Source organism: Bacteroides mediterraneensis (assembly GCF_016900355.1).
Lineage (GTDB): Bacteria > Bacteroidota > Bacteroidia > Bacteroidales > Bacteroidaceae > Phocaeicola.
Window position 1 is genome coordinate 1 of record NZ_JACJKA010000002.1, and the last position, 57,671, is coordinate 57,671.

Below are 57,671 nucleotides of genomic sequence, written 5' to 3' on the forward strand. Positions count from 1 at the left end.
ATACTTAATATATAACTGTTTGTCTATATCCGAAACACTGTTATTCCAATTAATATCAGATCTTCCCGTGAAATTTTGCAATGGGATGAACTGGAACTTATCAGGAGAAAGATTTATAGAAGATACTGCCAGCATTAATAAAAATCTGGCAAAACGAGTTTGAATATATTTATATTCATTTTCAACAATAGACTTATCTTCCGAAGCACCAATAATCAAATAGGAATCTGTACAAACATCATTTGGCCCTATAATTTCTGTCCTTGAAACGATTCTGAATTGGCCGTTTTTATCAGGCTCACCAGCATGCTCAGCTGTTACTTTGCTCATAAGAATCTTGTATTTAGAAAGTAGTTGATTTGAAGCTAAAACAGCAGTTTTAGGAAGCCATGATACCCCTTCGCTTGATATTAAACGAAGATCTCCAGATTTATCGCCTCTAATATTTGATGATAAGCCAAATGGATTACGTGTGCTTACTATGGAGGCAAAGGTTTTATCTGATTGACATTTCTGAATTATATGGATAGCTGGATTATAGCGGATGAATACTGCAAACTGATCTAATGGGCGTGATACAGTATCACGTAATAATCCTTGGACAGTTGTAATCGAACAATCTCCATGGTGATTAGCATCCCATAATATGTAATTTACACCTCCACCAATACTTGATGTTGGGAAACAATCCTTTGCATTTATATAATCGAAAATATAACGAATTCGTTTATCAGACAACATATTCGCTCTAAATGAGTCCAACCCTTTACCTCCCGCAAACCATCTAGAAGGCATAATCATAGAAATGTATGTTGGATTTATAAGTTTAGCTATTTCAACAAATAAGTTATAAACAGGTTTTGCACTGACGCCAGCACCTCCATCCATAATTTGATATGGTGGATTTCCCACTATCGCATTGAATTTCATATTGTCATTATCTATGGCTTTCCAGTAAGAATGACCTTTGGCAACTTTGGTTATAAAGTTTTCCGGCTTGTTCTTAATCTGGTTGATTAAATCTTCAAAATATCTTGTATTCACTTTTGCTTTACGGAATCCGGCAAGCGTACGTTTGGTAATGCTCTTTGCCATTGGAGTCTTACAGATGACAAAGATGTTTTCAGCTATGACCTTGTCCCATACAGTCTGCTGCTCCTCTATCGTTTCTACAGCGAACAGAGAAGCCTTCACTCTGGCTCGGTAAATGCCGTATGCCATATAAAGCGGATAAAGTCCGGATTTGGAATTGATCTCCAGAATACGGGATTCAGGGGAGAAAACTTCTGCGGTAACTTCTCCTTTGTCTATAAACCGTGGTTCAGAAATTACATTCTGATACTCTGTGTCATAGAAGTTATAGCCTCCCAAACAGTCACCGAGGTGCATGTTTACCACGCGCCACGGAGTAAGTACCGTTTCCTTGTCCGGATTACGGAACGTACTGAAGATGTCCGTAATTCGTTCGATTCGTTCCTCTATACTCAGTTTGTCCGCGGCACGTGCCATCGCACGGATTCGTTTTCCAGCGGCACAGAATATTTCCGGGTCATAGTATTTTTTGAAGCTGTTGAATTTCTGCTTGGTCACTCCCTTGGGCATGAACTCTTCCCATGACTGCGGGTCAATGAGCGAGGCAAAATTATCAATCGTGATTTCCTGATTTTCATCACTCAGTTCCGCACCATAAATCAACAGTGGCATACGGATGGAGATGCCTCGGAGTATGGAAATGGCAGCCTCCCGGTTCTTTGTCTTCTTTTTCAACTCTTCTAGCCGTTTCCGCTCATCCTCCGTAAGTTCCTTCTTGGGTTTCTTCTCCAGTTTCTCCTTTTCCTCGTATTCCTCATTGTTCAGGCCTTGACTGTTGATGTCCACTTGGTTGGTCTTGGGCATGGCTCTGGTCTGGCCGATGATCTTTTTCAGATTATCGAACTCCTGTAGTTCCAGATCATCCAGTTTCATCAGCTCATCGTTATAAAGGCTGTTGTCCTCAAACCCGTTACGGACGACACGTTCCACATATACCCGTTTCAACTGTTCCAGCATACGGGGTACATCAAAGCGGTTCATCTGTGAGCCCTCAACAGATATGATAGGACAGAAATTGATAAACTCACCCATAGCCTTACGGTCGCTTTGTGAAGTTTTTCCGGCTTTGGACGATATTTTGGCTGTTTCGGCAATCACTTTCAGGGTACGGTCCGGAGCAAAATCAAAAACGTAGCACTGCTCCTTCATTCGTCCGTTGATGGTGGCGGGTGTCTGTACGCGAAAGATGGTCTGCATATAACTGGATGCGGCTGTATTATAAGAACCGGACAACATGAATACAGCGGTCCATGCCTTTACACTCACTCCGGTCGTCAGCCGTCCGCAAGAAAGGGTAATGGTCCGTGTGGCATCCGGATCTTTTCCGATAGCCTGTTCCACGGCTTCCAGGGCATCACGGCTCTCCTCGTCCTGATCACCGTCACCGGCTACATTGACCACCTTGAAATGCTGGAACGCCGGATGTGTCTGGAGCATGGCACTCAGTGCCCGTGCTTCCTTCACGCCTGGCACCATCCAGAGGGTATGGCGGAAAATATTCCGATATTCCTCGTTGGCATATGGATAAAGGCTGTCCTTGTCCTCCTTGGTAAGAAGATTCAGAAAAGCCCGCACGTCTTTTTCATGACAAAAACTGCCGGATTCATTGACCCTGAAAAATTCCTTGAAATTAAAGGCAACATCTTCATCTACAAATTCATGAAGCAGCCGTCCCAAATCGTAGGTATAGATATTGAGTGTAGGCAATGAGGCATACGGATTGGGATCACCAAAATGGAGTTCGTCCCAGCTCACCTTGGCCCGCTGTTCCATCACATAGTCCCATGTATAAATTTCATCCTCCTTAAAATCATCCAGCAGGTTAAATGGAGTACCTGACAGACGCAATACTTTGGTCTGTTCCTTGACCAGCTCTCCCATAACCGCTTTACCCAGTTCGGTCTGGGTGCCTTCGTGCGCTTCATCAACGATAATCAGGTCCCAATCGGTAGCAAATACTTCGTTGTTTTTGTCGAAGTTGCCACCAACAAGTTCAGAACCACGCAAATCCTGCATGGATGCAAAATAGACATAATGCAATCCGTGGCTTTCTGCCTGCCGTTCAAGACTGCTGTAACTTTCCCCGTTGTTCTTGGAACCGTATGCAAAATCCTTGCGGTCGTAAAATATCTTACCGAAATCCTCAAACCATCCGGCATCCACCACAGGACGATGAGTCAGAATCAGGATACGCTGAAACTCCATATCCTTGACAACCTGCAGGGCAGAAAGGGTCTTTCCAAAACGCATCTTTGCGTTCCAGAGCATCTGGTTGCCTTTCTTAAACTGCTTCTTGGTCTTGTTGATGGCTTCCTGCTGTTCCGGTCGGAATACAATCGGGGAATGTTCCCGGGTAACTTCGGCAGATGAAAGGGAACTCCGGCCTTCCTTGACAGCCGCAATGGCACGCTTGACGGTTTCCAGATCGGTGATGAACCATTCATTGGCTTTGTTAACCGTATCGAAGACTTTCTTTTTGATACCGGAGCGTTCCAGAACATTGTGTACCTCCTTGTCGTTGAATGAACGGAGTCCGCCACGGTTGTAAACGGTCAGTTCCGTATATAGCAGATCGTATGCGATGCCTGCCGTCTGTGTGTATTGGTTGATACGCTTTCTTGCCGCTTCATTGAGCGCCTTGCTGTTGGGAGACAGACCGAACACGTTTTCATCCTCACAGGTTGCCTCACCAACCTTCAGGCATCCACGGTGTGCCGCATCATTGATACGGAACACATAGATCAGTTTTAGTTTCAGGGACGATGTGAATCTCATGCTTCTTCATTTATGAGGTTGATAAATCGGATTCGTTTCCCCTTTTTGCCTGTTGCCTTGTCTGTAGTCCGCCAGTCCTTGATGATGCAGTAAATTCCGTTATGCTTGGTCAGGTCATTTTTCAGACAGCCCTCGCACGGTTCCCGTCTTTCAATCGTACCGAACAGGCCCGGTTCCATTCGCACACGTTCTCCGCAACTGTCCGGAACAACACCTTTCAGTCCGTCCATCTGCCATACATTCCAGGAGATGATATAGGCTATATGGTTGATGGATTTAATTTGCGGATCTTTACCGAACTTGTTCCGGTAATATTCGATGAAGGATAAGAGAAGGGCTTCACGGGCAAGAAGAAGACTGTCGCCCTGCCATTCATAGGCATAGATGCTTCTGTAAGCATCCTTGGCTGCCTCCAGCCATTCACGCGTTGTCGTAGTATTCTCACTGACAATACGGAGCTTACGGTCAAGCAGGCCGATACGTTTCTCCACGGGAATGAATGTTCCGGTAGTCGTATCATACCTGCTTACCAGATAAGGAGCTTCTCCACAGGTGATCTCCAACCGGTTTTCCCGTACATAGTCTTTCCATGTCCTGCCTTCAGGAAAAGCAATCTTATCCGGATTGATTTCCCATGAATGTGTACCGTCTTTGGATGTCACTTCATGGTTAAATACATCCTTTCTGCCAAACCAGGCTTCATCGATAAGGTTGTTTTGGGCATTACATATCCAGGACGGAGTAAATACCTCCGCCATTTCCCGAGAACGTGTGCTTTGGGTATCCCTGTGTTTCAGAACACGGGGCATGACCACATGCCCGTTCTTTCCGGTTATCAACTCTGGGAGAATCTGTGACCCGTATTCATAACCTTTGCCGAGCTGTTCATAATCGGAAGTAGCCCAGAATATATTACACTGTTTTCCTTCCTTACTCGTTGTATGATCTTTGAGCAAGGTATTCAGTAAGTCGGGTGAAAGTTCTTTCAGCCTGTTCTCCTGTATGTCGGCTTCTCCGGTTGTTTTCTCCATCTTTTTTCTGTGCGTAAAGGGGATGAGAAAGTCCCGATGTCTGCGTCTTTCTTAGACAGAGGGACTCACTCTTGTGCAAAGTTATACATTTTATTGAAAATCCTGCAATTTCAACCGTTGGATTTTCATCCGGAAGTCATTGAAATTCAACTGTTGTTTAGCAATTCTACATATAATTCATCGGCAAATCAGCCTTATAGTCCAAAATCTCCCTCTGTCTAAGAAATGAATGCTTTTGCTAAACGTTCTCCAATCCTACAGACTTTTCAGAATTTGTGCGTTGGCTTTGTCCACTACGGAGTTATCCAATGAGGCCAGATAAATTTGTGTGGTTGCCTCGGAATCATGTCCCATTCCTTCACTGATAACTGAAATCGGAATGTTCTTGCCTTTGGCTGCGCTTGCCCATGAATGACGGGCACAGTACATGCTAAGAGGAACGGATATATCGGCCAGTCTGGCTATTTCTTTCAGGTTTCGGTTTATTCCGGACATGACATTCCTGTAATGCTTGTGCGTATCCTTAAAAGGATATTTCAATACCGGCAAAAGATAAGGACTGAGATTGTCTTCCGGGTATTTGCCGACAATTTCCTGCATACATTTTTCCCACCTGATGACCAGCTGCTGCCCGGTCTTTCGTCTGCGATACGATAAGAAGCCGTTCTGAAGATCTTTCTTTTTCAGGTGAGCCATATCTATGAACGACATGCCACGGGTATAGAAGCTGAACAGGAACATGTCCCTTGCAAATTCCAGATTAGGCTGTAAGGACAGGTCCAGATTCTTCATACGCTTGATGGCGGATAAGGGAACGGCACGTTTGACGGTCTTGTCCACTCCCGTATAGACATGCCTGAAAGGATTACGCTGTTCCATCAGTTCCTTTTCCAAGGCACGGTTATATACCGCCCGAAGGATACGCATGTAGAATGAACTGGTATTCCGTACGGCACCTTTCCCATGAAGGTAGGCTTCATAAAACTGCATCAAGTCCGAATCAATTTCTGACAGCAGAACATCCCTGTCCCCCCTAAACTGCATGAAACTTTTCAGAGTACAGGAATAATTTTCAGCCGTGCGTATCTTGCCCATCTGTTTTAGACGGGCTATGATGCCTTGCATGAAGTTGAAAAACGACTGTCCCTCTGTATTGCTTTGAAAAGAAGCGACAATATCATCTGCTGTATATCCGGCTTTCCGGTTATCCAGTTGTCGGATAATCATGTCCAGCCGCTTCAAGTCCCACTCCATGCGTTCCTGCAAGGAAAGGAGCAGATTACTTCGTTCTGAACTACCGGCAATGATACAGCTTCCAGCTTCGTTCCATTCATCTGTAAATATCCGGTAATACGTCTTTAACTGACGGATTACACGGCTCTGGATAATCTGATAATAGATGGTACCTTCCTTTCCTTCTATGGTGGAAGGTCTGAATTTCACTTTAACACTGGCCATGGGCTTACTTTTTAGGTCCGTCCGTAATAGACTTGTCCTTGATGGACTTCGCCTTGCTGTCCAGTTCTCTCGCGGCCTGTTCCTTCAGCCGTGCCTGCTCGGTCAGGGTGGCCTGTCTCTGTACCGCTTCCTCGTAGGCTTCCACGTCCTCACGCATTTGTTCTATCCGTTCGTTGTTCCGGTTCGGTCCAAAGAGTTTCTCAAGTTCCACAAGTTGTTCTGGGGTAACCTCTCCTTTCATCTTGACATAACGATATTTCAGATCATTATCGGCCTGCATGTTATCTGCCCTCACCGAAAAATAGAGAGCCACGGACAGAATCACGATTGTCACGAACATCACGAAAAAACTCCCAAGAGTGTACGGGGATTCTACACTCAGGCTGAAATGATGGTTGATTTTGCTTGTCTTGACGGCATTCTTTCTGATTGTGTCATTGGTCTCACAAAACAAGGCTTCCACTTTCTCCTGGTGCTGCCGCTGTTCATTACACATTTCCGACAAGACCTGTCCAAGTCTTTCCTGTGACGAGTTCTTCCTGTCCATGGAAACCATATCGTTCTTGATGGCGGCAAGACCCTCGCACATGCGAGCCAACAATTTGCGAAATGTCTCATGACCATTCCGGACTTCATTCAGCACGGACTCATCCTTTTCATTGTTAACTGTCGGGCTATTACCTTCCAGCAAGGGAGCAGACAGCCCGTTGATTTTGTTTTCGATTCTTTCCAGACATCCGAAGATGCTCTCGATATATTCTTCCAATTTCATATTCCTGCAATTTTAATGTTTATGAATAATTTGAATGGGAAAGGACGGACTACAATCCGAATCCTTTCCTCTTTTGTTTCTTCTTCCTGCGTCTGCACAAGAGTTCTTCCTGAGGTAACGGCTCTTCGGGAGCGGTGCCGTTTGTCGGGCTGAACAGTCCCGGTCCCGTACCTTCGAGAAGAAGTCCTCCGTCCGGTATCCTTTGTAGTACCTTCCGTTCGGATTCCTGTTGGGATTCCGAAGGCTTCCAACTCAATTGGGCATTCAGCCTGGCAAAGCTGAACTCCCGGCTGATCTGTGAAGCCTTGAAGGTCTGCCCGTCCTTGGTGAACCGGATTCCCTGTATGTCCTCCGGCTTTTTTATCTCCATGGTACGTTTTACAAATTCCAGCCTGATACCCCGGCGAAGCAGGTAATCGTTGAACTCTTTCCATGTTTTGGAATGCTTCAAAGCTGCCTTGACGGCATTGAAAATTTCGTATTTCACACGCTCCGAAGCATGGAGCTTCTCCACATTAGTCTTGCCCTTGCCCTCCGCATATGTCAGCCCGTACTTGTCCTTAAGCAATTTTGTTACGATTTCATTACGCTTGTAATCGCCTTGGGAAGAGATTACCTTGCCGTCATATCCGATGCGGTTATAGACCAGATGGCAGTGCGGATTGTCCGTATTATGGTGTCTTACCAGAATAAACTGAGTGTTTTTTATCCCCATCAGCTCCATGTATTCCCAGGCTATTTTAGCCATAAATTCATCTGTCAGCAATGCCTTATCCTCAGGCTTGAAGCTCAATGCGATGTGTCCGACAGGCTGTTTTATCTTCGGATTAAGCTCATATTGGTAGTTGAAACTGTCCGTTATTTCCCGGATATTTCCCAGTAATATGCCATCTGAGTCGATGATTTCCGCGTTGTCCTTGCCCATCACGTAGCGGATACAGCCTCCGAAGGATTTCCCTTTCTTGATCTTTCCAATCATGACGGCCTCCTTTCTCCTTGCCTGTACTGGACGATAATCTCCTTGAGTTTCTGCAGGAGTTCCGTCACCGTCTTTTGGGTACGGTGGAACCCGGCCTGATGGGACAGACGGGTCAGCTGATTCAGGTTGTTTGCCATACCCGTAAGGCTGCGTATGACGGCAGTTTCCTCGGCAGAGTGTCTGGCCGTTATCGTCGTCTCAAAGGCTGATACGCGGAGAAATTCCGCCAGCGTGAGGTTAGCCTGTCTGCTGCGTCGGCATAGCCGTTCATAGTCTATCTTGGAGAATTTCACTGTAACGGCTTTGCTGAGTTTGCACACTCCGCTTACTTTGGGGCGTCCTCTCGGTCTGTTTTTCTTTTTGTCATTCATATTTTCTTCGTTTGATTTTTGATTATTCTTTTTCTCACAATCTGCGACCACCGGGAGCTGATTGTCTCCACTCTTTGGGAGTGGAGCGAGGTTTTCGGGATGCCCGAAAGATAACCTCGCTAACTCCCAAAACTGAAGTTTTGTCCGTTACTCCGCTAGGGCGGCTACTGACTGTCTGAATGCTATAATACTTGAAGTCAGTAAGTCTATGATTCAGGAAAATATCACAGTTTTCTCCACTGCTCGAAGTCTTCCGAGTAGATTTCAAGATGCTGCCGGGCGATGTTTTCAAGCAGTCCTGAAACGCTCATTTTACGTCCTCCCAACCTGCGGACAAACTCGTCCAGCCTGTCACGTACCTCACCGCTAACAAACACGGGCTTACGGTCTTCGATTCTCGGGACCTGAAGAAAGGCTTTCCTATATCCCTCCAGAGAAAGTTTTCTCTGCCTGCTGCTTATACGTCGCTGAAATGCGGAAACAGCTTCCTCTTTTCCAGTTGATGGTTGTTGGAACTCGGATGTGGTGTCGGTCTGTTCTACCGTTCCTTCTGACTTCTCTTTTCCGGTATCATTCAAGGATAATTCACGGGCTGTTTCAATACTGCCATCTGACGGGAGTATGAGTGACATGTCCGTACCTGTCATGGTCTCCCATTCTTCTTTGGTCAATTTCTTTTTTGTTGCCATACATTTTTGATTTTAATCGGTTTACTCACTGGTCTCGGTGCGCACCTTGACTCATTGTCGTGAGCAAAGGAAATGTGTATAGTGAACAGAATCAAGCAAATGGAGATACCGTGGCAATTATGTTACCCTATGCACAATATCGATTGGGCGATCGGTGCTGCCTGCCTTGATTTGCCGGAGTGATTTCTCCATGCCGGATTATTCAAGCGGATTCCGTTTATAAAGGAAGCTCATTGTATGCAGTTGATATGTAACATGATGTCATTCCTGGCAACGCATCGTCACCGGTCTGAAAATCCATTGTAATGTGATTCCTACTGCTTTTATTTGCAGTGGGAACAGAAAAAACGGTCATATTTCCTGTTGAAAATAATACGACGAGACATGATGGAATATCAGCTGTAAAAGAACTGTTCTGTTCCAGATTTTTGAATATATGTTTAACTGAAAATAAAGAAGACAATGGAAATCATCAGCTTTGAAAAAAGGACTTTCGAGGAGATTGCCGCCAAGCTGGATCGCTTCGTGCAGCGGGTGGAAAGTCTGTGCCGTGAACACGGTGGGAAGGAAACAGGTGAATGGATGGACAACCACGATGTCTGCCGCAGGTTGCGTATCAGTCCTAGAACCTTGCAGACTCTGAGGGATAACGGAACGTTGGCCTTTACAAAAATCGGAAACCGGACTTATTACCGTCCTGACGATGTAGAGCGTGTGGTCGGAAATGTGGAGGAGAAACGTAAGGAAGCCCGTTGGAAAGGCAAGACCATTTGAACGAGTTTCAAGAATAATGTATAACCCAATATCAAACGCGTATGAGTAATGAAATCAGAGAAAAGGACCACGAGTGGGTAAAGGCATTCCACTCGAATTTCGACAGGATGTTGGCCATGCTCGAAAAGTTGTTGGAAAAACGGCAACCGTCTGCTTATAGCGATGAACTGCTGACGGACAAGGAAGTGGCATACCTGCTGAAAGTAAGCCGAAGAACCTTGCAAGACTACCGAAACAACGGTATTCTGCCCTATACCCAAGTGGGCGGCAAGATTCTCTACCGGGCTTCCGACATAGAAAAGACACTGATGAAAGGGTACAAGGAAGCGTACCGACTTAATGAATAAAAACGGTACACTCTATTGGAATCTGTATCACTTATCAAACATGTGGGTGATGCAGATTCTATTTGTTTTATTGAAATAAGTAGGGAGAAATGCAAATAAAGTGGGGAGAAAAAGATTAAAAGTAGGGAGAAAGATTCTCGAAAAGCGGCTTGATGTTGATTCCAAGATAAACAATATGGCACAAAGAGACGTACACACTATAAGTGTTTTATGTAAACATAACTTTAAGAGTTGTTTTTATTTGGTATAACTATATTACAGGTATATAATTATTGAATAAAAGCAACTCTTATTGCGTGATAACTGGAAATTATGCTATCTTTGTAGTTGAATATAAGAGCTTATAATAAACTATGAGTATAGAATCGGCTAATAAAATAGATCTTCTGCTACGAATGGGGACAAAAAACGGCCTTTACTTTTCAGAATGGCTGAAAAAAAACGGATATTCGGATCAGCTGATAAGCAAATATAGGCAATCAGGATGGTTGACTTCATTGGCAAAAGGTGTTGTATATCGAACTGGTGATAAGTTATCCGCGTATGCCGCTGTGTCATGTTATAATAACCAACTGAACAGGCAACTGCGTGTGGCAGCCCATTCCGCTTTGGAATTGTTTGGGTTCAACCACTATGTCCCGATGGGAAAACCAGTTCTGATGGTGGCATATTCAGGGATAAGTATTCCCAAATGGATGAATGCCGATTATTTTGACAGAACAATAAAACCGTTTGAAACGAATATGTTTACCACAATTCAGACTTCGACTGTTAAAGTGGAAGGAGTAAACCTACTTGTCTCTTCTCCGGAACAGGCTTTCATGGAATGCATGTTGCTTGCCCCCGACCGATATGGCTATATGGATTTATATTATATTATGGAACAGCTGACGTCACTTCGTGCAGATGTTGTTCAGACCCTGCTGGAAACAATAAAAAATCTACGAGTAAAGCGTATGTTCCTTTATATGGCTGAGAAAGCCGGTCACTATTGGTTCGAAATGCTGGACATGGTGAAAATAGACATAGGAACATCCAAATTGCAACTGGTGGAAAACGGTATATATATAAGTAAGTATAAAATAACTGTGCCTAAAGAATTGTTTGATTATGAATGAACTATATAAAAAACAGGTGGCACTGTTGATACGTATTATGCCCTCTGTTTATCGTATCAAGGATTTTGCCGTACATGGCGGTACGGCCATAAACCTCTTTCACAAGAATATGCCTCGCTATTCGGTTGACATTGACCTGACATATATTCCTGTGCAAGGAAGGGAGGAAAGTCTCAAAACTATAAAAAGCCATCTTGAAACGCTGAAAGGATATATCGAGAAATCCATACCCGGAATCAAGGTTATTCCCAAATATGATGTATGGAAATTGCAGTGTACATTGAATGGTGCAACTGTAAAAATAGAAGTGAATGGTACTAAAAGGGGCATTATAGGAAGTACAGAGGAGAGAATGCTTTGCGAGAGATCCCAACAGGAATTCAGTATGGCATGTAAAGCCCGCACTGTGTCATATTCCCAATTATATGGAGGTAAGATTGCGGCTGCATTAAGTCGTCAGCATCCCAGAGATTTGTTTGACTGTAAATACATGGATTTGTCTTCATTTGATGATGTCAAAGCCGGTTTTATTCTTTGTTTGCTCGGCAGTGATAAACCGATAATAGAGTCTTTGCAGCCGAACCCGATTGATCAAAGTGAAGCTCTTGAAAAACAGTTTAAAGGAATGTCTGATGTAGAGTTCAACTATTCAGATTATGAAGAAGCGCGGAAAAATCTGATCGCTTTAGTCAATGACGCTTTAACCGATACAGACAGGGAGTTCTTACTATCCTTTGAGGATGGTACACCTGACTGGAGTAAATGCTGTGCTGGAGATCTGAGCGGATATCCATCCGTAAAATGGAAACTTCAGAATATTGCAAAATTGAAAAAGGAGAATCTGGAGAAACACCGTCTTGGCATAGATAAGTTACGACAATTCTTTGAGAGTACAAAGTAACAATAACTTTTCTGGAGGGAGCGCAGTTTATCGCCTGCCCATTTTATTGTGTTTCTAAAAAAATATCCTTCTTTAAGTGATGAGAACAGCATATAGAATCGGACGTGATTTAATTTCCATCTATATGCTGTTTTATTTTCTGACTTTTCCGTCAGTCGCTTGTTTCCGCTGCCGTCGGCGTTCATTGTACAGACGTGAAAGGGAAAAGGTTTTCGGGCTGAATACGCTCTGAAGGAGGAAGATTCTGCCCGAAACAGCATAGCCGCCAGACCTTTTCGCTTTCAAGAGAGTCTGTACTAACTTCTATGGACGGCGAGGAAATAGGCGACTGATGGGTATTTCTCTTGATTCGGAGATTTGTCTGGTATTCATGCGGATAATTAACCGCAGAATTTGCGGCTTATTATCCGTATGATAGAATGATTCAACATTATTTCTGAATTGTTTGAATGGGTTGCTATAAACGAGAAAGATTGCCTGAAAGTACATCCCTTACATTGTTCATATCTTTTAGAATGGAACTGTCGAGTACCCTTGCATAGTGCTGTGTCATCTTGATATTGGAGTGACCGAGCATTTTGGCTACATTCTCAATACTTACCCCATTGGCCAAACAGACAGATGTAGCATACGAGTGACGGGCAGTGTGTGTGGTCAGGTTCTTCTTTATCTGGCACAAGTCGGCAATCTCTTTCAGGTAGCTGTTCATCTTCTGATTGCAGGGAACAGGCAGCAATACTCCTTTCTTTTTGCAGGCAGGATAATCTGCATATTTTCTCAGGATTTCCAAAGGAATATCCAGCAGCGGAATATTACACATGTTCTTTGTTTTCTGACGTGGCTTCCTGATCCACAGATTTCCGTTGTTGTCTTTTACGATATGCTCAGGAGAAAGTTGTTGTACGTCAATGAAAGCCAGACCGGTAAAGGCGGCGAAAATAAAAACATCACGGACTACGGTGATTCGCTCCAGAGGAAACTCCTTGTGGTAGATGGTCAGCAGTTCATCCATGCTAAGAAACTCACGGATTACTTCTTTTTCGTGGAATTTGATACCGATAAACGGGTCTTTGGCTATCCATTCATTGGCCAGTGCCAGATTGGTAATCTTCTTCAGACATTTCATATAACGGATGACGGTATTCTGCTGACATTCCTTTTCCGTCTTCAGATAAAATTCAAAGGCACGTACCAGCTCACCGTTGACTTCCGCCAGCGGCAGATCATCCTTTCCGTATTTCTGTCTGATAAGTTCGGCAAGATAGCGTTTGCAGCTTTCATAACGGCGAACGGTAATCAGGGCATAGTCTTTACCGACCAGGGCACGGCATTGGTCATTGTGCTCCTGCATGGTACTGATGAGGGTGCGTACCGCTTCCGGTTCTTTGTCCTGTCCGAAAAATATTTCCTGTAACAGACGTGCCGTTATAGGCTGGTTCTGTTCTTCCAGCTCACAAAAAATCTGATGTAACTTGATTTTCGCATTTTCGATGTAGGCATTCAGGTCGCATGATTTGCGGCTTTTGCCTCTGGCAGATTCCTTTGCCTGACTCCAGAGAGACGGGTCAATGCTCTTGCGGATGTTGTTTTCAACTCGCGTACCATCTACTGTGATACGCATACAAACGGATGCTTCTCCGTTTTTCAGCAGCTTGGTCTTCTTCAAGAAGAAAAGCACATTGAATGAACTTCTTTTCATTTTTCCTACAGTTTTTAGTTTATACAAAAGTAGGAAACCGTCCCCGTTTTCTTGCTATGCAAAATATTGACAATCAGTGAAAAAGAGCCTAATTCGGTGAAGATTTTTGCTCCACCTTTTATCTCCACCTTTTGCTCCACCTCGAACGGTAATATTTTGCCGTTTTTTGCGTGCCGGGGGAAAACAAAAAATCCTGATTTCGCTTGGAAATCAGGATTTTACTCTCTTTTGCTTTTCTTCAAAGTGGTGCCACCAGGAATCGAACCGGGGACACAAGGATTTTCAGTCCTTTGCTCTACCATCTGAGCTATGGCACCATTGTTTCTTGTTTGCGGTTGCAAAGGTACGTAAACTTTTGGAACCTGCAAATATTTTAGCTGAAAAAATGCGGTTTTTGTGTAAAAAGAGGCCTTTTGGGCATAAAATACATGGATAATGTCATAAAAAGGCCTTCCTTCTGGGCCCGAGATGAGCGGGAAAGTCCAAAAAGGAAGGTCTTTCATTCTGATTATAGGAGGCTTTATCCTTTCAATGGATTCCAGCCCTGTGCTTTCAGTTCCAGCTCGTTGCCGTCGCGGGTGACCAGTGCACAGCCCAGTTCAGGTTTGGTAATGTGACCGATGATCTTGACATCCTTCATCTGGGCTACAGTTTCATGTGCTGTCAGCGGTACGGTGAAAAGCAGTTCGTAGTCCTCGCCGCCGTTCAGGGCACAGGTACTCAGGTTCATGTTGAACTCTTCGGCCATGACCGCTGTCTGGTAGTCGATGGGGATACGTTCCTCATAGACCCGGCAACCTACGTGGCTCTGTGAGCAGATGTGCATTAGTTCGGACGACAGGCCGTCGGAGATGTCCATCATGGCGGTCGGTTGCAGTCCGGCTTTGGCCAGGCTTTCTACGATGTCTTTGCGGGCTTCCGGTTTCAGGAAGCGTTCCAGCAGGTATTCCTTTCCGGCAAAGTCGGGCTGTACGTCCTTTTCGCCTTGGAACACGGCTTTTTCGCGTTCCATCAGCTGCAGACCCATGTAGGCGGCTCCCAAATCACCCGATACACAGATGAGGTCGGTTTCCTTGGCACCGTTGCGGTAAACCACCTTGTCCTTGTTGGCTTCCCCGATGCAGGTGATGGAGATGGCCAGTCCCGTGACGGAAGAGGTGGTGTCACCTCCCACAAGATCTACGTGATACTGTTCGCAGGCCAGACGCAGGCCGTCGTAGAAGTCCTCCAGGTCTTCGATGCAGAAACGCTTGGAGACAGCCAGTGAGACGGTAATCTGTTTCGGTGTACCGTTCATGGCGTAGATGTCGGAGAAGTTCACCATGGCCGATTTATATCCCAGGTGTTTCAGCGGGGTATAGACCAGGTCAAAGTGTACACCTTCCATCAGCAGGTCGGTGGTGACCAGTACCTGTTTGCCGGGAAACTCCAGTACGGCGGCATCGTCGCCTACACCGTATTTCGTTTCCGGATTTTGCAGTTTGATGTTCTGGGTGAGGTGCTTGATGAGGCCGAATTCACCCAGTGTGGAGATTTCAGTTCTGTTTCCTTCGTGCATAGTATTTTTACGCTCTGTTGATAAGTTCTCTCATAATGGTGGTCATGCGAGGCTGTGCGGCGTCGGCTGCCTTCTGCACTTCTTCGTGGGATACTTCCACAATCTTGCCTTCTACGCCTAGGTCGGTGATGACCGATACGCCGAACACCTTAATGCCACAGTGGTTGGCCACGATGACTTCCGGTACGGTAGACATACCTACGGCATCTGCGCCCAAGATGCGGAACATCTTGTATTCCGACGGGGTTTCAAACGTAGGGCCTTGGGTACCGATGTACACGCCTTGCTGTACCTTGATGCCTTTTTCCTTGGCAATTTCCAGGGCTTTGGCAATCAGTTCCTTGGAATATGCTTCGCTCATGTCCGGGAAACGCGGTCCGTAGTCGATGTTCTTGCCGCGGAGCGGGTGTTCCGGGAAGAAGTTGATGTGGTCGGTGATGATCATCAGGTCACCGATTTCAAAGTTCGGGTTCGTGCCTCCTGCGGCGTTTGATACGAACAAGGTCTTGATGCCCAGTTCGCGCATCACGCGCACGGGGAAAGTCACTTCCTTCATGGAATAGCCTTCATAAAAATGAAAGCGTCCTTGCATAGCCATGATATCTTTGTTGCCCAATTTCCCGAAAATCAGCTTGCCACTGTGTCCTTCGACGGTAGAAACCGGGAAGTTTGGAATGTCTGCATAGTTGATTTCATACTTGTCGGTGATTTCATGCACCAGACTGCCCAGGCCCGTACCCAGGATGATGGCTGTTTCGGGATGAGTGTGCATTTTCGCCTTCAGGAAGGCGGCGGTTTCTTGAATTTTTTCTAACATACTCAATAATTTTGGGGTTAAATACTAGTTCTCCTTTGTGCAGGAACTCCACTTCTATGGGGAGCACATAAATATAGGGTTTCAGTTCGTCATCGAGCTGCGGATGGCCGATGAGCCGCGAGGCATCCTTTTCGGTGGTCAGGATGAGGCTTTGGGCTTTGGGCAGCCGGTGGAACTGTTGTGCAATCTGTCGCATGTTGGTACCGTCGAAATTGTGGTGGTCGCCGAAGAGCAGGGGAGTGACCCTGGCGGCATGACGACCCACTTCTTCCAGCAAGGGAGCCGGTGAGGCGATGCCGGTGACCAGCAGCACTTCTTTTTCTTTCAACGAATCGAGCGACTGTGCAGGGGTATCGGCAAACAGCGGATACAGCTTCCCGTAGGCCAGGGTGGTGAAGCATACTTCCTGACGGGGAAGAGGTTGGATGCGTTTCCGGATGCGTGCGCAGGCTTCCAGGCTGAGATCGGGCGGACATTTGGTCACCACGAGCAGGTCGGCCCGTCGTTTGCCGCTGGCAGGTTCCCGCAATCGTCCGGCAGGCAGAAGCTGGTCACATTCCACGGGGCGGTGGTAATCCATCAATAGGATGTTTAGTCCCGGCTGCACGTAGCGATGCTGGAAGGCATCGTCCAGCAACACGACTTCCGTGTCGGGCACTCCTTTCGGGGCCATCAGTCGGCGGATTCCTTCGCAGCGGTCTCCGTCCACGGCGACACGGATGTCGGGAAACTTGCGGGCCATCTGGTAAGGTTCATCCCCGATGTCTTCCATGCGGGAGGAAGGAGAGGCCAGCACGAAGCCTTTCGATTTCCGCTTGTAGCCCCGGCTCAGCACGGCCAGCCGGAACGACTCGTGCAGCAGGCGGATGAGGTATTCCGTATGAGGTGTTTTCCCGGTGCCGCCTACGGTCAAGTTGCCGATGCAGATGACGGGCAGCGGAAAGCGTTCCTGCCGGAGCAGGCCCCGGTCGAACAGGAGATTCCGTACCCTCACCCCGATGCCGTAGAGGACACTGAAGGGCCACAGCCCCCAATATATCTTGCATTGTCTGCTCATGAATCTGTCACTTTATTGGATGTGCAGGTCGAACGGCAGACGGGCTTGCAGACGGTCGGCCTGTTGGATGTGGCGTATCCAGTCGAAGCCGCGGTAATACTCCCCGAAAGTTTCCTGCAATTCACTGTGAATGTAGCGGTCGGCACGGGTGTTCAGCAGTTCCGTCAGGAAATCCTGTTTGCCCGGATAACTTTTCAGCTTGTAGTCTTTCACCTTGCCCAGTTGGGCTGCCAGTTGGATGGCAGTGTCCAGTCCGCCCAGTTCGTCTACCAGTTTCAGTTCCTTAGCCATGCTGCCGGTCCATACACGACCTTCTGCAATCTTATAAAGCTCTTCCAGTGGAATGTTTCGCCCTTCGGCACAGCGTTTGGTAAACAGGGCATATCCTTGGTTCACCATCTGCTGCATCAGGGCCGATTCTTCTGCATTGAGCGGACGGCCCATACTGCCCATGTCGGCCATCTTATGGGTTTTGACTCCGTCAAAGTGGAGTCCTAATTTGTCGTTCAATAACTCAGAGACATCGGGCACCATGCCGAAGATTCCGATGGACCCGGTCAGTGTGGTCGGTTCTGCAACAATCTTGTTGGCGGCACACGAGATGTAGTAACCGCCGGAAGCGGCATAGTCACCCATGGAGACTACGACCGGTTTTTCTGCTTTCAGCAGGCTGACCTCCCGCCAGATTTGTTCCGATCCGTAAGCGCTTCCACCCGGAGAGTTCACGCGGAATACCACGGCTTTCACGTGCTTGTCGTTGCGCAAGTCGCGCAGGTCTTTAGTTACTTTCTCGGAATTGATGCCTTCATCGTATGATGAGCTGTTGTCGATTTCTCCGTAAGCATAATATACTGCTATCACATCGCGGGTTTTGCTTGTCGGAGTAGCCGACTTGACGCGGGTCATTTCGTCGAGGTTTAGGGTCTGGAGATTTTCATCCTCTGATAGTCCGGTAAGCGATTTCAAGTAGCTGAGCACCTCGTCTTGGTACATCAGCGTGTCGGCCAGTCCGCAGCGCACATAGGTTTCTGCCGGTTGGAAATCCATATTTCGATCGGCTAGTAGGTTCAGGGAGTCAGTCGACAGATGGCGTGATGCAGCCACGTCATTCACAAGGCTCTTCCAGGTAGATTCCAGAAAAGCCAGCGTCTGTTCCCGGTTGGCCGGACTCATCTCGGTACTGATCATCGGTTCTACGGCCGATTTATAAGTTCCTACGCGGAAGATTTGCATTTTCACACCGATTTTGGCAAGGAAGTCTTTCAGAAACATCGTTTCGCTGGCCAGACCGTGCCAAGACAGACTTCCCGAGGGATTGACGATGACCTTGTCGGCCACACTGGCCAGGTAGTAACCGCCTTGAGTATAGGAATCGGCGTAGGCTACCAGGAATTTGCCGCTTTTCTTGAAATCAGTCAGTGCACGATGGATGGCTTGCAAGGAAGCGGCCGGACAGCTGAATGCGCCCGTGTGTAAGTAGATACCTTTGATAAGATTGTTCTCTTTGGCTTTCTGGATAGCACTCAGAATATCTTCCAGCCCGTAAGTGGAAATCTGGTCTTCAAAGAACTGGTCGATAGGACTGGGTTGGTACCGTTCTTGTATGGTTCCTTTCAGCTCGAGGGTAAAGACAGAATTGGCTGGGACAATGGTCTCTGGGTCGGAGGAGGCCATGATTCCTGCCAGTATGCTTACTCCCAGGATAATAAAGATGAACCCGCAAATCAGCACACCCGTGATAGTGGCCAGGGTGCTTCGAAGAAATTCTTTCATGATAGGTCGTTTTAGGATTGATAAACAAAGTTATTCTTTTTGCCTGAAAAAACAAAGATGCAACTGCTTAAATTGAGGGTTTCATCTTTTTAGAGGGAAGGTAGCGCAGGAGCAAAGCGAATCATTAATATATAAAAGGAGAAAATGGGAAGTTGTGCTGATACTTTTCTGTAACTTGTCTGGGATTGTTGATAATCTACTGATAGATAGCTGCTTGACCCTATTTGTATTGTTTGAGGATTTGCGCTGTCTGGAGGAGAAAATAAGACTTGGAAAAAACGCACTTACGTTTGAACTAAAACTCTTTTGCGTTTTGTCTCAAACGCACTTGCGTTTAGAATAAAACGCCTTTACGTTTTACTTGAAACGCAAGGACGTTTTTTTCAAAGTACTCTAAAATAACTTCCGATTTATTTTGATTTTTTCTGGAACTTCGCCATTTTTGCTAAAATTGATTTTGTGAACTTTAAATAAATACGATATGGCAGAAGGAATGATTGTCAAGGAGCTGGACGATGTGGTTGTCCGTTTTTCGGGTGACTCCGGCGACGGCATGCAGTTGGCCGGTAATATGTTTTCGAATATTTCGGCGACTGAAGGAAATGATATCAGTACATTCCCGGACTACCCGGCCGACATTCGCGCCCCGCAAGGCTCATTGACAGGGGTTTCCGGCTTCCAGGTACACATCGGTTCCGGAAAGGTGTACACTCCGGGCGACAAGTGCGACGTGCTGGTGGCCATGAATCCGGCAGCGTTGAAAACACAATATAAGTTCTGCAAACCGCAGGCAGTGATTATTATTGATTCCGATTCGTTTACCAAACGCGACCTGGAAAAGGCAAAATTTTCGCTCGAGAATCCGTTCTCTGAACTGGGCATCAAGAACGAGGTGATATCGGCTTCCATCACGACCATGTGCAAGGAAAGTCTGAAAGACAGTGGACTGGACAACAAGTCCATCCTGCGTACCAAGAATATGTTTGCCTTAGGGTTGGTGTGCTGGCTGTTCCATCGCGATATTGCGGTAGGCGAGAAAATCCTGCGCGAGAAATTTGCCAAGAAACCTGAAATCGCCGAAGCCAACGTGAAGGTGTTGTACGACGGCTACCACTTTGGTGAAAATACCCATGCATCGGTCTCCATCAGTTACACGGTGCCGAGTAAGGCACAGAAACAGCCGGGACGTTATATGGACATCAACGGCAACAAGGCCACGGCCTATGGGTTAATGGCGGCAGCCGAGAAGGCAGGCTTGCAGCTCTATTTAGGTTCTTATCCGATAACCCCGGCTACGGACATCCTTCACGAATTGGCAAAGCACAAATCGTTGGGTGTAAAGACTGTGCAGTGTGAGGATGAGATTGCCGGATGTGCTTCTGCTGTGGGGGCTTCGTTTGCTGGCGCTTTGGCTGTGACCACGACCTCCGGACCGGGTATCTGCCTGAAGAGTGAGGCCATGAACCTGGCGGTGATTACGGAACTGCCGTTGGTAATTGTGGACGTGCAGCGTGGCGGACCTTCCACCGGACTGCCGACGAAATCGGAACAGACCGACTTGCTGCAGGTTTTGTTCGGGCGTAACGGTGAAAGTCCGATGCCCGTTATCGCGGCTTCTTCACCGACCGACTGTTTTGATGCGGCTTATTGGGCTTGCAAGATTGCCTTGGAGCACATGACACCGGTGGTACTGCTGACTGATGCGTATATTGCCAACGGTTCGGCGGCATGGCGTCTGCCCGACCTGAAAGATTATCCTTTCATCTGTCCGCCTTATGTGAAACCGGAAATGGCAGATTCTTGGACACCGTTCCAACGTGATCCGAAGACGGGAGTACGCTACTGGGCGACTCCGGGCATGCCGGGCTTCATGCACCGCATCGGCGGACTGGAGAAAAGTAACGAAACCGGGGCTATCTCTACTGAACCGGAGAATCATTTCCTGATGACCAAACTGCGTGCCGAGAAGGTGGAAAAGATTGCCGATTCGCTTCCTCCGCTTGCCGTAGAGGGCAATCCGGATGCGGATTTGCTGATTGTGGGATTCGGTGGAACTTACGGACACCTACATTCCGCTATGGACCAGTTGAATGCCATGGGTAAGAAAACGGCACTGGCACATTTTCGTGTGATTAATCCGTTGCCGAAAAATACGGCAGAAGTGCTGCGGAAGTACAAGACCATCGTGGTGGCCGAGCAAAACATGGGACAGCTGGCAGGCTATCTCCGCATGAAAGTAGAGGGTATTCACCTGCATCAGTTCAACCAGGTGAAAGGCCAGCCGTTCGTCGTGAAGGAACTGGTAGAGGCGTTCAGCCAACTTTTTTAATGATTCATCAATAAATGTTCTGGAGGAATAATCATGAGTGAAACAAAATATACGGCAGCAGATTACAAGTTCGGACAACCTCGCTGGTGTCCGGGTTGCGGCGACCACGCTTTCTTGAACTCTTTTCACAAGGCCCTGGCCGAACTGGGGGTGCCACCCCATGAAATTGCGGTGATCTCCGGTATCGGATGTTCTTCGCGTTTACCTTATTACATGAATACGTACGGCATGCACACCATTCACGGGCGTGCGGCGGCCATTGCTACGGGAGCTAAAGTAGCCAATCCGAACTTGACCATCTGGCAGATTTCCGGTGACGGTGACGGACTGGCTATCGGGGGTAACCATTTTATCCACGCCATCCGCCGTAATGTAGATATCAATATTGTGTTGTTGAACAACCGCATCTACGGACTGACCAAAGGACAATATTCGCCGACTTCGGCCCGTGGTTTCGTGAGCAAATCTTCCCCTTACGGGACAGTGGAAGATCCTTTCCGTCCGGCAGAACTGTGCTTCGGAGCCCGTGGACGTTTCTTTGCCCGTTGTGCGGCAGTCGACGGCGGTCCTTCCATCGAAGTGCTGAAAGCTGCAGCCCGTCACAAAGGTACGTCGGTGGTGGAAGTGTTGCAGAATTGTGTCATCTTTAACGATGGTACGCATAATGCCGTGGCCAAGAAGGAAGACCGTGAACGCAATGCCATCTACCTGGAGCATGGCAAGCCGATGTTGTTTGGCCCGAACAAGGAATACGGGCTGATGCAGGAAGGCTTTGGCCTGAAGGTGGTGAAGCTGGGAGAAAATGGGGTGACCGAGAAAGACATTCTGGTACATGATGCCCATTGTGAGGACCACACCCTGCAGTTGAAGCTGGCCCTGATGGAAGGTCCGGACTTCCCGATAGCCTTGGGAGTAATCCGCGACGTGGAGGCACCGACCTACGATGCCGCAGTGGAGGCCCAGATAGAAGAGGTTTCAGCCAAGAAAAAATACCACACGTTTGCCGAGTTGCTCGAAACGAACGATACGTGGGAGATTAAATAAACGAGACAAGATAAAAGGAGCCGGTGTTTTTTCATCCGGCTCTTTTTCTTTTTGTTTTAATAATAAAGTGGTAATTAAAATTTTACCTTTCTGGTATCATTCTGTTTAGGCGTATGCAGATTGGAAAGGGTGGAAGAAAATCTGGATAAGGAAATAGAATGCGATTCTTAATTTTACCTATATAAAAATCGATGTTAAACCTAATGTATATGTTTCGAAAAATCTATCTTTATCTGCTTGCCGGGTTGCTGTCTTCTCCGGCATTTTCTCAGAGTGTAGTGGATTATGTCAACCCAATTATCGGTACCAATGGGATGGGGCATACCTTTCCAGGTGCTTGCGTTCCTTTTGGTTTGGTACAGCTTAGTCCGGATACAGATACAATTCCTCATAGTGTGAACGGGGTGTATCAGACAGATGCTTATAAATATTGTGCAGGCTATCAGTATTCCGATTCAACGATTGTGGGATTTAGTCATACGCATTTAAGTGGTACAGGACATTCTGACCTGGGGGATGTGTTGATAATGCCCACGACGGGAGACTTGAAACTGAATCCGGGGCGTGCTACTCATCCGGATGAAGGGTATCGTTCGCGTTACAGCCATGATACAGAACATACTGCTGCCGGATATTATGAGGTGACTCTTAAGGACTATAATATAAAGGTTCAGCTGACAGCCACTCCACGGGTCGGAGTGCATAAATATACTTATCCATCCAAAGAAGGACGAATTATTCTCGATTTAAACCATAGTATTTACAATTACGATGGAAAGGTGCTTTGGAGTAACCTGAGAGTCGAGAATGATACATTGTTGACCGGGTATCGGATAACCGATGGATGGGCTCGGACAAATTATACTTATTTCGCGATTTCTTTTTCACAACCGATAAAAGATTATGGGTATGTGGATAAAAAGAAACCGGACTATATCGGGTTTTGGAGGCGATTTGCGCTGGAGCGTAATTTCCCGGAAATAACGGGGCGGTCTATTGTGTCGTATTTTAATTTTGATACGTCGGTCAATAAGGAACTGGTGATAAAGGTGGCTCTTTCACCCGTGAGTACGGAAGGGGCTTTGAAGAATCTGCGGGCAGAAGCTGAAGGGAAAACTTTTGAACAAGTGGCGGATGAAGCCTCCAAGTTATGGAACCAGAAATTGAATTTGTTTGAAATAGAAGGGACTGAAGACCAGAAGTCCATGTTCTACACATCGTTGTATCATACGATGATTAATCCTTCTGTGTATATGGATGTAGACAGACTTTATCGGGGGTTGGACCATAACATTCACAAGGCGGAAGGTTTTACCAATTATACCATTTTTTCTTTGTGGGACACTTATCGGGCAGAGCATCCTTTCTTGAACCTGGCTTTTCCGCAACAGAGTAATGATATGGTAAAATCCATGATTTACCACCAACAGCAAAGTGTGCATAAGATGTTACCGGTATGGAGCCTGATGGGAAATGAAAACTGGTGTATGAGTGGATACCATGCCGTGTCTGTTTTGGCGGATGCGATAGCTAAAAATGTATTTACCGGTCAAAAAGAATCTGCATTACAGGCCATGGTGGAAACGTCGAATGTGGATTATTATGACCATCTGGGTGAGTATAAAAAGTTGGGCTATATTCCTTTTGAAGAAAGTAGTACGGCTGTTTCTTCTACCTTGGAATTTGCTTATGATGACTGGACCATTTATCAGACCGCTTTACGACTGGGAAATAAAGAAATAGCCAATCAGTATTATCAACGGGCTCTGAATTATCGTAATGTATTCGATAAATCGTGTGGATTTGCTTGTCCACGCTATGCTGACGGAAGCTTTAAGAAGGATTTTGATCCTTTACAGACACATGGTGAAGGGTTCATTGAAGGAAACTCATGGAATTTTTCATTCCATGTTCCTTATGATGTATATGGTATGATGGATTTGATGGGAGGTGAGAAAGTCTTTTTAAACCGTTTGGATAAGTTGTTTGAAATGCATCTTCCGAAAAAATATTATGAAAAGAATGAAGATATTACGGAAGAAGGATTGATAGGTGGTTATGTGCATGGAAATGAACCGAGTCATCATATCCCTTACTTGTATGCCTGGACTTCACAGCCTTGGAAAACACAATATTGGACTAGAGAGATTATAGACCGAATGTATCGGAATGATATAAATGGTTTGGGAGGAAATGATGATTGCGGGCAGATGTCAGCTTGGTATATGTTTACGGTTATGGGATTTTATCCTGTGTGTCCGGGAACTGATCAGTATGTATTGGGAGCTCCTTATTTTTCGTATCTCAAGTTGAACTTGCCCAATGGGAATGTACTGGAAATCAAAGCTCCGGGAGTAGATGATACACGCCGCTATGTACAATCGCTTACCATTAACGGGAAAAAATACGAGAAACTGTATGTGACGCATGCCGACCTGATGAAAGGGTGTGTGTGGGAATTTAAGATGGGTGCCTCTCCCGACAAAAAAAGAGGCTTGAAAGCAGAAGATAAACCTTATTCACTTACAAGCAGAAGCAAATAAATCATGAAAGTATCCTTGTGTGATTCTCCGTCGGATAGCATTGTTTGGTAGATACTATTCATTATTCGTTGCAAGATATAGAATGTGATATAAAAGCAACATTTGAGTGAACTTCAGGGCAATCCTGTAATAGCTAAACAGCAAAATCCGGGATATTGATTACGATAGTGTGGAGGATGTACATGCACATCCTCCATTATTTCTTATTCTTTTTCTCCATAGCACAAATCGCCAGCATCACCCAGTCCTGGTACGATGTACGAATGTGCATTCAGTTCCGGGTCAATGGCACCGCACCACACTGTCGTCTTTTCTGCAGGGAATACTTTTTTGATATGTTCGATGGCCTGGCGGCTGGCAATGACCGACGCGATGTGTATATGAGAAGGCTCTCCTTTAGTGAGCAAAGCTTCGTAGGCCAATTCCATGGAGCTGCCGGTAGCCAGCATCGGATCGGTGAGAATCAGGATTTTGCCGTCCAGTCGTGGGGAAGCGATATATTCGATATGAATATCGAAGTGATCTTCATCGATGTATTTGCGATAGGCCGACACGAAGGCGTTTTCGGCATGGTCAAAATAGTTGAGAAATCCCTGGTGCAGTGGCAGTCCGGCTCGGAGGATGGTGGCTACCACCGGCTGTTCTGCGGGGACGTTTTCTACGGCTGTGGCCAGCGGAGTCTGTATTGAAACTGGATGGTACGGAAGAGTGCGGCTGATTTCGTAAGCCATGATTTCACCGACTCGTTCCATGTTTCGGCGGAAGCGGAGTGAATCGCCTTGTACATGTATGTTGCGAATCTCAGATAAGAACTGGTTGAAGAGGGTATTGGTTTGGTTAAAGTTGATTATTTTCATAAACATTTTCAGGTGCTTAGGAGTTATTTAGTTAAGATTATTGGCCTGCAAAGAAACAAAATAAAATTGATTTGTAATGTAGATTTGGCAAATTTGTTATACAAGTATAAATCTTTAAATGATTACGGATTTTTTTCAGTAATAAATTCTTTGAATAAAAAAATAACTACTACTTTTGTAGCGCCTAAAACAAAGAGATGTTGAAGAACAGAAATGAGGATAGATTAGGCGTTTAGTGAGGTAGAGAAAAAGAATAAACATTTGATATAATAACCAAATTAATCATTTGAACAATGGCAAAATTAGATCTTACTAAGTACGGTATCACTGGAACCGTAGAAATCGTACACAATCCTTCTTACGACGTATTATTCGCTGAAGAAACAAAAGCTGGTCTGGAAGGTTATGAAAAAGGTCAGGTAACTGAACTGGGTGCAGTAAACGTAATGACTGGTATCTACACTGGTCGTTCTCCTAAAGATAAATTCTTGGTAAAAGACGCTACAAGTGAAAACACTGTATGGTGGACTTCTGAAGAATACAAAAACGATAACAAACCTGTTACTACAGAAACTTGGAATGCTTTGAAAGCTTTGGCTGCAAAAGAATTGTCAAACAAGAAACTGTATGTAGTAGATGGTTATTGCGGTGCTAACGAAGCTACTCGTTTGAAAGTTCGTTTTATCATGGAAGTTGCATGGCAGGCTCACTTCGTAACTAACATGTTCATCCGTCCTTCTAAAGAAGAATTGGAATCATTCGAACCTGACTTCGTTGTTTACAACGCTTCTAAGGCTAAAGTTGAAAACTACAAAGAACTGGGTCTGAACTCAGAAACTGCAGTTGTCTTCAATTTGACTACTAAGGAACAGGTTATCCTGAACACTTGGTACGGTGGTGAAATGAAGAAAGGTATGTTCTCTATGATGAACTACTTCAACCCGTTGCGTGGTATCGCTTCTATGCACTGTTCTGCTAACACAGACAAAGAAGGCAAGAGCTCAGCTATCTTCTTCGGTCTGTCTGGTACAGGTAAGACAACTTTGTCTACTGACCCGAAACGTCTGTTGATCGGTGATGACGAACACGGATGGGATAACGAAGGTGTATTCAACTACGAAGGTGGTTGCTACGCAAAGGTTATCAACTTGGATAAGGAATCTGAACCGGATATCTACAATGCTATCAAACGTGACGCTTTGCTGGAAAACGTTACTGTAGATGCTAACGGTAAGATTGACTTCGCTGATAAGAGCGTAACTGAAAACACTCGTGTTTCTTATCCTATCTACCACATCAACAACATCGTTAAACCGGTTTCTAAAGGTCCTCACGCAAAACAAGTTATCTTCTTGTCAGCTGATGCATTCGGTGTATTGCCTCCAGTATCTATCTTGAACGAAGAACAGGCTCAGTATTACTTCCTGTCAGGATTTACTGCTAAGTTGGCTGGTACTGAACGTGGTATCACTGAACCGACTCCGACATTCTCTGCTTGCTTCGGTGCTGCTTTCTTGTCATTGCACCCGACTAAATATGCAGAAGAATTGGTTAAGAAGATGAAGATGACTGGTGCTAAGGCTTACTTGGTTAACACTGGTTGGAACGGAACTGGCAAACGTATTTCTATCCGTGATACTCGTGGTATCATCGACGCTATCCTGGATGGTTCTATCGAAAAAGCTCCGACTAAGACTATTCCTTACTTCGACTTCGTTGTTCCGACTGAATTGCCGGGTGTTGATCCGAAGATCTTGGATCCGCGTGACACTTACGACTGCGCTTGCAAGTGGGAAGAAAAAGCTAAAGACTTGGCTGCTCGCTTCATCAAGAACTTCGCTAAGTTCACTGGTAACGAAGCTGGTAAAGCTTTGGTTGCTGCTGGTCCGAAATTGTAATTCAGACTTACAAAATCTTAAATATGAAAGCGGTTTCCTTCGGGGAACCGCTTTTTTTGTTATATTTGGTCGGATGGCGGCGGAGATGGAGGAATCTTTTTCGCCGGGAGAGGATGACATAGGGCCATTTCTATGGCCGATGAGAAGAGGTATGAATGGGACTAATCAAAGATAAAGAGTATGAAAAAGATGATTTATTCAATGCTGGGAGCAGGCTTGCTCTGTCTTTCCAGCTGTGGCGGTCAAACACAGCAATCACAGCCGGCAGCTGCTAACGAGGCTGACAGTACTAATCAAGTAATCGAGACCATCATGGCACGTCGCAGCGTGCGGAAGTACCTGCCGCAGCCGGTGAACCGGGATACGATGCAGGTGATTCTGGATTGTGGTATTAATGCGCCTAATGGGCAGAACAAACAATCGTGGGCAATCCGGGTAGTAGACAATCCGGAATTTATCAATGGTCTGACGGAGGTGTATAAGAAAGCCAACCCGAAAGTGGCGGAAGATCCGAATTTCCGGAATATGTTCCGCAACGCGCCGACAGTGGTGTTTATTGCCAACGACACTGCCTATGACTTCTCACAAGTGGATTGTGGACTGTTGGGTGAGAACATGATTCTTTCTGCCTGGTCTATGGGCATCGGTTCCTGCTGTCTGGGTGGTCCCATACGTTTCATGAAGACCGACCCCGGAGCCGCAGAATACCTGAAACGTCTGAACATTCCCGAAGGCTATGACCTGTTGTATTGCATTGCCTTCGGATATCCGGATGAATCGCCGGCTGCCAAGCCTCGTGATGCATCGAAAGTGATGTTTGTGGAGTAATGGTTATCGCGCTCCCAAATCATCGTAAGAAGATTGTAGAATCGCTTTCCCCAGTTCTGTGCGTCGTGCGTTCGGAGCTGGGGATTCTATTAATGCCTTGTCGGAGTTGTTGTCAATCAGGGTGACACCGGTACTGTCGCAGAAGGCAAAGCCGTTGTTGTAGGTGTAGTAGGCAAAGGGGTATTTGTAATCCTTACCCAGCACGTTACGGCTGAAATTGAATTCTTTGTGGCTGAGCCCCAGTTGTGCCAGTAGGGTAGCGGCCATGTCGCTTTGGTTCATCAGCTTGTCGATGACCATGGGTTGCTTTACGGCACCGCCCAGCCAGAGCATCGGGATGTGATGGATGCGCGGGTCGTGCACCAGTCCCTCTTCCGGGTAATAGAAACCATGGTCCGGCAGACAGACAATGAGCAGGTTCTTCCATTGCGGAAGTGCCTTAAGCTTGTCGATGAATTTCCCCAGACAATCGTCTGTAAAGGCGAAGGCATTGGGAATTTTTTCGTTCAGGCGGTGATAAGGTACTTCGAAAGGTTCGTGGCTGCTGAGAGTCAGAAAGGCCGTGTGCCAAGGCTGGTTGCCAGTGCGTGTTTTTATCTGTTGGTAGAGATGTTCAAAAGTGATGTCATCGTTCACTCCCCACGGATTTTTGCGCTCTTCCAGTGTGAAATCCACATCGGCTGTAAGATGCTGGTAACCGCTGCTCAGTAAGTAACTCTTCATGTTGGTAAAGTTGATGTCACCCCCGTACAGGAAGTCGGTGGCATAACCTTGTTCCCGCAGCTTCCCGGCAATTGAAGGCAGCGTACGGCTCTTGGCCGGTGACTTCATGACCGACACGGTAGGAAAGCTTTGGTAGCCGCTGAAAGTACAGATTGTACCTCGGTCGGTACGGAAACTGTTGGCGTAACAGTTCGTGAAAAACACGCCCTCTTTACTCAGCCGGTTCAAGTTTGGACTGACATCCGGGAGACCTCCCAACGGCTCCACAAACACGCCTCCGAAGCTTTCCATCAGGATAATCAGGACGTTGGGACGTTGCGTATTCAGGAGGGATATGGCGTTTTCTCCGGTGTCTGCATACAACCCGTTGAACAGGCTGGCCCGTTTCTCTTCGTCAAAGAAATTGAATTGCTTGGAAAAGTCGGTTGTCTTACTGATGGACGACAGCAGACTGAAATCCGGATTGACTGCTGAATGGTTCAGGAATTCGTTGTCACAGAAATAGGCCTGGCCCACGTTGCTGGTTGATTCGGTGACACCACCTCGGATGATGATGAAGAGGATACCTCCTAACAGAATCGTGACCAAACTGCCTGTGAAACGTTTGCGGACTTGCGGTACTTGGGGAAGTTGGGCAGGCGTTATTTTATACAGTCCCCATGTGAGCAAGGCTGATAGTATCAGGATACACATCATCCGTATCAGGATAAAGCCGACTGACACGCTGGCCATGGCATTTTTGGGAGAGTCCAGGTATAGGAAGATGGAGGCATCGAGCTTGAATCCCCAGAACGGATATAAAGCCATGTCGCTGATGAAGACAAGGGTGGTAGCCAGCGCAATCAGTGCATAGTAGCCCACGAGAATCTTTCGCAGTGGGAAACGGCTGAACCAGATGCTTACCAGAATAATCAGCCAGGGAAGGGCAGTAAGGTAGCCCGTAGTGGCTGCGTCGAGGGTGAAGCCGTGATACAGCACTTTCAGGTAGTCCATGAAAGGTATCCCTTTCTCTAAAGCTCCGTTATAGAGCATGAAGATTGGTTTCTGGAGCAGGAAATAGCCTAAAATAGCGGCAAAAATATATCCCAGGTAAGCAAGTCTCTTTTTCATTGGTTTAGGTCTGATTATTTACGTCCGAAGTCGGCGGGGACTTCGCCCCATGATTCTGTTTCCCATTTACGCAGGGGAGTGGTGTAAGTGTTCTCCTTCAGCCATTTCTCCGCCCGTTCAATCAGCTGGAACAACGTTTCGGTTCGGGCATTGCGTTCCAGTTTGGTTTTGCATTTCTTCTGTTTCACCCAAAGGAGGGCGTTGCGACTGTCGGAGTAGAGCGGCATGTTCAGTTGCTTTTGTTTGAGTAGTGCCAGTCCGTGTACGATGGCCAAAAACTCTCCGATGTTGTTGGTTCCATATACTGGTCCGAAACGGAAAATCTCCTGTCCGGTAAGCAGGTATACTCCACGGTACTCCATGGGACCAGGGTTTCCACTGCAGGCCGCGTCGACTGCCAGGCAGTTCAGGTCAAAATTTTCCGGAAGCTGTTTTGCGGAAGGTTCTTGAACCGTTGGTTTCCGGTGGCGGTGTAAATATACATGGGCGGGAGTCGCAAAAGCCTGTGCGGCTTCCTCTTCTGTGTCGAATGATTTATAGATGGCTCCTTTGTATCCTTGGATTTGCAGTTGGCAGTCGGTCCAGGAAGCATATACTCCCGGATTCACACCCTTCCACACCACATAGAATTTTTTTTTCGCCATAAAGAGATAAGGAGGTTAAAAAAGGCGGGTGGCTCCCTTGCCACCCGCTATTTTCAAATGAATTACATGCGTTCAGGTACTTCGATGCCCAGCAAGCCCATGGCCAGCTTGACAATCTTTCCTACGTTCTGACTCAATGCCAGACGGAAAATCTTCACAGCTTCGTTCTCTTCACGCAGAATGCTGAAGTCGTGATAGAATTGGTTGTATTCCTTCACCAAGTCGTAGGCATAGTTGGCCAGGATAGACGGATTGTAGTCCGTACCTGCTTGTTTTACCACGTTGGGGAAGTCGGCCAGCATCTGAATCAGTGCTTCTTCCTTGGTATTCAGTTCGATGCCTGTCGGAAGCACAGCCGGAATCTGGATACCAGCTTCTGCGGCCTTGCGGAGGATGGACTGGATACGTGCGTAAGTGTATTGGATGAACGGTCCCGTATTTCCGTTAAAGTCGATGGATTCCTTCGGGTTGAACGTCATGTTCTTGCGGGCATCTACTTTCAGGATGAAATATTTCAAGGCACCCAGTCCCACGATACGGGCGATGTCGTCGGCCTCTTCCTTTGTCAGTCCGTCCAGTTTACCCAGTTCGTTGCTGGTTTCTTTGGCCGTTTCAATCATGGCTTCCATCAAATCATCCGCATCGACTACGGTACCTTCGCGGCTCTTCATCTTACCTTCCGGCAGTTCCACCATACCGTAAGAGAAGTGTACCAAGTCCTTACCCCATTCAAAGCCCAGCTTGTCGAGCAGGATGGACAACACCTGGAAGTGGTAGTTCTGTTCGTTACCCACCACATAAATCATCTTGTTGATAGGATAATCCTGGAAACGCAGCTTGGCTGTACCGATATCCTGTGTCATGTAGACCGAAGTACCGTCTGCACGGAGCAGCAGTTTCTGGTCCAGCCCTTCCGGAGTGAGGTCAGCCCATACAGAGCCGTCTTCCTTGCGGTAGAAGAGTCCTTTTTCCAGTCCTTCCAAGACCTTGGCCTTTCCTTCCAGGTAAGTCTGTGATTCGTAATATATCTTGTCGAAGCTGACGCCCATCATCTTGTACGTCTCATCAAAGCCGGCATATACCCAGTCGTTCATCTTCTTCCAAAGCGCGCGTACTTCCGGGTCGTTGGCTTCCCATTTGCGGAGCATCTCGCGGGCTTCCAGCATCAGCGGAGAGTTGGCTTCTGCCTTGGTCTTGGCTTCTTCCTCGTTCATGCCTTCCGCTTCGTATTTTGCCATCAACTCTTTCACTTCGGCTTTGTAGTGTTTGTCGAAAGCCACATAGTAGTCGCCAATCAGGTGGTCACCCTTTTTCCCGGATGATTCCGGAGTCTCGCCGTTGCCATATTTCAACCAAGCCAGCATGGACTTGCAGATATGGATACCGCGGTCGTTGACAATGTTGGTCTTTACTACTTTATTGCCATTGGCAGCAATGATATTGGCCAATGCGTTACCCAACAAGTTGTTGCGTACGTGGCCCAAGTGGAGCGGCTTGTTGGTGTTCGGAGAAGAATATTCAATCATCACCAGCGGCGCATTGTCGGCAGCTTTCTGAATACCCCATTGGCTGTCCGCCTGGATGCGGTTCAGCAAGTCGATCCATACGCTCGAAGCAATGGTCAGGTTCAGGAATCCTTTGATTACGTTGTAGCTGGCGATGGCAGGTTCGTGCTGCTTCAGGTATTCTCCGATTTCCTGTGCGGTTTGTTCCGGACCTTTCTTGGAAATCTTCAGGAAAGGGAAGACAACCAGTGTGAGGTGGCCTTCAAACTCTTTCTTGGTCTTCTGCAGCTGTACCATCTTGGCGGGAACTTCCTGCCCGTACAACTCTTTCACGCCGTTGATTACGGACGCCGTCAGTTTATCTTCTATTTTCATGCGTGTATGTAGTTTTATGATAATCCGTTCAATGGCGCAAAGATAGTGAAAGGCGAGAGTAGAGACAAACGAAAAATAAAGTTTTTCGTTTGGGCTATACCGAGCCGTATTCTATCTTATGAAAAGATAGTGAATTTATTTTGTTCTGCCGACAGGGTGTTTCTTCTATTTCTATTTTGTATTATTGCATCAGTTTGCTGCATTCGTCTTGCTGTTCCTTGCTCAGCTTGTTCTTGTAGGCGTGGAAAATGAAATTGTCCCATTACGGGGTTAGATGTCGGTTTCTTGGCTTTTCTTTTTCCACGTAGAAGGGGAACAGCCTTCTTTGAGTTTGAATTGCTTGCTAAAATGGGCAAGGTCGGCAAAGCCTACTTGTTCGGCTACTTCGGCAAGACTTAAATCTGGATTGTTATGCATTCGGAGTTTGGCTTCTTCAATTCGTAATCCATTAATCCAACCATTGAAATTGGTTTGATAAGTTTCATTGATGAAGTTTGACAGATAGGTACGGTTGATACCTATTTCTTTACTCATGTCTTGAATGGTAAGACTGGGGTGGAGATAGCCTTTGTTGGATATCCATTCTTGTAGTTTTTCTTCTATTTTTTCATAGTTCCATTTGTAGCCTTTTTTGGTGGATGTGGTATTGTCCTCAGAAACCGTTTCAGTTGTAGAATGTTGCCCTTCTATAGTTGGTTGACTTCCCTCGTTGAACGAATAGTTGGCGATACGAATGCCATAGTTATGATATTCTAAAGCGAATATGATATAGAATATGGTGTATAGCCCTGTGAATACCAGCTGACTGATGAAGTAAGGATAAATATTTACTGCGACGGAAAGCATGAACATGATGCACAATCCGATAAAGATTGGGTGTATCCGCTTCTTCAAATAGGGCTCACGTTCGGGGTGTACTTGTGCCCAGCGTTTGGAAATACGAAGGAACACACGTATGTAGAGAATTAGCAGAAGGAGGTGGCAGCTCATCAGCAGATAATAAGGCAGAGTTCCTGTCCGCCCATCCATGCCGAAGTAATAAATCAGATTGACTGCAGCCAACAGGATGGTATAGATGAGTTGCCGTTGCATAAATCCTTGCAATTTGTGGCCTATATATATAGGATAAGTAATAGACCAGAGAAATAGAAGTGCCTGGATAGGAGCCAAGCTTTGGATGAAGAAGGCTTTCAATGTTTCATGATAGGCGTTGGTGGTGAATGCGACACCGAGTGAGGCAAGCCCTACGATGATATAGGCAATTTCTACATAGATCCGGCTATGTTTGCTGCGCTTGCTCATTTCTCCTTTAGGAACTTCGGAGAAATGAAGAAAAATGGCTAATACTAAGCTACTAATACCAGCAATAATCTCCATCGTAAAAAATATTCTTTCCATAACTGTTGGTTTTTCATTCAAAAAGTAATAGAATGTCTTCTTGTTGCAAAGTAAGATTTCCTGCTTTGGACTGGAATTTGTTCTAAGTCATTGAGGTAGAAGACGGTGCTTTTCTTGTTTCCTAAAGGTAAATTTAATAAATTGACAAGAGTTAAAAGCGCTCTTTTTTTGTCAATTTATGCTATTGGTATGGAAAGAATGTTTATTCAGACAATATTTGTAACTATTCGGTTAAAAAAACTGACTCGTAGGCGGGAAGATACTTCAAGTTGTGTATAAACACAATTAGTTATATGATGATAAGCAATCCATTGGATAAGGCTGTAAGTAATCGGAAAAACTTATATGTTTTTTCTCCATTCGGAGGGGGTCACACCTTCTTGTAACTTGAATTGCTTGCTGAAGTGTGCTAAATCAGTAAATCCGATTTGGGCAGCTATTTCTGACAGATTACGCTTGGGTGATAATTTGATAAGTTGTTTGGCTTCTGCTATGCGCATACGGTTAATCCAGAGATTGAAGTTTGTACCATAAGTGGTATTGATGTGATTGGACAGATAGGTCCTATTTACTCCAATGATCTTGCTTAGCTGTATGATGGTGATGCGGGAATTTAAATACCCTTTTTGGTTAATCCATTCTGCCAGCCTGGTTTTGATTACTTCGTTCTTTCTCATTATTCCCATTTTTCTTCGAAAGTAGAAAGTTTTGGAAATGAATGAAAAGACAAAAAATGAGTTTTGAGAATATCTATTAGTATCTTGTTACTATATGGTAGAAAAAATGTATTATTCGGCCTTTATTTCACTGATAGATTAACGTGGATAGATAGGTCTCGGCTAACATTTCATTAGCAATGTCCAGTAGTTGGGAGGCAGTGAGGTCTTCAATCCGTTTGAATACTTCTTCTTTTTCTTCGTAAGTCTGGTAGTGAAGAAAACATTTGCCCATATTGAGAGCATTGTTTTCAAAGTTGTCACCTGCTACTCCTATCTGACCGATGATTTGCTTTTTAGCTGCATGAAGCTGCAGACTGGTCAGTGCCTTGTCACGGATTTTCTTCAGTTCCTTGTGGACCAGGGAAATGCAATGATCCGTGTCGTGTGGGTCACAACCGAAGTAGATGCAGAATGTCCCCGTATCTGTATAAGAGGTCAGGTTTGATTCTACTGTATAGACTAACCCTCTTTTTTCCCGTAGAGACACGTTCAGGCGACTGTTCATACCAGGGCCTCCTAAGATATTATTAAGTAAGTACAGACCGGTACGTCGTTCGTCGTAAGCATGATAACCTCTTCCTCCCATCATGACGTGTGCTTGATGTGTATCCTTGTGAAGAGTCAGCTGTCGAGGTTGGTATGGAGCCGGGTGTGTACGTAGTGGTTGAACATCTGTACTCGAAGGAATATCCGCTGTGAGCTTTTCCAAGGTCCGGATGACTTTTGAGAAAGGGATGTCACCTAAGACGAAAAATACCATATTCTTTGGCTGGTAATGTGTGCGTACAAAAAGTTGTGCATCTTCGCTGGTAAATTTCCGTAAGAGTTCCGGATTGCCCAGAATATTTCGTCCTAATGGATGATTGGGAAAGATGAGCTCTTCGAAGTCATCGAAAATAAGTTCTGCGGGACTGTCTTCGTAACTTTGTATCTCATCAATGATAACTTCTACCTCCTTTTCTATCTCGTGAGTGGGGAAGAGGCTATGGAACACGATGTCGGTCAACAGCTCTGCCGCTCGGTTGAAATGTTCTTTTAGGAAGGCGCTGTAGATAACGGTCTCCTCTTTGTTGGTATAGGCATTCAGGTCGCCTCCCACGTTTTCCATGCGGTTCAGAATGTGCCAGGCTTTTCGCTTCTGGGTTCCTTTGAAGATGAGATGTTCCACGAAGTGTGCCATTCCTTGTTCCTGCGGGAGTTCATCGCGGGTACCCGTATCAACGGCGAAGCCACAATAAGCCACGTTGGTGGGGCTGGTGGTATGGATGAGACGCAGTCCGTTAGGGAGGGTGAAAGTTGAATATGCCATTTTCAGGTGTAATTTCGATTTTGCCGCAAATTTACAATAAATACTTATTGCCTTTCTTCAAAAAATGCAGATATTTGCACTGAAGGATATTAAAACTAATATATGAATAAAATTGCAATTTTTTGTTCAGCTTCGGATACCATTGCCCCTGTGTTTATGGAGAAGGCAAAGGAGTTGGGAGCATGGCTGGGGCAGCATCATAAATGGCTGGTGTACGGAGGTTCCAATACGGGCTTGATGGAGGTCTTGGCGAAAAGTGCGAAGGAAAACGGGGCTATGATTATGGGTGTGGTGCCTACCAAATTGGAAGAGAATGGAAAGGTGAGTGACTTGCTTGACGTGTCGTTCCATTCGGTAAACCTGAGTGACCGGAAGGACATCATGGTGCAGGAGGCGGAAGTTATGGTGGCTTTGCCCGGCGGAATAGGCACATTGGATGAGGTGTTTCACGTGATGGCTTCGTGCAGCATCGGCTACCATGACAAACGGGTGATTTTTTATAATATAGATGGCTTTTGGAATGATTTGCTGGCGTTTCTGGAGCGACTGGAAGCAGCGCATTTTGCGCATCGTCCGTTAAAGAATTATTTCGAGGTGGCCAATACATTCGACGAGCTTACTCGTTTGTTGGAATAGAATTATCATTTAATCATACTCTATATATGAATTCATCAATTAAAGAATTGTTACAGCGTGAGGCTCAGGCTGTATTGAATATCCCAGTGACCGACGGATACGAAAAAGCGGTGCAGCTGATTGTGCAGCAGGTGCATGAAAAGGGTGGAAAGCTGGTGACGAGTGGAATGGGAAAGGCTGGGCAGATTGCCATGAATATAGCTACTACATTTTGTTCTACAGGTATACCGGCGGTTTTTCTTCATCCGAGTGAGGCACAGCATGGCGATTTGGGAATTTTACAGAAAAATGATTTGTTGCTGTTGATTTCAAATTCAGGAAAAACCCGTGAAATTGTAGAACTTACAGAGTTGGCGGCACGGCTGGACCCTACGCTGAAGAAGATTGTCATCACGGGAAATCCGGATAGCCCTTTGGCAAAGTCTGCCGACATTTGTTTGGCTACAGGACATCCTGATGAGGTATGTCTGTTAGGAATGACACCTACTACCTCGACCACAGTCATGACGGTGATAGGAGATATTCTGGTGGTGGAGACTATGCGCAAGACAGGCTTTACCATTGAGGAATACAGCAAACGTCATCATGGAGGGTATTTGGGAGAGCGTTCCCGGGCTCTGAGCAAATAAACGAAAAGATTTAAGGTATAAAAAACGTGGCAGTGTATGACTGTCACGTTTTTTTGTTCTACCCTTAGGTAAGCTTGTATTCTTCTGGATAATAGAGAAAGTCGACAATGGCTCTATCATATTCAAACAACTCTTCGGGCTTGAAGAAACGTGCGATTTCTTCTGCGGCCGTTTTAGGTGAATCGGATGTATGAACGATATTTTCCTGTGAACTGACACAATAATCTCCACGGATTGTACCCGGAACGGCTACTCGCCCGTTGGTGGCTCCTGTCATGGAACGTACCACTTGGATGGCGTCGACTCCCTCGTAGCAGCATACAATGACGGGGCATGCCATCATGGAAGCCTTTACGCGAGGGAAAAAAGGTTTCCCGGCCAGATGAGCATAATGTTCGTTGAGCAGGTCTTCCGTGAGTTGCATCATTTTCATTCCGGCCAATCGCAGGCCCTTCCGTTCAAAACGATGGGTGATTTCCCCGATAAGCCCGCGCTGTACGGCGCTGGGTTTCAGGATAACGAGTGTTCTTTCCAAACTCATAGTTCGTGTATTTTTAAGGTGATACAAAGATTTCTTTACGTCCTCAAATATAACGAAAAATGAATAGTTGTCTGCATAAACTGCTGATTTTTTGTGGGAATCATTTGCAATCCAAGGGGATGATGCCTAAATGGATGGCCTTCAGTACAAGATCGACGGCATTTTTGGCTTCCAGCTTGCTCATGAGGCTTTTACGGTGTGATTCGATGGTGTTGCCGGATACATGGAGCAGATCCGCAATTTCTCTCGTATTATATCCTTTGGCAATAGCTTGCAGCACTTCCATCTCTCGTAACGTAAGCTGTTCCTTCAGTTGCTCTTCTGCTTGCAGACGGTTTAAAATAGATTTGAATCGTTTGCAGAGGTAGTTTCCGCCTTTCAGAATGGTCTGGATGGCCAATGTGAGTTCGTGGATATCGGCCGATTTTAATATGGCTCCGTGGATAGGAGATTTGGTCAGTCTTTTAAGTATCCATATCTCTTCGTGCATGGTATTGATCAGAATCCGGGCGTCTGGATATTTTTGTTGGATTTTTTCTATCAGGTCGAATCCGTTGGTATCAGGCAGTTCCACATCCAGCACATACAGATTGAAAGGTTGTCTGTTTATCAGTGACAGGGCTTCTGCGCCTGAAGAGGCGGTGCACACCTTATCTATTTCTGACATCTGTGAGATGACATGTCGGATACCTTGCAATATAAGGCTATGGTCATCGACTAATAGGATATTTGCTTTTGTGCCTGTCATGCGGATATTTTTATATTGCAAAGAAAAAGAGATTCATTGAAACGCATCTCACCGGAAACCGTGATTTTTTCCATGGAGGTGTACTTGGATATGCATGCTTATTTGTTTTCCCTGGGTTTTCAGTTCATAATTTCCTCCTATTGTTTTCAGACGGTCATGGATGGTGCGTAGTCCAATACCTTTGGCGGGCTCTGTCGGCTGCTCCCATTGTCCGTCGTGTTGTACGTCGATACGCAGTTCTCCGTCCTGTTCATTCAGCTGAATGTGGATGAAGCTTGCATGAGCATGTTTCAACACATTGCCGATTGTTTCTTGCAGGATGCGGTAGATTTCATATCCGATATATTCTGAGATATGCAACCAGTTGATTTGCGGATGGGGTACGTAGTGGATGATAACCCCGGATATCTCTTGCATTTTGGAGAAATAATCGGCCAGCATTTCGTTTAAATTGGCAAACTGGAAGTTAGGGGGCATCAGTTCATGAGAGATGGCTCGTACACTGCTCCGTATCTCTTCCAAAGTGTGGAGAGTGAATATCTTGAGTGCTTCCGAAGAGGTCTGTTGCTGTATCTGCAGGATGGCTCCTAACAGGTCGTTGCATACGCCGTCGTGTAGGTCTTTGGCCAGCCGTTTGCGTTCGTTTTCCAGTCCTTCAATGTATTGTTGGGCGGCAACCAGTTCTGTTTCCTTTTTTTGTAATTTCCGTTTATGGAGGAGAATGAAGATCATTACCAGCAGCAGGAAGATGACACTGCTGAAATAAACCGTGTTTCGCAGACGGATTTCCTTTTCCTGCACTTGCTCTTTTTCCAAGCGGGCTATTTTCAGCTCTTTGTCACTCACCCGGAGCTTTTCGTTCAGCTCTGATAGCTCGTCCTTGATGGTTCCATTGAAGATGGAGTCTTGGTACACGCATACGTCTTGCAGGTGCTCGAATGCTTTCTGATAGTTGCCCAGCCCTTCGTAGTTGCGGGCAAGGAGGGTATGGAACTTGTCGTAGGGCACCTGCGTCTGAATCAAGGGATTGTCGGTTAGTATTTGGAGACTTTTCTGATATTCTCCTATCCATTGGTAAAGACTGGCCTGTGTGCTGTAGAATTCAAGAGCGGTCGGACTGTTTCGAGGTATTTGCCGGATGAGTTCTTCTCCTTTTCGCAAGACCGTCCGGACGGAATCTTTCTTGTTCCATAACTGATAGGTGCTGAGCAAGGGGCAAAGGGAGCCCATAGCCAGCAAAGGTTGCTGGATGGCCAGAGCCTTGTGAATATTGGTCTTAAGGATGTGGCATGCTTCCTCGTATTTCCCCAGTTTACTATAGCTGGCGCCGACGAGGCTGTTGGCGTAGAGTTCCATGAGTTCATCGTGGGCTTTCCGGGCATACTCGGCTGACAGAAGGCCTTGTGTCAATGCTTCTTCATACCGCTTGTGGAGATGGTAAAGTACTCCAATGTTGTAATAGGTAGAAGACACGTCTTCTGGCTTCCCAGCTTTTTTACAGAAATCAATGGCTCGGTTATAATGATATACAGCAGAATCGAACATTCCTAATTTCCGATAGCAGACCCCGATGGAAGATTCTACGACTCCTTCCAGATCGTATTGTCTTTCCTTAAGTTTGCATGCATGGGCAGCAACGGTTTTAAATGTTTCTTTGGCTTGTTCCATTTTGCCCTCCATGAACCAGTAATTGGCCAAGGAGTTAACCAGTTGCAGATAGCCTTCCTCGTGGAATGCAGGTTGCGGATAAAGAGCAAGTCCTTTTTGCAGATAATGGTACGACGAATCGTGGTTCAAAGTCTCATACTCTGCTCCGAGTGACTGATATAATTCAGTCAGTTTTTCCCGTGAAGTTTGTTGCTTTTCAGCTAATTGGATTTGCTGTTTCAGGCTGTCGATGGTGCCGGTCTCTGTTTGTGCATGAAGGCATGCAGTGGCTCCCCATAACATGATTAGGAGCGAGAAGACTGTTCTTTTCATGAGAATGGTGTTGGTGACTTGTCTAAAATAAATCCTTTTTGTGGAATTTACAAGAAAATTTGTAGGAAATCTTGTGCTGGCGAATGACAAGACGATTGATGGTGTGAAAAGGGCATGAATAATTATTCGTATAGTCTGCAGCGTTGTGGAATCCTATCCTGCCCAGTTTTCACGGTCCAGGTTGCGGTAGCTGATGGCTTCGGCCAGGTGCTCAGGGCGAATGTCAGAACAGTTCTCCAGGTCGGCGATGGTACGGGAGACTTTCAGAATGCGGTCGTATGCGCGGGCGGAAAGGTTCAGGCGGTTCATGGCGGCTCGTAAAAGATTCAGACCGGATGCGTCAGGTTGGGCATAGCGATGCAACAGCTTGGGCGTCATCTGGGCATTGCTGTAGATGCCTGGTTGGTCGGCAAAGCGCTGGGCTTGTATTTGTCTGGCGCGGATCACCCTTTCCCGGATGGCGGCGCTGCTTTCACTGGGGGTATTCTTGGCTATTTCTTCAAAGGGTACAGGTACAATTTCTACTTGGATGTCGATACGGTCGAGCAGAGGGCCCGAAATTTTGTTCAGGTAGCGCTGTACTTGTCCTGGAGTGCATACGCAGGGACGTGTCGGATGGTTATAATAGCCACATGGGCAGGGATTCATGGACGCGATAAGTTGGAAATTCGCCGGATATTCCAAGGTATATTTGGCTCTTGAAATGGTGATTCGGTGGTCTTCCAGCGGTTGTCGGAGTACTTCCAGTACACTGCGGCTGAATTCTGGGAGCTCGTCAAGAAACAACACTCCGTTGTGGGCCAGACTGATTTCTCCGGGTTGAGGCGTGGCTCCTCCTCCCACCATGGCCACTTGTGAGATGGTATGGTGTGGGCTGCGAAACGGTCGGGTCGCAATAAGGGAAGAACCTTTCTTCAGCTTCCCGGCTACCGAATGAATTTTCGTGGTTTCCAGACTTTCTCCCAAGGAAAGAGGGGGGAGGATGCTGGGCAGGCGTTTGGCCATCATGGATTTCCCGCTTCCAGGGGCTCCGATGAGCAGTACATTGTGCCCACCGGCAGCAGCTACTTCAAGGGCCCGTTTCACATTCTCCTGTCCTTTTACTTCAGCAAAATCGAACGGGAAAGTAGACTGATGTTTATAGAATTCTTCTCGGGTGTGTACAATGGTGGGTTGTAAGGTGCATGTACCGTTCAGGAAATCGACTACTTCTGTGATTCGTTTCACGCCATAGACGGTCAGGTTGTTTACGACCGCTGCTTCCGAAGCATTCTGTTGTGGCAGAATGATGCCTTTAAATCCTTGTTGGCGGGCGGCGATGGCAATGGGGAGGGCCCCTTTGATGGGTTGCAGGCTGCCGTCCAAGCTCAGTTCTCCTATAATCAGATAATCTGCCAGGTGTTCAGCTGAGATGGTTTCATTGGCCGCCAGAATGCCGATGGCCAGTGGAAGGTCATACGAAGCTCCTTCTTTCCGGATGTCTGCTGGTGCCATATTGACCACAATCTGCCGTGTCGGGAATTTGTATCCGTTCACCTGCAAGGCGGATACAATTCGTTCGTGACTCTCCTTTACGGCAGAGTCGGGGAGTCCCACTAAATAAAATTTTATACCGCGGGAACAATTTACTTCAATGGTGACAATCGTCGCATCAATTCCTTGTACCGCAGCGCCGAAGAGTTTTACTAGCATTTAAGGTTATTTTAAGAGGCGTGTTATTTTTGTTCTTTGCTTTCTGCCGTCAAGGCTTCCAGCTTTTCTTCCAGTTCTTTCCCGTAAAGGTTACGTCCCAAGATTTTCCGGTTACGGTCTACCAAGACATTGAATGGAAGGTTCCCTACCTGCAGTTGCTTTAAGGCTGGGGTATTCCATCCTTTGTAGTCACAGATTTCAATCCATTGTTCATTGTCTTTTTCTGTATTTCTTAGCCATTCTGTCTTTTGGTAATCTAACGAAAAGTTGATGACTCTGAAATCTTTTTTGAGCGACCGTTGGCACAAGGCATACAAGGAATCTTTGAGGTTCAGGCTTTCTTTGTCCCAGCTGGCCCAGAAATTAAGCAAGGAATATTGTTTCTGGTTGCTGCTGCTCCATGACAGGTACTCTCCGTTTCTTTTCTTCACCGAAATGTAGTTCAGATAGGTAGTGCCGTTTTTTTCTTTGTCGGGCATTTTTTGCAATATCTCATTGAGTATTCTGCAGTCTTTTACTTTCCCGCTCAGAGGCTCGGCCAGCTTAGCAATGAGAGTTAGGTCAGGTTGTTCGGTCTGGCTGAAATATTGCCACAAGATATAGGCAGAGGCATATGAGGCCGGATGATTTTGAATGAATGTTTGTGCCTGCCGTCTGATTTGGACCTGATCTTTGAGAGTTTGAATACTCTGCCGGAATTCCTGGAGTTCGTTATTGGGACCGTCACCCTGAATTTCTGGGTGGGTGAAGTTTCCTTTTAGAGAAACTTGCCAGCCTTTGTCGGCAAAAATGGGTATTATTTTTCCTGAATCGTTGACCAGGCGGAAGGTGCTTATCGTATCAGGGGTAAAGGTATAAATGAACTTGCCGTCTCTTGGGTAGATGGTGTCCAGCTTGGCTTCCGGGTCATCATGGACCACTAAAATCATGGTGGAAGTAAAGCCTTCCAGTTCGCCTTTCAGTTCAAATTCTTGGTTTTGTTTACAAGAATCCAGACAGAACAGCAGATAGACTGAAAAGAGAAGCAAGTATAATTTTTTCATAAACGGAATTTTATTTATGCGAAAATACATATTTTCATCCTATAATCTTGCATGTTTTTCCTATTCTTTCCGGTCAGGCCATAAAAAAACCGGAATCACTTGAAGTGACTCCGGTTCTTGAATTGTAATTTATTGGATTACTTAATTTCGTTTGTATATTTTGCAAATTCGCGGTCGTTCTGAGCTTTAGCAGCCAAAGTAGCATCCTGCTGTTTTACTTTGTCCATGCTGCTCTTAACCAAGTCAGCGTTGTTTGTTCTAGCACCTACAATAGCCATCAGGTAGTTAGTGTAAGCGTCCGGGTTCTTCACTGCAGACAGAGTAGATTTAGCTTTGTTGTAGTCTTTAGCCAAGATCTGAGCCAAAGCAGCTGAGTTAGTCTTAGTGTCACCGAATGCCTGTACAGCGCGGTCATACTGACCTTGTTTGATGTACAAGTTACCCAGAGCTTCGTTAGCAGTGTTAGCACCAGTTGACTTGCTCAAGTAAGTTTCAGCGTTAGCTACATTACCCTTAGTCAATTCAATCAAACCAAGGTTAGTGTTTACTTCAGCAGCGTTAGCGCTCTTGCTTGCAGCCTGTTTGAAGTAGTTTTCAGCAGAAGCGAGGTCACCGTTAGCGTAAGCCATCATACCCAAGTTGTTGTAAGCACGATAGTCGTTCGGATACAATTCTACAGTTTTCTTGTAGATAGCTTCTTTACGAGCGTTGTCGTTAGTCAGAGTAGCAGCATACAGCAATTCTTCGTTGCTCAATACCTTAGCGTCAGTATCAAATGCAGCGTTGATTTCTTCGTCGCTACGTCCGATTACATCGTAGTTAGCAGTCAAGCGAGCACGACGCAACTGCGGCAGGATTTCGTCAGCCAAAGTCTTGTAAACTGAAGAAATGTTCTTGATTTCAGTTTCGCGCTGTTCCGGATCGCTGTACATAGAAAGCACACGCAAGATCAGGTCTTTATCCTGGATGTTTGATTTAGAAACCAATTCCTGGAAACCATCCCAGTCCTGAGCAGTGTATTTAGTATCGACTTCAGTTTCAATCTTACCTTTCTTCAACTGCTGGTTCATATACTTTTCAGTATTGTTCTGACGATTTTCAGCCAGTGTAGTGTTCAGTTCAACACCACCATCAGGTGAAGCGTAAGCAGAAATTTCGATGTTGTTCAGCTTGTAGTTCTTAGTGTCACCAGCTACAGTAACCACTTGTTTGTGGAATGCTTTCAAGCTGTCTGACTTCAATTCGCTGGCACGCAGGTTAGCTTGCTGGATCAAGAACATGATCTGAGCTTCTTTAGCCTGTTTGATGATACGCTGGAATGCATCCGGAGCGTAAGCAGCGTTAGCTGAGTTTACAGTCGGAAGTTCTGAAGTAGCGATTACACCATCAGCAATCTTTACAGAAGGAATAGTGTATTCTTTGCTACCTTTCTTGATTTTGAAATCCAAGTAAAGTTCAGATTTAGCCATTTCAGGAACATAGTCGAAAACGGCCTTCATTGTATAAGTACCACCAGTCTTGTAAGAGATAGTCTGGTCGTTACCTTGTACTTTTTCACCCTGGAATGTAGCCGGCTGACCTTTAGCTTCGCCGCCATCCCATCTCAAAACCGGAGTGACTTCTACAGTTGCGTTTTTCTTGAAGTATTTTTCCGGGAATTTACCTGTAATGGTTACAGGCACCTTACCACCAATAGCTTCCAACACTTCAGGGTTGGTTGTGAAGTAGTCAGGAGACAATTCGCCCATCTTGCTACATGAAGAGAAAGCAAGGACTAACAATGCCACTAACGGCAAATACAACTTCTTAATCATGATGTTAAATATTTAGTTTGTATAAATGAATAATTCCATTCATATTTGGGGCAAAGATAAGAAAAACTCCCTTATGTGTTAATCTTTATCCGTTTTTTTTTGAAGAATCATTGGGAAAAAAGCTTAAAAAGTGGGGATTTTATTCATTTTTATGTAAATTACGCGGGTGATGCTCCAGGATTTCCTGCCGCAGCCGTCTGCGGTCGAGGTGCGTGTAGATTTCAGTGGTACCGATACTTTCATGCCCCAGCATGCATTGGATGGCCCGCAGGTTGGCTCCTCCTTCCAGCAGATGGGTAGCAAATGAGTGGCGGAAGGTGTGTGGGCTGATGGCCTTTTTCAGTCCGATTTGTGCGGCCAGTTCCTTGATGATGTGAAATACCATGATGCGGGAGATATTCTTCCCGAACCGGCTGATGAACACGAAGTCCTCGTAGCCTGACTTGATAAGTCCTTGGTTTCGGTCGGCGAAATATAATTCCAGTTCATGGATGGCGCGTGAAGAAATAGGTACCAGTCGTTGCTTGCTGCCTTTTCCTTCCACCCGGATGAATTTTTCCTTCAGGTACAAATCCGAAAGCTTGAGGTTACATAATTCTGATACACGCAGTCCGCAGCTGTAGAGGGTTTCCAAGATGGCCCGGTTGCGTTGTCCCTCGCGTGAGGTACGGTCGATGGCCCCTATCAGATTGTCAATTTCTTCTACGCTCAGCACATCGGGCAGATGCTTGCCTATCTGCGGTGACTCCAGCAATTCGGACGGGTCTTGTTCGAGGTATCCGTCGAGTACCAGAAAGCGGAAAAAGGAGCGGATGCCCGACAGGATCCGGGCCTGTGAGCGGGGATGGATGCCGATGTCGCGAAGTCCGGCCGAGAACGTCTCCAGGTTTTCCAGTGTGACGTCGCTGAAGTCGATGCCTTCCAGTTCCAGGAAGGCAAACAGCTTGTCCAAATCCGTGAGATAGGCCTCTACCGTATTGGCTGAGAGTGACTTTTCCAGCTTCAAGTATTGCTTATACTTTATTATTATGTTTTTTTTATCGGCCTTTTTCATTTCTTTTTCGTATCTTTGCGCCAAATTCTTCTACAAAAGTATTAAAAGTTCAGCAGAAGTAAACAGATGAAAATACAAATAATCAATGGCCCGAACATTAATCTGTTAGGCAAACGGGAGCCTTCCATTTATGGAGCAGAATCTTTTGAAAGTTATCTGGAAAAGTTAAAAGAAAAGTATCCGTCGGTTGAATTTGCGTATTACCAATCGAATGTAGAAGGGGAGCTGATCAACAAAATTCATGAAATTGGTTTTTCGTACGACGGCATTGTACTCAATGCGGGTGCTTATACCCATACTTCCATCGCTCTTCAGGATGCCATCCGTGCAGTGACTACTCCAGTCGTGGAGGTTCACATTTCGAATGTACACAAACGGGAAGAGTTTCGTCACAAATCCATGATTTCCTGCGCCTGTGTGGGCGTTATCTGCGGCTTTGGCCTGGATTCCTATCGTCTGGCCGTAGAGTCCTTTTTAGTCAATAACAAATTATAATATATTTATTATGATGCTTAAACAAACAAAGATCGTTGCGTCCATCTCGGACTTGCGCTGCGAAGTAGATTTTATCAGAGACCTTTTTAATGCAGGTATGAATGTGGTTCGTATGAATACGGCACATGCCAGCCGCGAAGGTTTCGAAAAGTTGATTAATAATGTGCGTACCGTTTCCAATCGTATCGGTATCCTGATGGACACCAAAGGACCGGAAGTGCGTACTACGGCCAGTGCGGAAGGCCCGATTGAATTCAAGACGGGTGATAAAGTACGTATTGTGGGAAAACCGGAACAGGAAACCACACGCGAATGCATTGCAGTGACTTATCCGGGATTTGTACACGACCTGTCTGTAGGTGCCAAGGTGCTGATGGACGACGGCGAACTGGAACTGGAAGTTGTTGACAAGAACGAAGATACACTGTTCTGTGAAGTGTGCAACGATGCCACACTGGGAAGTCGCAAGAGTGTGAACGTGCCGGGCGTACGCATCAACCTGCCTTCACTGACAGAAAAAGACCGCAACAATATTCTTTACGCCATCGAAAAGGACATCGACTTTATCGCTCACTCTTTCGTGCGCAACCGTCAGGATGTGTTGGACATCCGTGAGATTCTGGATGCACACCACAGCGATATCAAGATTATTGCCAAGATTGAAAACCAGGAAGGTGTAGACAACATCGACGAAATCCTGGAAGTGGCCGACGGCGTGATGGTAGCTCGTGGTGACCTGGGTATCGAAGTGCCGCAGGAACGTATCCCGGGTATCCAGCGTATCTTGATTAAGAAATGTATCCTGGCTAAGAAACCGGTCATTGTGGCTACGCAGATGCTGCACACCATGATTAACAACCCGCGTCCGACTCGTGCCGAGGTAACCGATATCGCCAATGCTATCTACTACCGTACTGATGCCCTGATGCTGAGTGGCGAAACAGCTTACGGTAAGTATCCGGTAGAAGCCGTGAAGACTATGGCGAAGATTGCAGCCCAGGCTGAAAAAGACAAAATGGAAGAAAACGATATTCCTATTCCTTTGACTCCGGCCAATACCGACGTAACCAGCTTCCTGGCTAAGCAGGCGGTACGTGCTACGAACCTGATGCCGATTCGCGCCATCATTACCGACAGCTTCAGTGGTCTGACTGCCCGTAACCTGGCTGCTTTCCGTGGCAAATATCCGGTGTTGGCTATCTGCTACAAGGAAAAAACCATGCGTCACCTGGCATTGTCATACGGTGTGGAAGCTATCTACATGCCGGAAAAGGCCAACGGACAGGAATACTACTTCACTGCTCTGCGCAAGCTGATCAACGACGGCGTGCTGTCAGAAAATGAAATGGTGGCTTACTTGAGCGGTGGTAAACAGGGAACTCACACTTCCTTCCTTGAAATCAATCAGGTGGGCGACGTGCTGAAAAGCGCAGAAGATTACGTGTTGCCCAACCGTAACCGTTACTTGTAATCATGAAAGAGACAGACGCGCTCGATGAATACATTCTTCAGCATATCGATGAAGAAAGTGACTACCTGAAAGCGCTGTACCGGGCGACGCACGTGAAACTCCTGCGTCCCCGTATGGCTTCGGGTCACTTGCAGGGAAGAATGCTGAAGATGTTCGTGCAGATGATACGTCCGAAGCAGGTGCTTGAGATAGGTACTTACAGCGGATACTCTGCACTTTGTCTGGCAGAAGGTCTGGAAGACGGAGCCATGCTCCACACTTTCGAGATCAACGACGAGCAGGAAGACTTCACCCGTCCGTGGTTGGAAAATTCCCCATATGCCGATAAAATCCGGTTTTATATCGGAGACGCTTTGCAGATGGTGCCCGAGATGGACATTGTGTTCGACCTGGCCTTTGTCGACGGGAACAAGCGTTTTTATGTGGAATACTACGAGATGATTCTAAAAAAAATGCATTCCGGCGGCTACATCATCGCCGACAACACTCTGTGGGATGGACATGTGCTCGAGGAGCCGCATCACACCGACACGCAGACCATCGGCATCAAGAAGTTCAACGACCTGGTGGCTGCTGATACACGGGTGGAGAAAGTGATCCTGCCTTTGCGCGACGGTCTGACTATCATACGTAAAAAATAAAGAAGTAATATGGAAACAACCAGACAAAACAAGATTGCCCGCCTCATTCAGAAGGAACTGAGCGAGATTTTCCTTTTGCAGACCAAGTCCATGCCGGGCGTGCTGGTTTCGGTCAGCATTGTCCGCATCAGTCCCGATATGAGTTATGCGCGTGCATACCTGAGTGTCTTCCCTTCGGAGAGAAGTGAAGAGATTGTGAAGAACATCAATGCCAACATGAAGTCCATCCGCTTTGAACTCGGTAACCGCGTACGCCATCAGTTGCGCATCATTCCGGAGCTGAAGTTCTTTGTGGACGATTCGCTGGATTATGCGGAGAAGATTGACGAATTGTTGAAGAAATAATTACATGTAAGATACGAGTAAATGCTCACAGAAGAGTGCGCGGTAGGTCCTGTAGCTTCTGTGGGTTTTTATTTTATCCATAATAAATAAGGTATAACGGTGAATTTCCCTTTTTACATAGCCCGGCGTTATTTGTTTTCCAAGAAGTCGCACAATGCCATCAATGTGATTTCCGGCATTTCGGTGTGCGGAGTGGCGTTAGCTACCCTGGCTTTGGTGTGTACCTTGTCCGTGTTCAACGGTTTTCAGGACCTGGTTTCGAATCTTTTTACCGCTTTCGATCCGGAGCTGAAAGTCGTGCCGGCTGCCGGAAAGGTGTTCGACGGACAGGACAAGTTCATTGTGGCCCTCCGGAAGATGCCCGAAGTGGCCTTGGTGTGTGAGTCGCTGGAAGACAATGCCCTGGTGCAGTATCAGGGGCGGCAGGCCATGGCGGTTATCAAGGGAATGGAAGATAATTTCACCGAGCTGACTCCGCTTGATACCATTCTTTTTGGAAAAGGAGACCTGCTGCTTCACGACGAGGTGGCGGACTATGCCATTCCCGGCGTGCAGTTGCTGGCCAATCTGGGCACCGGTATCCGTTTCCTCGACCCGCTGGAGGTGTATGCCCCCAAGCGTGGGGCCAAGGTGAACATGGCCAATCCGGCTGCCTCCTTCACCGGAGGTAATCTGTTCTCTTCCGGACTGGTGTTTGCCGTGAATCAGGAGAAATACGACGGGTCTTATATTATTACCTCTTTGCAGTTTGCCCGCAAACTGTTTCAGTACACCACCGAAGTCAGTGCCGTCAACCTGAAGCTGAAGCCGGGCACCGATGTAGATGCCTTCAAGCGCAAGTTGGAGAAACAGTTGGGTGAACGCTTCCGTGTGCTCGACCGTTACGAACAGCAGGCCGATACGTTCCGCATCATGAAAATCGAGAAATTCATTTCCTATCTCTTTCTCACCTTTATCCTGATGATTGCCTGTTTCAATGTCATCGGTTCCCTGTCCATGCTCATCATCGACAAGCGTGACGATGTGGTCACCCTCCGCAACTTAGGTGCCAGTGATCGGCAGATTGTGCGTGTGTTTCTGTTCGAAGGGCGTTTGATTTCCTTTATCGGGGCTGTGGCAGGTATCGTGCTGGGCGTATGGCTTTGCTGGTTGCAGCAGACCTTCGGATTGATTTCACTGGGGGCTTCCGGCAGTTTCATTGTCGATGCTTATCCGGTCAGCGTACACTGGCAGGACGTGGTGCTGGTGTTTGTTACCGTGTTGGCGGTAGGCTTTCTGTCGGTGTGGTATCCGGTGCGCTACCTGAGCCGCCGTCTGCTGTCGAAATAAGCTGTCCGGTGAAAAGCACATAGATTTTGTGGGGCGCTCTTCCCTGCGTGTCCAGTTTCTTTTCCTTTACCCATTTGCTCAGGTCTTTCCAGGCCTTCGACTTCTGTAGCCCGGTCAGTTCTCCGTACTTTGTCCGTGTGATGAACGGGTACTGTTTTAGGTATTCTATGACCAGGCCCAGTCGTTCCTGTTCCGTGTAGCGTGCGGAACTTTGCTGAAACTTCCATCCGGCTTTGGCCCGTGAGAGTTCTTGTCCGCGGCATCGCTGGTTGAAGTTTTTGGCGGTGCGGAACCTCACTTTGTCAAAGCGGACACTTTGTGCATGTATCTCGCCCTCGTCGGTCACTTCCTTTTCCGTTTTCAGGTTGGCCACAGCGTAGGCCATGTGGCCTATCTCCACCGATTCCCCATGGGCGATGTAGTAAGCCGTCCATTTTTCCACTTCCTCCATCACCCCGATGACTGTGCCTTCCTTGAATCCGGAAGAACGGGCTATCTGCCGGATGATTTCACTGAAGGGTACAGCCCCTCTGGTTACGAGTTTCGGATAAAGCTTCGGGTTCTTGTCTTCGTTCTTTGTTCCCGGTACGGGAAGAAAATCATATTGTGCTTCCATGGTTTTGATGATATGTATAATTGTTTTTTATGTTTTCGCAGGCGGAAACGTAGGATTCCCGCACGGAAGACATACGTTTCTCTTGTGGAAAACGTACGTTTCCTTGGTGGGAAACATCAAAATTTCCAGTGCGAATATAAGAAGATGTGCCGAGGCTTTGTAGACTTATGTAGACCTCTGTAGACTTATGTAGACTTAATGTTGTAATTTTATGCAGAACTGGTGAGATTTGGAAGCAGGACGAGGTAGGCTAATTGGGTATAGGGATAAAAAACTCCCGATTCTCAATGAGAACCGGGAGCGGAAGTGGTGCCAACGGGAATCGAACCAGTGACACAAGGATTTTCAGTCCTTTGCTCTACCAACTGAGCTATGGCACCGTGGTTTTGCGTGTGCAAAGATAGGTCAAAAACTTGAATCTCCAAAATAAACGGGGTGAAAATGAGAAAAAATAATTTTTTATGAAAAAAATCATGTTTTCTTTTGCAGGTATTAAAAATATGTCTACCTTTGCAACCGCAAACGACAAATAAACGTTGCAATCGGAATGTAGCGCAGTTGGTAGCGCACTACGTTCGGGACGTAGGGGTCGGGCGTTCGAGTCGCCTCATTCCGACGAAGAGCGGCAGATGATTCATATCATTTGCCGCTTTTTCATACTCCTCCCCGATGTAAATAATTCAGTTATTATTTTGTGTGACATGAGATTATTTATATCTTTGCAAGTGATTGGATGAAAAGGGGAGGGGCGATTAAGCTCCTTTTTTTGTTCTTAATAGTTTATACATGATAGATAAAAACGTTGTAGCTCGGATTGTAGAGGAATGGCTGGCAGACAAAAGCTATTTCCTGGTTGACGTGAGTGTAAGTCCGGATGACAAGATTGTAGTGGAAATAGATCATGCAGAAGGCGTATGGATAGACGACTGCGTGGAATTGAGCCGTTACATCGAGTCAAAATTAAGTCGTGAAGAAGACTACGAACTGGAAGTCGGTTCAGCAGGAATCGGGCAGCCGTTTAAAGTCCTGCAGCAGTATCAGGCCCATGTGGGATGCGAGGTCGAAGTGATGGACAAGACCGGGAAAAAGTGGACCGGTGTGCTGGCAGATGCCAATGAAGAAAATTTCACGGTTACGGTGGAGGTAAAAATCAAGCCGGAAGGCGCTAAGCGTCCGAAGCTGGTGGAGCAGAATGTAACCTTTACGTATGATGAGATAAAATACACCAAATACTTAATTAGCTTTAAATAATTATGGCCAAAAAAGAAGAAACTGTCAGCTTGGTTGACACATTCTCGGAATTTAAGGAGTTGAAGAATATCGACCGCACTACTATGGTGAGCGTATTGGAAGAGTCATTCCGTAGTGTGATTGCGAAAATGTTCGGTACAGATGAGAATTATGATGTAATTGTAAATCCGGATAAGGGGGACTTTGAAATCTGGCGTAACCGTGAGGTGGTAGCGGATGACGAACTGACAAATCCGAACCTGCAAATTGCCTTGTCTGAGGCACGTAAAATCGATGCATCCTACGAAGTAGGAGAGGAAGTGACGGATGAGGTGATTTTTGAAAAATTTGGCCGTCGTGCTATCCTGAATCTTCGTCAGACTTTGGCTTCAAAGATTTTGGAGCTGGAAAAGGACAGCTTGTACAACAAGTACATTGATAAGGTGGGCACCGTAATCAGTGCGGAAGTTTACCAGATCTGGAAAAAAGAAATCCTGCTGTTGGATGATGAGGGTAACGAACTGCTGTTGCCGAAGACCGAGCAGATTCCGAGTGACTTCTACCGGAAGGGAGAAACAGCCCGTGCGGTAGTGGCCCGTGTAGATAACAAGAACAACAACCCGAAAATTATATTGAGCCGTACTTCACCTGTGTTCTTGCAACGTCTGTTTGAACAGGAAGTTCCGGAAATCAACGACGGACTGATTACCATCAAGAAGATTGCCCGTATCCCGGGTGAACGTGCCAAGATTGCGGTAGAATCATATGACGAACGTATCGATCCGGTAGGTGCTTGTGTCGGTGTGAAAGGTTCTCGTATCCATGGCATCGTCCGTGAGTTGCGCAACGAAAATATCGACGTAATCAACTATACATCCAATATCCAGCTGTTCATTCAGCGTGCCTTGAGCCCGGCTAAGGTATCGTCTATCGTCATGCACGAAGATGAGAAGAGAGCCGAAGTCTATCTGAAACCGGAAGAAGTTTCATTGGCTATCGGTAAGGGCGGATTGAACATCAAGTTGGCTAGCATGCTGACAGAGTATACCATCGATGTATATCGTGAGCTGGGTGAAGATGCGGGTACCGACGAGGATATCTACCTGGACGAATTTAAGGATGAAATTGACGAATGGGTCATCAACGCCATTAAGGGTATCGGCATTGATACAGCGAAAGGGGTATTGAACGCTCCTCGTGAGATGCTGATTGAAAAAGCAGACCTGGAAGAAAATACGGTGGATGATGTCCTGAGAATTTTGAAAGCAGAGTTTGAGGAATAACGCTTTGAGGCGGTAAACAGGGGAGAATGGGGCTCCATTCTCGTCTGCTTATTTATCTGTGACTGATATAATATTTTCCCCTGAACTCTATTAAAAAGTGATGAATTATGACTATAAGATTGAATAAAGTAACAAGAGATTTGAATGTCGGAATAACCACGGTGGTAGACTTTTTGCAGAAAAAAGGATATACGGTCGAGGCTAATCCAAATACGAAAATTACGGAGGAGCAGTATGCTGTACTGGTGAAAGAGTTCAGCAAGGACAAAGATTTGAAAATAGAGTCGGAGAAAATTATTCAGGAACGGCAAAATAAGGATCGTAACAAGGCTTCTGTTTCTATTGAAGACATCCATCCGGAGCTGAAAAAGCCGGAGGTGATAGAAACAGTGGTTCCAGAAGATGTGCGGCCTAAATTCAAGCCTGTGGGAAAAATAGACTTGGATACTCTGAAAAGGAAGAAGAAACCGGCTGTGGTTGAGCCTGCTGAAGTTCCTGCATCGCAGGAAGGGCCAGCTAAGCCAGAACCTGAGAATAAAGACCCTGAGGTGAAGGAAGTAGAAACTAAAAAGGAAAATGTAGCTTCACAGCAGCCTCAGACAGTAGAGAAAGAAGAAACGAAACAGCCGGAGTTAAAGGCAGAAGAATTGAAACCAGAGCCGATGGAAGAAGAAAAAAAGCAACAATCCGTTCAGGAAAACAAAGAAGACGAAGTATTTAAAATTCGCCCGACAGAATTTAAATCAAAGATTAATGTAGTAGGCCAGATTGATTTGGCTGCATTGAACCAGTCAACCCGCCCGAGAAAGAAATCGAAGGAGGAGAAGAAGAAAGAGAGAGAGGAAAAAGATAAGTTGCGTCAGGAACAGCGCAAGCAGATGAAAGATGCCATTATCAAGGAAATCCGAAAGAGTGATGACAAAACGACTGATAAGGGTGCCCTGAACGATGAGGCTTCGAAAAAGAAAAAACGGAACCGGATTAACAAAGAACGAGTGGATATCAACAATCCTTCGGTGAATGTAGGAGGCGCTTCTCGCAACGAGAAGAGCGGAAGACCGAACCAGGCTCAGGCTCAAGGTGGAAAGCATAACAAGGACCGTTTTAAAAAGCCGGTAGTAAAACAGGAGGTCAGCGACGAAGATGTAGCCAGACAGGTGAAGGAAACGCTTGCCCGCCTGACCAATAAAGGAAAGAACAAGGCTGCCAAGTACCGTAAGGAAAAACGCGAAAATATCCAGAACCGTCAGCTGGAACAGGAAGAACTGGAACAGGAAGAAAGCAAGGTATTGAAGCTTACGGAATTCGTAACGGCCAACGAGCTGGCCAACATGATGGACGTACCTGTTACTCAGGTTATTTCTACCTGTATGAGTGTCGGTATCATGGTTTCCATCAACCAGCGTCTGGATGCGGAAACCATCAACCTGGTAGCTGAAGAATTTGGATTTAAGACAGAATATGTGAGTGCGGATGTGGCACAGGCCGTAGAAGAGGAGGCTGATGCAGAAGAAGATTTGCAGCCGCGTGCGCCGATTGTTACCGTGATGGGACACGTAGACCATGGTAAGACTTCTTTGCTGGACTACATCCGTAAGGCGAATGTGATTGCCGGTGAGGCCGGTGGTATTACGCAGCATATCGGTGCCTATAACGTGAAATTGGAAGACGGACGACGCATTACCTTCCTGGATACTCCGGGACACGAAGCGTTTACGGCCATGCGTGCCCGTGGTGCGAAGGTGACCGACGTGGTTATCATCATTGTGGCTGCCGATGACAATGTGATGCCGCAGACCAAAGAGGCCATCAACCATGCCATGGCAGCAGGAGTGCCTATCGTGTTTGCCATCAATAAGATTGATAAACCGAATGCCAATCCGGACCGAATCAAGGAAGAATTGGCTTCCATGAACTTCCTGGTGGAAGAATGGGGCGGTAAATACCAGTCACAAGATATTTCAGCCAAGAAGGGTACAGGTGTACACGAATTGCTGGAAAAAGTATTGCTGGAAGCGGAAATGTTGGATTTGAAAGCCAACCCGAACCGCAAGGCTACGGGTTCTATCATCGAATCTTCTTTGGACAAAGGACGTGGTTATGTAGCTACGGTACTGGTTTCCAACGGAACCTTGCATGTAGGTGATATCGTGCTGGCAGGAACTTCATACGGTAAGGTGAAGGCCATGTTCAACGAACGTAACCAGCGGATGAAAGAGGCCGGTCCTTCTGAACCGGTACTGATTTTGGGATTGAACGGTGCGCCGGCTGCCGGTGATACGTTCCATGTATTGGATACAGAGCAGGAAGCCCGTGAAATTGCCAACAAGCGTGAGCAGTTGCAGCGTGAACAAGGTTTGCGTACCCAGAAGATGCTGACCCTTGATGAAGTAGGCCGTCGTTTGGCTTTGGGTGACTTCCACGAACTGAATGTCATTGTGAAAGGTGACGTGGACGGTTCTGTAGAAGCCTTGAGCGACTCGTTGATTAAACTGTCTACCGAACAGATTCAGGTCAATGTCATCCACAAAGGTGTGGGACAGATTTCCGAATCGGATGTGTCATTGGCTGCCGCTTCCAATGCCATTATCGTAGGTTTCCAGGTTCGTCCGTCAGGAAATGCCGCGAAACTGGCAGAGCAGGAAGGTGTGGATATCCGTAAGTATTCTATTATTTACGATGCCATTGAAGAAGTGAAGTCGGCCATGGAAGGTATGTTGGCCCCGACGTTGAAAGAACAGGTGACTGCCACCATCGAAGTGCGCGAGGTGTTCAACATCAGCAAGGTGGGTATGGTTGCCGGTGCGGTAGTAAAGACCGGAAAGGTAAAACGTACAGACAAGGCTCGCTTGATTCGCGACGGTATTGTAATCTTTACAGGTTCCATCAACGCCCTGAAACGTTTCAAGGACGATGTGAAGGAAGTCGGTACTAACTTTGAATGTGGTATCAGCTTGACGAATTGCAACGACCTGAAGGTGGGTGATGTGATTGAAACTTACGAAGAAGTGGAAGTAAAACAGACATTGTAAGGACATACGTCTGACCATTGTTTGGGTGCAAATAAATACATTTGTCATTCAGAGCAAAGCGAAGAATCTTGTATTCACCCATCAGGATGGGCACAAGTTCTTCGCTTTGTCTTTTGATAGATGCGGTGGAAGAATGGAAACACTTGACTGGATCATCGTAGCGGTGCTGGCCATGGGAGCCGTTTCAGGTTTCATGAAAGGCTTGCTCAAGCAACTGGCTTCCATGGTAGGACTGGTGGCCGGCTTGCTGGTGGCGCGTGCTTTGTTTGCCAGTTTGGGTGAACAACTGGCCGTGAAAGTAGGAACTTCCGTGACGGTAGGGCAGATACTGGCCTTTCTGCTGATTGGGCTGGTGGTGCCGCTGGTATTGTCTGTGGTCGCTTCCACATTGACTAAAATCGTAGACAGGGTAAGTCTTGGATTTGTCAACCGCTGGCTGGGTGCCGGACTGGGTGCGTTGAAATATGCGCTGTTAGTCAGTGTCGTGATTCATTTTATCGATTTTGCCGACTCTAAAGATAACTTAATACATTCAACCACTAAGGGAAGTTCATTGTTGTATTATCCGGTAAAGGACCTCTCGGGATTCTTTTATCCGG

At 46.3% G+C, this 57,671-nt stretch carries 47 protein-coding genes and 3 tRNA genes (1 of these 50 running past the window's edge); 21 read left to right on the top strand and 29 right to left on the bottom strand.

The window, feature by feature from the left end; all coding sequences use genetic code 11:
• The 7 genes from H6A28_RS01860 to H6A28_RS01890 all read right to left on the bottom strand — a co-directional run.
• Window positions 1–3,867: Eco57I restriction-modification methylase domain-containing protein (locus H6A28_RS01860; RefSeq protein ID WP_204478658.1), on the bottom strand; the 3,867-nt coding region annotated here is incomplete at its 3' end.
• Window positions 3,864–4,898, bottom strand: a complete 1,035-nt coding sequence (locus H6A28_RS01865; protein ID WP_204478659.1) for a restriction endonuclease subunit M — start codon at window positions 4,896–4,898, stop codon at window positions 3,864–3,866. The genes H6A28_RS01860 and H6A28_RS01865, both read right to left, overlap by 4 nt.
• A gap of 255 nt (window positions 4,899–5,153) precedes the next feature.
• Window positions 5,154–6,356, bottom strand: coding sequence for a site-specific integrase (locus tag H6A28_RS01870; protein WP_204478660.1), 1,203 nt, complete (start codon window positions 6,354–6,356; stop codon window positions 5,154–5,156).
• Between the two features lie 4 nt (window positions 6,357–6,360).
• Window positions 6,361–7,128, bottom strand: coding sequence for a hypothetical protein (locus tag H6A28_RS01875; RefSeq protein WP_204478661.1), 768 nt, complete (start codon window positions 7,126–7,128; stop codon window positions 6,361–6,363).
• A 49-nt stretch (window positions 7,129–7,177) separates the two neighbouring features.
• Window positions 7,178–8,107, bottom strand: coding sequence for a relaxase/mobilization nuclease domain-containing protein (locus H6A28_RS01880; RefSeq protein WP_204478662.1), 930 nt, complete (start codon window positions 8,105–8,107; stop codon window positions 7,178–7,180).
• A complete protein-coding gene (locus tag H6A28_RS01885; RefSeq protein ID WP_204478663.1) occupies window positions 8,104–8,478 on the bottom strand; it encodes a plasmid mobilization protein in 375 nt (124 codons plus the stop codon). Before H6A28_RS01885 ends, H6A28_RS01880 begins: the two co-directional genes overlap by 4 nt.
• A 224-nt stretch (window positions 8,479–8,702) precedes the next feature.
• Window positions 8,703–9,167: a DUF3408 domain-containing protein gene (locus H6A28_RS01890; RefSeq protein ID WP_204478664.1), complete on the bottom strand. Its 465-nt coding sequence runs from the start codon at window positions 9,165–9,167 to the stop codon at window positions 8,703–8,705.
• 462 nt (window positions 9,168–9,629) lie between these two features.
• On the opposite strand from H6A28_RS01890, the gene H6A28_RS01895 reads away from it, so the two are divergent.
• From H6A28_RS01895 to H6A28_RS01910, 4 genes are all read left to right on the top strand, one after another.
• Window positions 9,630–9,941: a helix-turn-helix domain-containing protein gene (locus H6A28_RS01895; RefSeq protein ID WP_204478665.1), complete on the top strand. Its 312-nt coding sequence runs from the start codon at window positions 9,630–9,632 to the stop codon at window positions 9,939–9,941.
• A 41-nt stretch (window positions 9,942–9,982) separates the two neighbouring features.
• Window positions 9,983–10,288: a helix-turn-helix domain-containing protein gene (locus H6A28_RS01900; protein WP_204478666.1), complete on the top strand. Its 306-nt coding sequence runs from the start codon at window positions 9,983–9,985 to the stop codon at window positions 10,286–10,288.
• Between the two features lie 353 nt (window positions 10,289–10,641).
• Window positions 10,642–11,406, top strand: a complete 765-nt coding sequence (locus H6A28_RS01905; RefSeq protein WP_204478667.1) for a type IV toxin-antitoxin system AbiEi family antitoxin — start codon at window positions 10,642–10,644, stop codon at window positions 11,404–11,406.
• Window positions 11,399–12,307, top strand: a complete 909-nt coding sequence (locus H6A28_RS01910; RefSeq protein ID WP_204478668.1) for a nucleotidyl transferase AbiEii/AbiGii toxin family protein — start codon at window positions 11,399–11,401, stop codon at window positions 12,305–12,307. The genes H6A28_RS01905 and H6A28_RS01910 overlap by 8 nt, the downstream gene beginning before the upstream one ends.
• Before the next feature lie 457 nt (window positions 12,308–12,764).
• Here H6A28_RS01910 and H6A28_RS01915 read toward each other — a convergent pair whose 3' ends face one another.
• From H6A28_RS01915 to sppA, 6 genes are all read right to left on the bottom strand, one after another.
• Complete coding sequence (locus tag H6A28_RS01915; protein ID WP_204478669.1) at window positions 12,765–14,006, bottom strand: site-specific integrase; 1,242 nt, start codon at window positions 14,004–14,006, stop codon at window positions 12,765–12,767.
• Window positions 14,007–14,250: 244 nt separating this feature from the next.
• Window positions 14,251–14,323, bottom strand: a tRNA-Phe gene (locus tag H6A28_RS01920).
• A gap of 203 nt (window positions 14,324–14,526) precedes the next feature.
• Complete coding sequence (thiL, locus tag H6A28_RS01925; RefSeq protein WP_204478670.1) at window positions 14,527–15,564, bottom strand: thiamine-phosphate kinase; 1,038 nt, start codon at window positions 15,562–15,564, stop codon at window positions 14,527–14,529.
• Window positions 15,565–15,571: 7 nt separating this feature from the next.
• The gene (locus tag H6A28_RS01930) at window positions 15,572–16,381 is read right to left on the bottom strand and encodes a purine-nucleoside phosphorylase (protein WP_204474539.1); all 810 of its coding nucleotides are present in this window, start codon (window positions 16,379–16,381) and stop codon (window positions 15,572–15,574) included.
• Complete coding sequence (gene lpxK, locus H6A28_RS01935) at window positions 16,275–17,438, bottom strand: tetraacyldisaccharide 4'-kinase (protein ID WP_204478671.1); 1,164 nt, start codon at window positions 17,436–17,438, stop codon at window positions 16,275–16,277. Before lpxK ends, H6A28_RS01930 begins: the two co-directional genes overlap by 107 nt.
• Window positions 17,439–17,450: 12 nt before the next feature.
• A complete protein-coding gene (sppA, locus tag H6A28_RS01940; protein ID WP_204478672.1) occupies window positions 17,451–19,211 on the bottom strand; it encodes a signal peptide peptidase SppA in 1,761 nt (586 codons plus the stop codon).
• A gap of 481 nt (window positions 19,212–19,692) precedes the next feature.
• Here sppA and H6A28_RS01945 point away from each other — a divergent pair, with 481 nt between their 5' ends.
• From H6A28_RS01945 to H6A28_RS01955, 3 genes are all read left to right on the top strand, one after another.
• Window positions 19,693–21,540, top strand: coding sequence for a 2-oxoacid:acceptor oxidoreductase subunit alpha (locus tag H6A28_RS01945; protein WP_204478673.1), 1,848 nt, complete (start codon window positions 19,693–19,695; stop codon window positions 21,538–21,540).
• A gap of 33 nt (window positions 21,541–21,573) precedes the next feature.
• Window positions 21,574–22,584 (top strand): 2-oxoacid:ferredoxin oxidoreductase subunit beta, encoded by a 1,011-nt coding sequence (locus H6A28_RS01950; RefSeq protein WP_204478674.1) that lies wholly within the window; start codon window positions 21,574–21,576, stop codon window positions 22,582–22,584.
• A 209-nt stretch (window positions 22,585–22,793) separates the two neighbouring features.
• Window positions 22,794–25,127 carry a GH92 family glycosyl hydrolase gene (locus H6A28_RS01955; RefSeq protein WP_430641260.1) on the top strand — a complete coding sequence of 778 codons (2,334 nt, stop codon included), beginning with the start codon at window positions 22,794–22,796 and terminating at the stop codon, window positions 25,125–25,127.
• 203 nt (window positions 25,128–25,330) lie between these two features.
• Here H6A28_RS01955 and upp read toward each other — a convergent pair whose 3' ends face one another.
• Window positions 25,331–25,984 carry a uracil phosphoribosyltransferase gene (upp, locus tag H6A28_RS01960; protein ID WP_204474532.1) on the bottom strand — a complete coding sequence of 218 codons (654 nt, stop codon included), beginning with the start codon at window positions 25,982–25,984 and terminating at the stop codon, window positions 25,331–25,333.
• A gap of 293 nt (window positions 25,985–26,277) precedes the next feature.
• Here upp and pckA point away from each other — a divergent pair, with 293 nt between their 5' ends.
• Together pckA and H6A28_RS01970 are read left to right on the top strand one after the other, a co-directional pair.
• Window positions 26,278–27,882, top strand: a complete 1,605-nt coding sequence (gene pckA, locus H6A28_RS01965) for a phosphoenolpyruvate carboxykinase (ATP) (protein ID WP_204474530.1) — start codon at window positions 26,278–26,280, stop codon at window positions 27,880–27,882.
• Between the two features lie 180 nt (window positions 27,883–28,062).
• Entirely contained in the window at window positions 28,063–28,710 is a 648-nt protein-coding gene (locus H6A28_RS01970) for a nitroreductase family protein (protein ID WP_204478675.1), read from the top strand.
• 3 nt (window positions 28,711–28,713) lie between these two features.
• Here the strand turns inward: H6A28_RS01970 and H6A28_RS01975 are convergent, their stop codons facing one another.
• The 6 genes from H6A28_RS01975 to H6A28_RS02000 all read right to left on the bottom strand — a co-directional run bounded on the left by H6A28_RS01975 (window position 28,714) and on the right by H6A28_RS02000 (window position 36,493).
• Window positions 28,714–30,543 carry an LTA synthase family protein gene (locus H6A28_RS01975; RefSeq protein ID WP_204478676.1) on the bottom strand — a complete coding sequence of 610 codons (1,830 nt, stop codon included), beginning with the start codon at window positions 30,541–30,543 and terminating at the stop codon, window positions 28,714–28,716.
• A 14-nt stretch (window positions 30,544–30,557) separates the two neighbouring features.
• Window positions 30,558–31,187, bottom strand: coding sequence for a viroplasmin family protein (locus H6A28_RS01980; RefSeq protein ID WP_204478677.1), 630 nt, complete (start codon window positions 31,185–31,187; stop codon window positions 30,558–30,560).
• A gap of 62 nt (window positions 31,188–31,249) precedes the next feature.
• Window positions 31,250–33,067 carry an arginine--tRNA ligase gene (gene argS / locus H6A28_RS01985; protein WP_204478678.1) on the bottom strand — a complete coding sequence of 606 codons (1,818 nt, stop codon included), beginning with the start codon at window positions 33,065–33,067 and terminating at the stop codon, window positions 31,250–31,252.
• A 270-nt stretch (window positions 33,068–33,337) separates the two neighbouring features.
• Window positions 33,338–34,465, bottom strand: coding sequence for a helix-turn-helix domain-containing protein (locus H6A28_RS15055; protein ID WP_239465222.1), 1,128 nt, complete (start codon window positions 34,463–34,465; stop codon window positions 33,338–33,340).
• A 341-nt stretch (window positions 34,466–34,806) separates the two neighbouring features.
• Window positions 34,807–35,142 carry a helix-turn-helix domain-containing protein gene (locus H6A28_RS01995; protein ID WP_204474523.1) on the bottom strand — a complete coding sequence of 112 codons (336 nt, stop codon included), beginning with the start codon at window positions 35,140–35,142 and terminating at the stop codon, window positions 34,807–34,809.
• Window positions 35,143–35,269: 127 nt separating this feature from the next.
• The gene (locus H6A28_RS02000) at window positions 35,270–36,493 is read right to left on the bottom strand and encodes a M16 family metallopeptidase (protein WP_204474522.1); all 1,224 of its coding nucleotides are present in this window, start codon (window positions 36,491–36,493) and stop codon (window positions 35,270–35,272) included.
• 102 nt (window positions 36,494–36,595) lie between these two features.
• Between H6A28_RS02000 and H6A28_RS02005 the strand changes: the two genes are divergently transcribed.
• On the top strand, window positions 36,596–37,129 hold the full coding sequence (locus tag H6A28_RS02005) for a TIGR00730 family Rossman fold protein (RefSeq protein WP_204478679.1): 534 nt from the start codon (window positions 36,596–36,598) through the stop codon (window positions 37,127–37,129).
• Window positions 37,130–37,155: 26 nt separating this feature from the next.
• On the top strand, window positions 37,156–37,758 hold the full coding sequence (locus tag H6A28_RS02010; RefSeq protein ID WP_204474520.1) for an SIS domain-containing protein: 603 nt from the start codon (window positions 37,156–37,158) through the stop codon (window positions 37,756–37,758).
• A 64-nt stretch (window positions 37,759–37,822) separates the two neighbouring features.
• On the opposite strand, the gene ndk is transcribed toward H6A28_RS02010, so the two are convergent.
• The 7 genes from ndk to xerD form a co-directional block, all read right to left on the bottom strand.
• A complete protein-coding gene (gene ndk, locus H6A28_RS02015) occupies window positions 37,823–38,299 on the bottom strand; it encodes a nucleoside-diphosphate kinase (RefSeq protein ID WP_204474518.1) in 477 nt (158 codons plus the stop codon).
• Between the two features lie 100 nt (window positions 38,300–38,399).
• A complete protein-coding gene (locus H6A28_RS02020; protein ID WP_204478680.1) occupies window positions 38,400–39,047 on the bottom strand; it encodes a response regulator in 648 nt (215 codons plus the stop codon).
• Between the two features lie 48 nt (window positions 39,048–39,095).
• Window positions 39,096–41,027, bottom strand: coding sequence for a tetratricopeptide repeat-containing sensor histidine kinase (locus tag H6A28_RS02025; protein ID WP_204478681.1), 1,932 nt, complete (start codon window positions 41,025–41,027; stop codon window positions 39,096–39,098).
• 153 nt (window positions 41,028–41,180) lie between these two features.
• Complete coding sequence (locus H6A28_RS02030) at window positions 41,181–42,719, bottom strand: YifB family Mg chelatase-like AAA ATPase (RefSeq protein ID WP_204474512.1); 1,539 nt, start codon at window positions 42,717–42,719, stop codon at window positions 41,181–41,183.
• 23 nt (window positions 42,720–42,742) lie between these two features.
• The gene (locus tag H6A28_RS02035) at window positions 42,743–43,762 is read right to left on the bottom strand and encodes a thioredoxin-like domain-containing protein (protein WP_239465223.1); all 1,020 of its coding nucleotides are present in this window, start codon (window positions 43,760–43,762) and stop codon (window positions 42,743–42,745) included.
• Window positions 43,763–43,899: 137 nt separating this feature from the next.
• Window positions 43,900–45,576: a tetratricopeptide repeat protein gene (locus tag H6A28_RS02040; RefSeq protein WP_204478683.1), complete on the bottom strand. Its 1,677-nt coding sequence runs from the start codon at window positions 45,574–45,576 to the stop codon at window positions 43,900–43,902.
• A gap of 139 nt (window positions 45,577–45,715) precedes the next feature.
• Complete coding sequence (xerD, locus tag H6A28_RS02045; RefSeq protein ID WP_204478684.1) at window positions 45,716–46,630, bottom strand: site-specific tyrosine recombinase XerD; 915 nt, start codon at window positions 46,628–46,630, stop codon at window positions 45,716–45,718.
• Window positions 46,631–46,696: 66 nt separating this feature from the next.
• On the opposite strand from xerD, the gene aroQ reads away from it, so the two are divergent.
• From aroQ to H6A28_RS02070, 5 genes are all read left to right on the top strand, one after another.
• The gene (gene aroQ / locus H6A28_RS02050; RefSeq protein WP_204474505.1) at window positions 46,697–47,125 is read left to right on the top strand and encodes a type II 3-dehydroquinate dehydratase; all 429 of its coding nucleotides are present in this window, start codon (window positions 46,697–46,699) and stop codon (window positions 47,123–47,125) included.
• Between the two features lie 10 nt (window positions 47,126–47,135).
• Window positions 47,136–48,596, top strand: a complete 1,461-nt coding sequence (gene pyk / locus H6A28_RS02055; protein WP_204478685.1) for a pyruvate kinase — start codon at window positions 47,136–47,138, stop codon at window positions 48,594–48,596.
• Between the two features lie 2 nt (window positions 48,597–48,598).
• A complete protein-coding gene (locus H6A28_RS02060; RefSeq protein WP_204478686.1) occupies window positions 48,599–49,237 on the top strand; it encodes an O-methyltransferase in 639 nt (212 codons plus the stop codon).
• A 9-nt stretch (window positions 49,238–49,246) separates the two neighbouring features.
• Window positions 49,247–49,582, top strand: a complete 336-nt coding sequence (gene rbfA, locus H6A28_RS02065) for a 30S ribosome-binding factor RbfA (RefSeq protein WP_148328260.1) — start codon at window positions 49,247–49,249, stop codon at window positions 49,580–49,582.
• A gap of 99 nt (window positions 49,583–49,681) precedes the next feature.
• Window positions 49,682–50,911, top strand: coding sequence for an FtsX-like permease family protein (locus H6A28_RS02070; RefSeq protein WP_204474501.1), 1,230 nt, complete (start codon window positions 49,682–49,684; stop codon window positions 50,909–50,911).
• Here the strand turns inward: H6A28_RS02070 and H6A28_RS02075 are convergent.
• Window positions 50,835–51,527 carry a hypothetical protein gene (locus H6A28_RS02075; RefSeq protein ID WP_204474500.1) on the bottom strand — a complete coding sequence of 231 codons (693 nt, stop codon included), beginning with the start codon at window positions 51,525–51,527 and terminating at the stop codon, window positions 50,835–50,837. The two genes, H6A28_RS02070 and H6A28_RS02075, sit on opposite strands and share 77 nt — an antisense overlap.
• A 307-nt stretch (window positions 51,528–51,834) precedes the next feature.
• Window positions 51,835–51,907: transfer RNA gene (locus H6A28_RS02080), tRNA-Phe, on the bottom strand.
• Between the two features lie 163 nt (window positions 51,908–52,070).
• Here H6A28_RS02080 and H6A28_RS02085 point away from each other — a divergent pair.
• The 5 genes from H6A28_RS02085 to H6A28_RS02105 all read left to right on the top strand — a co-directional run.
• A tRNA-Pro gene (locus tag H6A28_RS02085) sits at window positions 52,071–52,143 on the top strand.
• A gap of 170 nt (window positions 52,144–52,313) precedes the next feature.
• On the top strand, window positions 52,314–52,778 hold the full coding sequence (gene rimP / locus H6A28_RS02090; RefSeq protein ID WP_204474498.1) for a ribosome assembly cofactor RimP: 465 nt from the start codon (window positions 52,314–52,316) through the stop codon (window positions 52,776–52,778).
• Between the two features lie 2 nt (window positions 52,779–52,780).
• Window positions 52,781–54,040, top strand: coding sequence for a transcription termination factor NusA (nusA, locus tag H6A28_RS02095; protein ID WP_204474496.1), 1,260 nt, complete (start codon window positions 52,781–52,783; stop codon window positions 54,038–54,040).
• 107 nt (window positions 54,041–54,147) lie between these two features.
• Entirely contained in the window at window positions 54,148–57,072 is a 2,925-nt protein-coding gene (gene infB / locus H6A28_RS02100) for a translation initiation factor IF-2 (RefSeq protein WP_204478687.1), read from the top strand.
• 133 nt (window positions 57,073–57,205) lie between these two features.
• Window positions 57,206–57,671, top strand: the 5' portion of a protein-coding gene (locus H6A28_RS02105) for a CvpA family protein (protein WP_204478688.1). The gene runs 53 nt beyond the window's last position; 466 of the gene's 519 nt are visible here — the first part of the coding sequence; the start codon lies at window positions 57,206–57,208; its stop codon lies beyond the right edge, outside the window.

What these genes read in the sequence shown, in the direction of transcription:
- H6A28_RS01865 (WP_204478659.1), bottom strand. Translation starts at nt 4,898, where the DNA reads ATGGAGAAAACAACCGGAGAAGCCGACATACAGGAGAACAGGCTGAAA.
- H6A28_RS01870 (WP_204478660.1), bottom strand. Translation starts at nt 6,356, where the DNA reads ATGGCCAGTGTTAAAGTGAAATTCAGACCTTCCACCATAGAAGGAAAG.
- H6A28_RS01875 (WP_204478661.1), bottom strand. Translation starts at nt 7,128, where the DNA reads ATGAAATTGGAAGAATATATCGAGAGCATCTTCGGATGTCTGGAAAGA.
- H6A28_RS01880 (WP_204478662.1), bottom strand. Translation starts at nt 8,107, where the DNA reads ATGATTGGAAAGATCAAGAAAGGGAAATCCTTCGGAGGCTGTATCCGC.
- H6A28_RS01885 (WP_204478663.1), bottom strand. Translation starts at nt 8,478, where the DNA reads ATGAATGACAAAAAGAAAAACAGACCGAGAGGACGCCCCAAAGTAAGC.
- H6A28_RS01890 (WP_204478664.1), bottom strand. Translation starts at nt 9,167, where the DNA reads ATGGCAACAAAAAAGAAATTGACCAAAGAAGAATGGGAGACCATGACA.
- H6A28_RS01895 (WP_204478665.1), top strand. Translation starts at nt 9,630, where the DNA reads ATGGAAATCATCAGCTTTGAAAAAAGGACTTTCGAGGAGATTGCCGCC.
- H6A28_RS01900 (WP_204478666.1), top strand. Translation starts at nt 9,983, where the DNA reads ATGAGTAATGAAATCAGAGAAAAGGACCACGAGTGGGTAAAGGCATTC.
- H6A28_RS01905 (WP_204478667.1), top strand. Translation starts at nt 10,642, where the DNA reads ATGAGTATAGAATCGGCTAATAAAATAGATCTTCTGCTACGAATGGGG.
- H6A28_RS01910 (WP_204478668.1), top strand. Translation starts at nt 11,399, where the DNA reads ATGAATGAACTATATAAAAAACAGGTGGCACTGTTGATACGTATTATG.
- H6A28_RS01915 (WP_204478669.1), bottom strand. Translation starts at nt 14,006, where the DNA reads ATGAAAAGAAGTTCATTCAATGTGCTTTTCTTCTTGAAGAAGACCAAG.
- thiL (WP_204478670.1), bottom strand. Translation starts at nt 15,564, where the DNA reads ATGCACGAAGGAAACAGAACTGAAATCTCCACACTGGGTGAATTCGGC.
- H6A28_RS01930 (WP_204474539.1), bottom strand. Translation starts at nt 16,381, where the DNA reads ATGTTAGAAAAAATTCAAGAAACCGCCGCCTTCCTGAAGGCGAAAATG.
- lpxK (WP_204478671.1), bottom strand. Translation starts at nt 17,438, where the DNA reads ATGAGCAGACAATGCAAGATATATTGGGGGCTGTGGCCCTTCAGTGTC.
- sppA (WP_204478672.1), bottom strand. Translation starts at nt 19,211, where the DNA reads ATGAAAGAATTTCTTCGAAGCACCCTGGCCACTATCACGGGTGTGCTG.
- H6A28_RS01945 (WP_204478673.1), top strand. Translation starts at nt 19,693, where the DNA reads ATGGCAGAAGGAATGATTGTCAAGGAGCTGGACGATGTGGTTGTCCGT.
- H6A28_RS01950 (WP_204478674.1), top strand. Translation starts at nt 21,574, where the DNA reads ATGAGTGAAACAAAATATACGGCAGCAGATTACAAGTTCGGACAACCT.
- H6A28_RS01955 (WP_430641260.1), top strand. Translation starts at nt 22,794, where the DNA reads ATGTTTCGAAAAATCTATCTTTATCTGCTTGCCGGGTTGCTGTCTTCT.
- upp (WP_204474532.1), bottom strand. Translation starts at nt 25,984, where the DNA reads ATGAAAATAATCAACTTTAACCAAACCAATACCCTCTTCAACCAGTTC.
- pckA (WP_204474530.1), top strand. Translation starts at nt 26,278, where the DNA reads ATGGCAAAATTAGATCTTACTAAGTACGGTATCACTGGAACCGTAGAA.
- H6A28_RS01970 (WP_204478675.1), top strand. Translation starts at nt 28,063, where the DNA reads ATGAAAAAGATGATTTATTCAATGCTGGGAGCAGGCTTGCTCTGTCTT.
- H6A28_RS01975 (WP_204478676.1), bottom strand. Translation starts at nt 30,543, where the DNA reads ATGAAAAAGAGACTTGCTTACCTGGGATATATTTTTGCCGCTATTTTA.
- H6A28_RS01980 (WP_204478677.1), bottom strand. Translation starts at nt 31,187, where the DNA reads ATGGCGAAAAAAAAATTCTATGTGGTGTGGAAGGGTGTGAATCCGGGA.
- argS (WP_204478678.1), bottom strand. Translation starts at nt 33,067, where the DNA reads ATGAAAATAGAAGATAAACTGACGGCGTCCGTAATCAACGGCGTGAAA.
- H6A28_RS15055 (WP_239465222.1), bottom strand. Translation starts at nt 34,465, where the DNA reads ATGGAAAGAATATTTTTTACGATGGAGATTATTGCTGGTATTAGTAGC.
- H6A28_RS01995 (WP_204474523.1), bottom strand. Translation starts at nt 35,142, where the DNA reads ATGAGAAAGAACGAAGTAATCAAAACCAGGCTGGCAGAATGGATTAAC.
- H6A28_RS02000 (WP_204474522.1), bottom strand. Translation starts at nt 36,493, where the DNA reads ATGGCATATTCAACTTTCACCCTCCCTAACGGACTGCGTCTCATCCAT.
- H6A28_RS02005 (WP_204478679.1), top strand. Translation starts at nt 36,596, where the DNA reads ATGAATAAAATTGCAATTTTTTGTTCAGCTTCGGATACCATTGCCCCT.
- H6A28_RS02010 (WP_204474520.1), top strand. Translation starts at nt 37,156, where the DNA reads ATGAATTCATCAATTAAAGAATTGTTACAGCGTGAGGCTCAGGCTGTA.
- ndk (WP_204474518.1), bottom strand. Translation starts at nt 38,299, where the DNA reads ATGAGTTTGGAAAGAACACTCGTTATCCTGAAACCCAGCGCCGTACAG.
- H6A28_RS02020 (WP_204478680.1), bottom strand. Translation starts at nt 39,047, where the DNA reads ATGACAGGCACAAAAGCAAATATCCTATTAGTCGATGACCATAGCCTT.
- H6A28_RS02025 (WP_204478681.1), bottom strand. Translation starts at nt 41,027, where the DNA reads ATGAAAAGAACAGTCTTCTCGCTCCTAATCATGTTATGGGGAGCCACT.
- H6A28_RS02030 (WP_204474512.1), bottom strand. Translation starts at nt 42,719, where the DNA reads ATGCTAGTAAAACTCTTCGGCGCTGCGGTACAAGGAATTGATGCGACG.
- H6A28_RS02035 (WP_239465223.1), bottom strand. Translation starts at nt 43,762, where the DNA reads ATGAAAAAATTATACTTGCTTCTCTTTTCAGTCTATCTGCTGTTCTGT.
- H6A28_RS02040 (WP_204478683.1), bottom strand. Translation starts at nt 45,576, where the DNA reads ATGATTAAGAAGTTGTATTTGCCGTTAGTGGCATTGTTAGTCCTTGCT.
- xerD (WP_204478684.1), bottom strand. Translation starts at nt 46,630, where the DNA reads ATGAAAAAGGCCGATAAAAAAAACATAATAATAAAGTATAAGCAATAC.
- aroQ (WP_204474505.1), top strand. Translation starts at nt 46,697, where the DNA reads ATGAAAATACAAATAATCAATGGCCCGAACATTAATCTGTTAGGCAAA.
- pyk (WP_204478685.1), top strand. Translation starts at nt 47,136, where the DNA reads ATGATGCTTAAACAAACAAAGATCGTTGCGTCCATCTCGGACTTGCGC.
- H6A28_RS02060 (WP_204478686.1), top strand. Translation starts at nt 48,599, where the DNA reads ATGAAAGAGACAGACGCGCTCGATGAATACATTCTTCAGCATATCGAT.
- rbfA (WP_148328260.1), top strand. Translation starts at nt 49,247, where the DNA reads ATGGAAACAACCAGACAAAACAAGATTGCCCGCCTCATTCAGAAGGAA.
- H6A28_RS02075 (WP_204474500.1), bottom strand. Translation starts at nt 51,527, where the DNA reads ATGGAAGCACAATATGATTTTCTTCCCGTACCGGGAACAAAGAACGAA.
- rimP (WP_204474498.1), top strand. Translation starts at nt 52,314, where the DNA reads ATGATAGATAAAAACGTTGTAGCTCGGATTGTAGAGGAATGGCTGGCA.
- nusA (WP_204474496.1), top strand. Translation starts at nt 52,781, where the DNA reads ATGGCCAAAAAAGAAGAAACTGTCAGCTTGGTTGACACATTCTCGGAA.
- infB (WP_204478687.1), top strand. Translation starts at nt 54,148, where the DNA reads ATGACTATAAGATTGAATAAAGTAACAAGAGATTTGAATGTCGGAATA.